Genomic DNA, 56,166 nt, shown 5'->3' on the forward strand with positions numbered 1-56,166 from the left:
CTCCAGTGGGCAAGGCGCCGCCCGGGCAGGGGAAAGCGGGGGACGGCGGCGTCTCAGGGGAAACGCGGTGGCGCGCGCCGGGGGCGAAGACGGGGCGACGGGGTACTGCCCCCGTTACGGAAGCGCCAGCATCCTCTGCAGGGCCAGCTTCGCGAAGCTCTCCGTCTCCCGGTCCACCTCGATGCGGTTGACCAGGTTCCCCTCGGCCAGTGACTCCAGTGCCCACACCAAGTGCGGCAGGTCGATGCGGTTCATCGTCGAGCAGAAGCAGACCGTCTTGTCGAGGAAGACGATCTCCTTGCCCTCGGAAGCGAAACGGTTCGCCAGGCGGCGCACCAGGTTCAGCTCGGTTCCGATGGCCCACTTGGAGCCCGCAGGTGCCGCTTCGAGCGCCTTGATGATGTATTCCGTGGAACCGACGTAGTCGGCCGCGGCAACCACCTCGTGCTTGCACTCCGGGTGGACGAGCACGTTCACGCCCGGTATGCGCTCCCGGACGTCCCGCACCGAGTCCAGCGAGAAGCGGCCGTGCACGGAGCAGTGGCCCCGCCAGAGGATCATCTTCGCGCCGCGCAGCTCATCGGCCGTGAGCCCGCCGTTCGGCTTGTGCGGGTTGTAGACGACGCAGTCCTCCAGCGACATCCCCATGTCCCGCACCGCGGTGTTCCGCCCGAGGTGCTGGTCCGGCAGGAAGAGGACCTTCTCGCCCTGCTCGAAGGCCCAGTCCAGGGCCCGCTTCGCGTTCGACGAGGTGCAGATCGTCCCGCCGTGCTTGCCGGTGAAGGCCTTGATGTCCGCCGAGGAGTTCATGTAGGAGACCGGAACGGTCACGTCCGCGACACCCGCGTCCGTCAGCACGTCCCAGCATTCCGCGACCTGTTCCGCGGTGGCCATGTCGGCCATCGAGCATCCCGCCGCGAGGTCGGGCAGGACGACCTTCTGGTCGTCGGTGGTCAGGATGTCCGCGGACTCCGCCATGAAGTGGACGCCGCAGAAGACGATGTACTCCGCCTCCGGGCGGGCCGCCGCGTCCCTGGCCAGCTTGAACGAGTCACCGGTGACGTCCGCGAACTGGATGACCTCGTCTCGCTGGTAGTGGTGGCCGAGCACGAAGACCTTGTCACCGAGCTTCTCCTTGGCCGCCCGGGCGCGCTCCACCAGGTCCGGGTCGGACGGTGAGGGCAGGTCTCCGGGGCACTCGACACCACGCTCGCTCTTCGGGTCGGCCTCGCGGCCGAGCAGCAGCAGGGCGAGCGGCGTCGGCTGGACATCAAGGGGTTGGGCCGTGGTCACGTCACGCACCCTTTCTTCTCTTCGGACAGCGCGGCGGAGGCCGCTCCCAGGCGAGCCCCGGGTTGGTCACCGAGGCTTCTTTTCGTCTATTTGACGCTATCTATCATAACTGGTTCGTGTCAGTTTGACGACGGCGATAGCGTCGATGTGACGCAATTCCCGGACCGCGACCCCGGTCCCCGCCTGCCCGGCAGGCCGTCTCCGGGTCGCTCCCCTCCCGTGAGCGCGTGTGCGAGCATGAAGGGGAAAGACCAGGGCCGCCCGGAATGAATCCGGCGCCCCGCCGGTTGCAATCGTCGGCAAGCAGTCTCCGTACAACCCGGGAGAGAAGCAGATGTCCGTATCGGACGAGACCACCACCGTGAGCGACGGCATCCTCCTGTCCGATGCCGCCGCGGCCAAGGTCAAGGCCCTGCTCGAGCAGGAAGGCCGGGACGACCTGGCGCTGCGCGTCGCGGTCCAGCCCGGCGGCTGCTCCGGTCTGCGCTACCAGCTCTTCTTCGACGAGCGCTCGCTCGACGGCGACGTCGTCAAGGAGTTCGACGGGGTCAAGGTCGTCACCGACCGCATGAGCGCCCCGTACCTCGGTGGTGCCTCGATCGACTTCGTCGACACGATCGAGAAGCAGGGCTTCACGATCGACAACCCGAACGCCACGGGCTCCTGCGCCTGCGGCGACTCCTTCAGCTGAGCCGCTGACACGCCGGAGGGCGGTGTCCCGATCGTGGGGCACCGCCCTCCGGCGCGTTCCTGTGACGGCGGGTGACTCACTCGATCCGTCTCCGTACCCGACGGCTCACTTGAGCGGTACCCGGGTGCCGCTCTGCGCATCGACGACTTCCCGGTCGCCCAGCGGCTCCTTCAGCGTCACCTTCTCCGTCAGCTCCTTGGCGATCATGATGCAGACGCGGCCGGGGTCGGGGCGGGACTCGATGATCTTCACCTTGACCTGGGTGGCGGACTCCTCCGCCTCACCCGAATAGCCACTGCACACCCCACCCCAGAAGCGCAGGGTCAGTGTCCGGCCGTCCTTCGACACGGCGTACGACTCCACGCCCCGCTGGGTCGTCTCGGGCAGCTGCGAGCCGGTGGGCGACGGCTGCCGGGTGCTCGGCGTCGACGGCGCCGCCGGTGCCGACTTCAGGTAAGCGGGCGCGATCGCCGGGTGCGTGACCGTGAACGGCTCCGCCCCGCCCTCCGGCTTCGCCTCGAACAGCCAGGAGGGTACGAGTGCGGGACGACCGTCGACCGAGTGCACCGCGAGACCGAAGACGGCCTTGCTGACGACCACCGGCCGGGGGCCGCCCGAGCGGCCGTTCGGCTCGCACGGCGCGATCGGCTTCGCCGGACGCGTGTCCGGCTTCCCGGGGTCCGTTCCGGGCGCTGCCGGGCCGGTGACCGGCGTGTCCGGCCCCATGGTGGGAGCGTCCGGTGCCTGGGCCGGATCGTCCACACCCTCGACCGGTACGGGAGTCGCGCAGCCGCCGATGCCGCCGCGACGCTGTCCTGCCGCGTTCAGCTGCTCAAGCGTCTCCCGCGCGCTGACGACCGGGTAGCTGGCGCCTTTCGCGGGCTCCTTCAGCTGCCCGCTGCCCCCCGTGACCTTCCCGTCGCTGCCGACCTGGATGCCGGTCGACCAGCCGTACGTCGGGAGCCCACCGACCACCGGATCGGCGTTCACCACCCGGGTCGCGCCCATCGTCTGGGTGGCGTCCAGCGCGGCGTCGCCCTGACCCACGGCGGCCAGCACGGGAGCCGCGGCCTTCTTCGCCGTCTCCTCGCTCACCACGGGTGCGCCACCGCTTCCGGGCTGCCCCGTGGACGGTTCCCCGCCGCTCGGGCACGGCTTGCCCTTGAGGCAGTCGTCACCCTTGGGCGACGTGCCGAACCGCATGAACGTCCAGGTGCCCGGCGCCTCCCTGTTCACGTGGAGCAGGGGACCGCCGCCGTCCTTGTCCGTGCCGATCTTCCACACGGTGCCGGCGAGCCGTGGGGTGCCTGGCACGCCGAGAGCCGCGGCCAGCTTCGCCACCTCTGCCTCGCCGACGGTGCCGGCCGCGCGGTACACCGCCGCCTCGTCCGGACCCTCCGGCAACGGGCCCTCGGCCCGGTACACCACGCCGTGCGGATCCGGTTCGCCCGGTGCGATGCCGGCGTCCGGACCGGTCTCCGTGTGTCCGTCCAGTGCCAAGGGGGGCGGGTTCCGGTCGGCGGCCGGTGTGGTGCTGCCGCCTTCGGACGCCGTGGTGGCGAGGTACGCACCACCCCCGCCGGCGATCAGGACCGCCGCGGCCACCGAAACGACGGCCAGGGGTGACCGCCGCCGACGCGTGGCGTCGGAACCATCGGTGCCGTCGGCGCTCTTGAGGGGCCGCTCTTCACTGCTCACCGCGCATCGCTCCTTCGTGACCCGTAACGGGGGACACCGATGGGACGGAACGGGAGAGCGCACGGTTCCAGGGCTGCGCCGTGTGGCGTACGGGGGGACACCCGGATGCGTGGCGGCGCGGCGGCCGCTGCGCGCGGCCGGAGGGGAGCCCGGAGCGGGACGCGGAGGCGCCTCGGGTCAGTCTCCGTACGGGGCCATCGAGTCGACCAGCCGCGCGGAGGCGGCGGGGACGACCACGCCGTGGATCAGCGACGGCGGTACCGGCGCCGGCGAAGCCACGGGCGGCACCGCCCAGTGGGGCGCCATGCGGGCGCTGTCGCCGCACAGCTCGGCCAGGCTGATCTCGGTCTCCCCGTGCCCGTGCGGTGCGCCGTACGAGCGGGCCGGGTCGGTGTACGAGGCGGTGTGCTTCGGCATAGGGGCACCGTACGCACGGGAGGAGGCGCAAAAAAGACCTACTATTGGGTAGTTTCCGCACTTCAGGACGACGCCGCCGACCCGGTAGCGTTAGCTGTCAACTCCGCCTCCCCACCAGGAGCACCTAGCCGTGCGAATCGCAGTCACCGGCTCCATCGCCACTGACCACCTCATGACCTTCCCCGGCCGTTTCGCCGACCAGCTGGTCGCGGACCAGCTGCACACGGTCTCCCTCTCCTTCCTGGTCGACAACCTGGACGTGCGCAGAGGAGGGGTCGGCGCCAACATCTGCTTCGGCATGGGGCAGCTCGGCACCCGACCGATACTGGTCGGTGCCGCGGGATCCGACTTCGACGAGTACCGCGCCTGGCTGGACCGGCACGGCGTCGACACGTCGGCCGTCCGGATCTCCGAGGTCCTGCACACCGCCCGGTTCGTCTGCACCACGGACGCCGACCACAACCAGATCGGCTCCTTCTACACGGGCGCGATGAGCGAGGCGCGCCAGATCGAGCTCAAGTTGGTCGCTGACCGGGTCGGTGGGCTGGACCTGGTGCTGATCGGGGCCGACGACCCGGAGGCCATGCTGCGGCACACCGAGGAGTGCCGGGCCAGGAGCATCCCGTTCGCCGCGGACTTCTCCCAGCAGATCGCCCGCATGAACGGGGACGAGATCCGGATACTGCTGGACGGGGCGACCTACCTCTTCTCCAACGAGTACGAGAAGGGCCTCATCGAGACGAAGACCGGGTGGAGCGACGAGGAGATCCTCGGCCGGGTGGAACACCGGGTCACCACGCTCGGCTCGCGCGGCGTCCGCATCGAGCGGGTCGGTGAGCCCGTCATCGAGGTGGGCTGCCCCGAGGAGGATTCCAAGGTCGACCCGACCGGCGTCGGTGACGCCTTCCGGGCGGGCTTCCTCTCCGGTCTGTCGTGGGGAGTGAGCCTGGAACGCGCCGCGCAGGTGGGCTGCATGCTCGCCACGCTGGTCATCGAGACCCTCGGCACCCAGGAGTACACCCTGCGGCGCGCCCACTTCATGGACCGGTTCACCAAGGCGTACGGCCACGACGCGGCGGCGGACGTCCGGACCCACCTGTCGTGATCGCCCGCGCCGGGCGGAGCCGCCGCGTCGGCCGTTCCGTCCGGCGTGCCGGCGGCTGATCGGGGGCCGGGTGCGGCGGGTACCCCGCGTGCCGGCCCCGTCGACCGCCGGACGGGCGGCGACCCGCTCGGCTCAGTCGCGGCGGCGTACCGTGTACGCCGTGCCGTGCCCGGCCGGGGACTCGCCCAGGTACTCCTGCCCCCGCATCTCGCACCACGCGGGGATGTCCAGCCGCGCCGCCTCGTCGTCGGACAGCACCGTGATCGTCCCGCCCACCGGGACGCCGTCGATGGCCTTGGCCAGCTCGATGACGGGAACGGGGCAGCGCCTGCCCAGGGCGTCCACCGTCAGCTGCACCTGCCCTCGCGACGGTTCGACGGGGCCGGCGGCGGGGGCGCCGAGGTTCTGCCGGACGGTGGCGACCACCTCAGGGAGCACCTGCAGGAAGCGGTCCACGTCCGCGTCCGACGTGCCCGCCGGCAGCGAGACCCGTACGTTCCCCCCGCTGAGCACACCCATGGCGCGCAGCACGTGGCTGGGGACGAGGGTCGAGCTCGTGCACGACGATCCCGAGGAGACGGAGAACCCGGCCCGGTCCAGCTCGTGCAGCACCGTCTCCCCGTCGACGTAGAGACAGGAGAAGGTGACGAGGTGGGGGAGGCGGCGTACCGGGTCGCCGACCACCTCGACGTCCGGAACCAGTTCCGGCACCCGCGCACGGATGCGGTCCACGAGCAGCCGTAGGCGCCGGTCCTCGGCAGCTGCCGTGTCCCGCACCGCCCGGAGGGACGCCGCGGCGGCGACGATCGCCGGGATGTTCTCGAAGCCGGGCGCGCGTCCCGACTCCCTTTCGTCCACGGGCCCGTCGGGAGCGAAGCGAACACCCTTGCGGACGGCGAGGAGTCCCACTCCCGCAGGTCCGCCCCATTTGTGGGCACTGGCCGTGAGCAGCGACCAGTCGGCCTCGACCGGACCCCATCCGAGCGACTGGGCGGCGTCGACGAGCAGGGGCACCCCGGCGGACCGGCACAGCTCGGCCACTTCGGTGACCGGCTGCTCGGTACCCACCTCGTGGTTCGCCGACTGGAGGCAGGCGAGTGCGGTGTCCTCCCGCAGCGCCGTGCCGAACACGCCCGGCGACACCGCGCCCCACCGGTCCACCGGGATCTCGGTCACCGACAGACCCTCCACGGCGTGCAGCACCGCCGAGTGCTCGACCGCCGACACGACGAGATGGCCGCCGATCCGCCGCCGGCCCGCCAGGGCACCGGCGATGCCGGAGTGGAGGGCGCGCGTCCCCGACGAGGTGAAGACCAGCTCGTCGGGACGGCACCCCACGGCCGCAGCGGCGGTCTCGCGCGCGGCGTCCAGCAGTAGTCGCGCCCGCCGTCCCTCGCGGTACAGCCGGGCGGGGTCGGCCCACCCCTCGTCGAGGGCGGCCTGGAGGGCCTGGCGGGCGACCGGGTGCAGCGGAGCCGAGGAGGCGGCGTCGAAATAGGGCACTCTGCCACGCTAGCCCCCCACCCCCAAGAAGGTGTCAGAAGGCTGCGGCACGGGCTCAGTCCAGGGCGGCAGCCGGCCCCGCGGGCGGCGCCGGAAGGGGCCGGTCCACCCCTTCGGGTCGTCGGACGGCGCGTTAAGCACCCTCCATGCACGACCCCAAATAGCGTCCAGTAGGGTTTGGTCCGCGTAAACATCCAAACCCCTGCCCGCGCCAGGGCCGGCGACCGACCAGCGAGACGGCCGCAGCCGACCGTGCGGGCGAGACTCTCGGGAAGGCGCTACGTGAGTCCCAACGGCTCCGACCGCTCGTCGCGGCGCCCGATGCGGCGGAAGCTGCCGCAGGTGCTGACTGCGGGCTTGATCGTGGCAACCGCCACTGGTTGCTCCCCCACTTGGAGGGACTTCCCCCGCCTTGGAATGCCCACCCCGGTCACGGAGGAGGCTCCGCGGATCCTCTCCCTCTGGCAGGGCTCCTGGGCCGCCGCCCTCGCCGTGGGCGTGCTGGTATGGGGTCTGATCCTGTGGAGCGTCATCTTCCACCGGCGCAGCCGCACCAAGGTCGAGGTTCCCCCGCAGACGCGGTACAACATGCCCATCGAGGCGCTGTACACCGTCGTCCCGCTCATCATCGTCTCGGTGCTCTTCTACTTCACCGCGCGTGACGAGTCCAAGCTCCTCGCCCTCTCCAAGGAGCCGGCCCACACCGTCAACGTGGTCGGCTACCAGTGGAGCTGGGGCTTCAACTACATCGAGGACGTGGACGGGAACCCGGCCACCGGCGACGCCGCGGCCCAGGAGACCCTGAACGCGATTCCGGACAAGTACACCAACGACTTCCCGAAGGGTGCCGAGGGCGTCTACGACGCGGGCATCCCGGGTGACCGGAACCCGCAGACCGGCAACCCCGGTCCCACGCTGTGGCTGCCCAAGGGCGAGAAGGTCCGCTTCATCCTGACCTCCCGTGACGTGATCCACTCCTTCTGGGTGGTTCCCTTCCTGTTCAAGCAGGACGTCATTCCCGGCCACACCAACGTCTTCGAGGTGACTCCGAACCAGGAGGGCACCTTCAAGGGCAAGTGCGCCGAGCTCTGCGGTGTCGACCACTCCCGGATGCTCTTCAACGTCAAGGTCGTCTCCCCGGAGCGCTACCAGCAGCACCTGAAGGAGCTGGCCGAGAAGGGTCAGACCGGCTTCATCCCGTCGGGCATTGAGCAGTCGGACCCGGCCCGGAATGCGGAGAAGAACCAACTGTGAGCATCCTCAACGAACCCCAGGGTGCCGCCGCGGCTGACGACTCGTACGAGAACGAGCTCCCGGTCCGGCGTAGGCAGCCCGGCAACGTGGTGGTGAAGTGGCTGACCACCACCGACCACAAGACCATCGGCACGCTCTACCTGGCGACCTCGTTCGTCTTCTTCTGCATCGGCGGCCTCCTGGCGCTCTTCATGCGCGCCGAGCTGGCCCGTCCGGGTACGCAGATCATGTCGAACGAGCAGTTCAACCAGGCGTTCACGATGCACGGCACGATCATGCTGCTGATGTTCGCGACGCCGCTGTTCGCCGGATTCGCCAACTGGATCATGCCGCTGCAGATCGGTGCGCCCGACGTGGCGTTCCCGCGGCTGAACATGTTCGCGTACTGGCTGTACCTCTTCGGCTCGATCATCGCCGTCGCGGGCTTCCTCACTCCGAACGGTGCGGCCGACTTCGGCTGGTTCGCCTACTCCCCGCTGTCGGACGCGGTCCGCTCCCCGGGTGTCGGCGCCGACATGTGGATCATGGGTCTGGCCTTCTCCGGCTTCGGCACGATCCTCGGTTCGGTCAACTTCATCACCACGATCATCTGCATGCGCGCTCCGGGCATGACGATGTTCCGCATGCCGATCTTCGTGTGGAACGTGCTGCTGACCGGTGTGCTGGTCCTGCTCGCCTTCCCGGTGCTGGCCGCGGCCCTGTTCGCCCTGGAGGCGGACCGCAAGTTCGGTGCGCATGTGTTCGATGCGTCGAACGGTGGGGCCTTGCTCTGGCAACACCTCTTCTGGTTCTTCGGCCATCCAGAGGTGTACATCATCGCCCTACCGTTCTTCGGAATCGTGTCGGAGATCATCCCGGTCTTCAGCCGCAAGCCGATGTTCGGTTACATCGGCCTGGTGGCCGCGACGATCGCGATCGCCGGCCTGTCCGTGACCGTGTGGGCCCACCACATGTACGTCACCGGTGGTGTGCTCCTACCGTTCTTCTCCTTCATGACCTTCCTGATCGCGGTGCCCACCGGTGTGAAGTTCTTCAACTGGATCGGCACCATGTGGAAGGGCTCGTTGTCCTTCGAGACGCCGATGCTCTGGACGATCGGATTCCTGATCACCTTCACCTTCGGTGGTCTGACCGGCGTCATCCTCGCCTCGCCGCCGATGGACTTCCACGTCTCCGACTCGTACTTCGTCGTCGCGCACTTCCACTACGTCGTCTTCGGCACCGTGGTGTTCGCGATGTTCGCCGGATTCCACTTCTGGTGGCCGAAGTTCACGGGCAAGATGCTGGACGAGCGGCTCGGCAAGATCACCTTCTGGACGCTGTTCATCGGCTTCCACGGCACGTTCCTGGTCCAGCACTGGTTGGGTGCCGAGGGCATGCCGCGCCGCTACGCGGACTACCTGGCCGCCGACGGCTTCACCACGCTGAACACCATCTCGACCATTGCGTCGTTCCTGCTCGGACTGTCGATCCTGCCGTTCCTCTACAACGTCTGGAAGACGGCGAAGTACGGCAAGAAGATCGAGGTCGACGACCCGTGGGGCTACGGCCGTTCGCTCGAATGGGCGACGTCCTGCCCGCCGCCGCGGCACAACTTCCTCACCCTGCCGCGGATCCGCTCCGAATCCCCGGCGTTCGATCTGCACCACCCGGAGATCGCGGCTCTCGACCAGCTCGACCACGCCGGTCACGGTGCCATCGCCGCTGACAAGGAGGCCGGCAAGTGAAGATCCAAGGCAGGATGTTCATCTGGCTGAGCGTCTTCATCCTCGCCATGGCCGTCCTTTACGGCGTGTGGTCCAAGGAGCCGGCCGGTACGACGGCGCTCTTCCTCGCCTTCGGCCTGAGCATCATGATCGGCTACTACCTGGCCTTCACGGCCCGGCGAGTGGACGCCATGGCGCAGGACGACAAGGAGGCCGACGTCGCGGACGAGGCGGGCGAGGTGGGCTTCTTCAGCCCGCACAGCTGGCAGCCGCTCTCGCTGGCGGTCGGCGGAGCGCTCGCCTTCCTGTCCATCGCCATGGGCTGGTGGATCATGTACTTCTCGGCCCCGCTGATCTTGGTCGGCTTGTTCGGCTGGGTCTTCGAGTACTACCGCGGCGAGAACCAGAACCAGTAGCGGACGCCCGCTCCGCACAGCGCAGGGGCCCGGACACTCACCCGATCAGGTGATGTCCGGGCCCCTCGTTTGCAGTCATCCGGCGCGCCGCTGCCGGGCGTTCTTCATAGCGTGTGCTCATGAACGAGATGCCGCGCAAGCGCACCCTAGTGAGCTGTACCGTGCTGGCCCTGGCGCTCGGGTGGGGCACGGCCGCGTGCAGCGGGCAGGACGGCAACCCGTTGTCGGCGAGACCGTACGACGCGGCGCGTCAGGTCACCTTCAACGCACCCGTCAAGGGCGCGAAGGCGGACCCGGACAAGCCCCTGGAGGTCACCGCGAAGGGCAAGGACGGCCGGATCACGGACGTGACGGCCGTCGACGCGGCGGGCCACTACCTGGCGGGCGAACTCTCCGCGGACGGCACCCGGTGGCGCTCGACGGGCCCCCTGGCGGCCGGGACGCGCTACACGGTCAAGGTGTCCACGGAGAACGGAGAGGGGGCCCCGGGGCGCCGTACGGTCAGTTTCGACACGGCCGCGCCGAAGCGGATGCTGAAGGTGACGCTGGGCCCCAAGGAGGGCACGTACGGGGTGGGACAGCCCATCACCGCCGAACTCAGCTCACCCGTTCCGAACAAGCAGGACAGGGCTGCCGTGGAGCGTTCGCTGAAGGTCGAGTCCCAGCCCGAGGTGGACGGGGCCTGGTACTGGGTGGACGACACCAAGCTGCACTACCGCCCCAAGGAGTACTGGCCCGCGGGCGCCACCGTGGAGGTCCGCAGCAACCTCGCCGGCGTGAAGGTCGGCGACCGGCTCTACGGCGCGGCCGCCAAGCCCCTCAAGCTGACCATCGGCGACCGGATAGAAGCGATAACCGACGCCGGCACGCACCAGATGACGGTTCTGCGCAACGGAGAAGTGATCAAGACCATCCCGATCACCACCGGAAAACCGGGATTCTCCACCCGCAACGGCATCAAGGTGGTGCTGGGTAAGGAGTACTTCGTGCGGATGCGCGGCACCAGCATCGGCATCCCCGTGGGCAGCGCCGACTCCTACGACCTGCCCGTCTACTATGCGACGCGCGTCACCTGGAGCGGTGAATACGTGCACGCCGCCCCCTGGTCGGTGGGCTCGCAGGGGTACGCGAACGTCAGCCACGGCTGTACCGGCATGTCCACGAGCAACGCGGCCTGGTTCTTCAAGACCGTCCGCGAGGGCGACATCGTGAAGGTCGTCAACAGCCTGGGAGCGGTGATGGAGCCGTTCGGGAACGGCCTCGGCGACTGGAACCTGGAGTGGGACCAGTGGCGTTCCGGCAGCGCCCTGGTCGAGGGCGGTCGCGTCGACGCGGGACCGGCCGAGTACGCCCGGCTCCGTCCCGAGGTGTGATCCGTACCCCGGTCCCCACCCCCGCCTGGCCCGCCCGTACGAGTCCGGAACCCGTCAGGCCGCGGCCCGACCCCTGCGCAGCAGCCCCGCCAGTGCGTCCGCAAGCTCCACCGGCTCGACCGGCAGCGTCACGGCGGCGTCCGCACGGCTCCACGTGGCCAGCCAGGCGTCCTGCGGGCGCCCCATGAGCACCAGGACGGGCGGACACCTGAAGATCTCGTCCTTGATCTGCCGGCACACGCCCATGCCGCCGGCGGGCACCGCCTCGCCGTCCAGGACGCAGACGTCGATGCCGCCCTTGTCCAGCTCCTTCAGGACGGCTGGCAAGGTGGCGCACTCGACGAACTCGACCGGGGGAACATCGGCGGCCGGGCGCCGACCGGCGGCGAGCCGCACCTGTTCGCGGGTGCCGACGTTGTCGCTGTACACCAGCACCTTGGCGGTCGACTGCATGGTTCCTCCGGTTCGTCTGGGAGAACTGCGGGGCTGCACCGATGCGCGGATGCTACCCCTCCTCACGCCTTGTCAGCACCGCTCGTGACGGGCTTTCGACGGCGCCGTTCGGGGCTGCGCACCGGTTCCGCAGAGGGACCAACACACCGAACGGCACCCCCCGGAGTGAGGGCTGGATAAGCGACCGACATAATGTCGGTCGTGGCGACAGCAACGACAGTAGAAACCGGGCACGCGCACCCGTCGGTCAATCGGCCGAACCTCACCAGCGTCGGAACCATCATCTGGCTGAGTTCCGAGCTGATGTTCTTCGCGGCCCTCTTCGCGATGTACTTCACCCTGCGATCGGTGATGGGTGCCGAGTACTGGGCAGAGAAGGCTTCGGCCCTGAACTTCCCCTTCTCGGCGACCAACACCACGATCCTGGTGCTCTCCTCCCTCACCTGCCAGCTCGGCGTCTTCGCCGCCGAGCGCGGTGACGTGAAGAAGCTCCGCGCCTGGTTCGTGATCACGTTCGTGATGGGTGCGATCTTCATCGGCGGCCAGGTGTTCGAGTACACCGAGCTGGTCAAGGAGGACGGCCTTTCGCTGTCCTCCGACCCCTACGGCTCGGTCTTCTACCTGACCACCGGCTTCCACGGTCTGCACGTGACGGGCGGTCTCATCGCCTTCCTGCTGGTTCTCGGCAGGACGTACGCGGCCCGGAGGTTCACCCACGAGCAGGCAACCGCCGCCATCGTCGTGTCCTACTACTGGCACTTCGTCGATGTCGTCTGGATCGGCCTCTTCGCCACGATCTACATGATCAAGTAGCCGGGCCCGTACCCGCACACATTCCAGAAGCATCGACGCAGAAGATCCTGACACCGGGGTAATCCGTGAAAAAGCTCTCCGCACGACGACGCCATCCGCTGGCGGCGGTCGTCGTCCTACTCCTCGCGCTGGCGGCCACTGGGGGGCTGTACGCCGCGTTCGCGCCCGCGGACAAGGCTCAGGCAGACGAAACCGCCCAGTCCCTCGCCATCGAGGAGGGGAAGAAGCTCTACACCGTCGGCTGTGCCAGCTGCCACGGAAACGGCGGTCAGGGCACCTCTGACGGCCCCTCCCTGGTCGGCGTCGGCTCGGCGGCCGTGGACTTCCAGGTCGGCACCGGCCGCATGCCCGCCCAGCAGCCGGGCGCCCAGGTGCCGAAGAAGAAGGTCATCTACACCCAGGGGCAGATCGACCAGCTCGCGGCGTACATCTCCTCCCTCGGTGCCGGTCCGATCGTGCCGACCGAGAAGCAGTACAGCCCGGACGGTGCCGACATCGCCAAGGGCGGTGACCTGTTCCGCACCAACTGTGCCCAGTGCCACAACTTCACGGGTGAGGGCGGTGCCCTGACGCACGGCAAGTACGCCCCGAACCTCGAAGGCGTGAGCCCGAAGCACATCTACGAGGCCATGCAGACCGGCCCGCAGAACATGCCCTCCTTCCCGGACACGACCATGCCGGAGCAGGAGAAGAGGGACATCATCGCCTACATCCAGACCGTGAACAGCGGCGAGTCGGAGAACCCCGGCGGCCTCAGCCTGGGCGGCCTCGGTCCCGTCAGCGAGGGGCTTTTCGCCTGGGTCTTCGGTCTGGGTGCGCTGATCGCAGTTGCCGTCTGGGTCGCGGCCCACACCGCTAAGGCCAAGAAGTCATGAGTAGCCAAGACATTCCCGAAGAGACCCTGCCTGCCGAGCAGGACCACGCGCGCGAGGCAGCGGCGAAGGACAACCCCTTCGCCGACCCGGGCATCCCTGCCCACAAGCCGCGCATCCAGGACATCGACGAGCGGGCCGCCAAGCGGTCCGAGCGCACGGTCGCCCTCCTGTTCACGCTGTCGATGCTGGCCACGATCGGCTTCATCGCTTCGTACGTGATCTTCCCGGTCGACAAGATCGTCTACATCTGGCCGTTCGGTCACGTGAGCGCGCTCAACTTCGCGCTGGGCATGACCCTCGGCGTCGCGCTGTTCTGCATCGGCGCGGGCGCGGTCCACTGGGCCCGCACCCTGATGTCCGACCACGAGATCGCCGACGAGCGCCACCCGATCGAGGCCGCGCCCGAGGTCAAGACCAAGGTCATGAACGACTTCGCGGCCGGTGCCACGGAGTCCGGCTTCGGTCGGCGCAAGCTCCTTCGCAACACCATGTTCGGTGCGCTGGCCGTGGTGCCGCTCTCCGGTGTCATGCTGCTGCGCGACCTGGGTCCGCTGCCCGAGGACAAGCTCCGCCACACGCTGTGGTCCAAGGGCAAGCAGCTCATCAACATGAACACGAACCAGCCGCTGCGCCCCGAGGACGTCGCCGTCGGTTCGCTGACCTTCGCCATGCCCGAGGGCCTGGAAGAGGAAGACCACAGCTTCCAGACCGAGATCGCCAAGGCCGCCCTGATGATCGTCCGGATCCAGCCGGAGAACATCAAGGACAAGCGCGAGCTCGAGTGGTCGCACGACGGCATCGTCGCCTTCTCGAAGATCTGCACCCACGTGGGCTGCCCGATCTCCCTGTACGAGCAGCAGACGCACCACGTGCTCTGCCCGTGCCACCAGTCCACCTTCGACCTCTCCGACGGCGCCCGCGTCATCTTCGGCCCGGCCGGCCACGCCCTTCCCCAGCTGCGGATCGGCGTGAATGACGAGGGCTTCCTCGAGGCGCTCGGCGACTTCGAAGAGCCCGTCGGTCCTGCCTTCTGGGAGCGCGGATGAGCACTTCAACGGATACACAGCGAAAGGCACCCGCGGGCGAGCGGGTCGCCGACTGGGCCGACGGCCGCCTCGGGATCTACTCCCTGGCCAAGGCCAACATGCGCAAGATCTTCCCGGACCACTGGTCCTTCATGCTGGGCGAGGTCGCGCTCTACAGCTTCATCGTCATCATCCTCACGGGTGTGTACCTGACGCTGTTCTTCCACCCGTCGATGAACGAGGTGGAGTACCACGGCAGTTACGTCCCGATGCAGGGCCGGCTGATGTCGGAGGCGTTCGCCTCGACCCTGGACATCAGCTTCGACGTCCGCGGCGGTCTGCTCATCCGGCAGATCCACCACTGGGCGGCGCTGATCTTCCTCGCGGCCATGATGGTCCACATGATGCGCGTCTTCTTCACCGGCGCCTTCCGCAAGCCGCGCGAGGTCAACTGGCTGTTCGGCTTCCTGCTGCTCGTCCTCGGCATGTTCACCGGCTTCACCGGTTACTCGCTGCCGGACGACCTGCTCTCCGGTACCGGCGTCCGCTTCATGGAAGGCGCGATCCTGTCGGTCCCGGTCGTCGGCACCTACCTGTCGTTCTTCCTGTTCGGCGGAGAGTTCCCGGGCGGCGACTTCGTGGCCCGCTTCTACTCGATCCACATCCTGCTGCTGCCGGGCATCATGCTCGGGCTGCTGGTGGCGCACCTGATCCTGGTCTTCTACCACAAGCACACGCAGTTCGCGGGTCCCGGACGGACCAACAAGAACGTCGTCGGCATGCCGTTGCTGCCGATCTACATGGCCAAGGCCGGAGGCTTCTTCTTCCTGGTCTTCGGCGTCATCGCGGTCGTCTCGGCGGTCGCCCAGATCAACCCGATCTGGGCCATCGGCCCCTACCGGCCGGACCAGGTGTCCACCGGTGCCCAGCCAGACTGGTACATGGGCTTCTCCGAGGGCCTGATCCGGGTGATGCCCGGGTGGGAGATCAACCTCTGGGGCCACACCCTGGTCCTGGGCGTCTTCATCCCGCTGGTGATCTTCCCGCTGGTCCTGGCGACCATCGCGGTCTACCCGTTCATCGAGTCCTGGGTCACCGGGGACAAGCGCGAGCACCACATCCTGGACCGCCCGCGCAACGCCCCGACCCGTACCGCCTTCGGCGTGGCCTGGCTGACCTGGTACTTCGTGTTGTTGATCGGTGGCGGGAACGACCTCTGGGCGACCCACTTCCACCTGTCGATCAACTCGATCACCTGGTTCGTCCGGATCTTCTTCTTCGTCGGCCCGGTCATCGCCTTCATCGTCACCAAGCGGATCTGCCTGGGTCTGCAGCGACGCGACAAGGACAAGGTGCTGCACGGACGCGAGTCCGGCATCATCAAGCGACTGCCGCACGGTGAGTTCGTCGAGGTCCACGAGCCGCTGACGCAGGAGGCCCTGCACACGCTCACCGCACACCACCAGTACGACCCGGTCGAGATCGGCCCGACGGTCGACGAGAACGGCGTCGAGCGCAAGGTGTCGAGGACGCAGCGCCTCCGGGCACGGCTCAGCAAGGCCTACTACGGCTCGGGGAACCAGGTCCCCAAGGCCACCGTCGAGGAGTTCAAGGAGATCACGAGCGGCCACGGCCACCACTGATCCCCTGCGCTGATCGCAGCAACTGCCACGGCGAGAGCCCCGTCCATCCGCTGGACGGGGCTCTTCGCCGTCCATGCGGGTGGATAGGGTGGGGGCATCCCCATTCGTACGATCCCAGGAGCGACCATGAGCGCCGTGACCCCCGCTGGAGGCAGTACCGCGGCGGGCCGCTCCTGGCCCGCGGTACTCGACGCCCTGCTGTACGGCAGGGACCAGAGCGCGGACGCCACCGCCTGGGCGATGGACCGGATCCTGCGCGGTGAGGCCACCGATGCGCAGATCGCCGGCTTCGTGGTCGCCCTGCGCGCCAAGGGCGAGACCGTCGAGGAGATCTCCGGTCTGGTGCGCACGATGTACGAGCACGCCAGGCTGATCGACGTACCGGGGCCCAGCGTCGACATCGTCGGCACCGGCGGTGACGGCGCCAAGACCGTCAACATCTCGACGATGTCGGCGATCGTCGTCGCGGGGACCGGTGCGAAGGTCGTCAAGCACGGCAACCGGGCCGCCTCCAGCCAGAGTGGTGCGTCCGACGTGCTGGAGAAGCTCGGGGTCAATCTGGAGCTGACCCCGGAGCGGGTCGCCGAGGTCGCGGAGGAAGCGGGGATCACCTTCTGCTTCGCCGTGAAGTTCCACCCCGCACTGCGGCACGTGGCGGCGGCGCGCAAGGAGCTCGGTATCCGCACCACCTTCAACTTCCTGGGGCCGCTGACCAACCCGGCTCGGGTGGAGGCCCAGGCCACCGGTGTCGCCGACGCGCGGATGGCGCCGATCATGGCAGGGGTACTGGCCGAGCGCGGCTCCAGCGCCCTGGTGTTCCGCGGGGACGACGGGCTGGACGAGCTCACCACCACCGCGACCTCCCGGGTGTGGGTGGTGCGGGACGGCTCGGTGCGCGAGGAGCACTTCGATCCCCGGGACGTGGGCATCGACATTGTTCCGGTGGAGGCCCTGCGCGGGGCGGACGCCTCGTACAACGCGGACGTGGCGCGTCGATTGCTCGCCGGCGAGACCGGCCCGGTGCGGGACGCCGTCCTGCTGAACTCGGCAGCGGCACTCGCCGCCTTGGAGCCCGCTGGGGGCACCTTGGTGGAGCAGTTGCGGGTGGGCATCGAGAAGGCCGCGGAGTCGATCGACTCCGGGGCGGCGAAGCAGGCGCTGGACCGCTGGGTGGCGGTCAGCAACGCGTGAGCGCGTAGGGATGGCGGTGCGGGGCCCCGCACCCGCCCGAGGCGGCGGGAGGGGACCGGCCCGCAGCAGCCCGCGAGGGGGTCGGTTCCGACCGGCCCCCTCGTTCGTCCCGGGATCCGGACACGAGTTGCGGGTACCCGATCACATGGCATAGCTTCGCGACAGGTCATGAGCGACAGCGACGAGGCCCCGGCCCGCTGTCCGGCAACCCTCCGTCCGTGGCGGGGTGCCCCGGGTGAAGACCGGGCCGTAGGCAGCGAGGTCTACGGCAAGCGCGGACCCCGCGGACATCTGTGCATGTCCCATCCCTGGGGTCCTGGTCCTCGAGGGAGCTGTCTCGTGAGCAAGCGAATGCGCTAGGGCCGTCGGCCCCGTTCCCCCTCCGCACGCAGTTGCCGTGCGTCGAGGCAACACCCGTGTGTCGGGCGGCAGTCGTGCCGTCGCGCCGGGTTCCCACAGCCCTTTCGCCCCACTCCGCCGGGAGATACCGCCATGTCCGCACGCCTGAACATCGCCGAGACCACCACCCCCGCCCTCGCCGCCGCACCCTCCGACCCCTGCTGTGACGCCCCGCTGCCGGTGCTCGGCCGGGACGTCACCGTTCCGCTCGTGACGGGTGGCGAGGTCACGTACGCCGCCCTCGACTACGCGGCGAGCGCGCCGGCCCTGCAGCGGGTCTGGGACGACGTGGCCGCCTACGCCCCGTACTACGGCAGCGTGCACCGCGGGGCGGGGTACCTGTCACAGCTGTCCACGGACCTGTTCGAGGGCAGCCGCGCAGCGGTGCACGCGTTCCTCGACTGCCGGGCGGACGACCAGGTCGTCTTCACCCGTTCGACCACCGATTCGCTGAACCTCCTGGCGGCCGCGCTGCCCGCGGGCTGCCAGGTCTTCGTCTTCGAGACGGAGCACCACGCGTCGCTGCTGCCCTGGGAGTCCCCCCGGGCCGCCGGGCCGGGCGGGGAGGGCGCCCGGGTGACCTACCTCGACGCGCCGGGCTCCCCCGGCGAGGCGGTGCGGACCCTGGAGGTCGCCCTCGCCGACCGCGACCCGTACGGCCCCGCCCTGGTCTGCGTGACCGGCGCTTCCAACGTCACCGGCGAGCTCTGGCCGGTGCGTGAACTGGCGTCGGCCGCACACGCCCACGGCGCCAGGATCGTGCTGGACGCGGCCCAACTCGCCCCGCACCACCCCGTCTCCGTACGGGACCTGGACGTCGACTGGGTGGCCTTCTCCGGGCACAAGCTCTACGCGCCGTTCGGCTCCGGCGTGCTCGTGGGGCGTGCGGACTGGCTGCAGGCGGCGGAGCCGTACCTCGCGGGCGGCGGTGCCTCGCGGAGCGTGACGAGGCGCACCGACGGCAGGGTGCAGGTGGACTGGCACACCACCGCGGCGCGCCACGAGGCGGGCTCGCCGAACGTCATCGGCGCCTATGCGATCGCCTCGGCCTGCCGGGCGCTGACGGAGGCCGGTTTCGACGCGCTCGTCGCCCGGGAGCAGCACCTCGTCGACAGGGTCCGTGCGGGGCTCGCGGAGATCCCCGAAGTCAGGGTGCTGTCGTTGTTCGGGGACGACTCCCCGAGGGTCGGGGTGCTCTCCTTCGTGGTGGAGGGCTGGAACAGCTCGCACGTCGCCGCCGCGCTGTCCGCCGAGTACGGCATCGGTGTGCGGGACGGCCTCTTCTGCGCCCATCCGCTGGTGCGGACGTTGCTCGGCAGCGACCCGCAGCAGGCCGGCGAGTGCGGTGCAGCGGAGGCCGCGCCGGGAGAGCGAAGCGGGGCGGGGGTCCCCTCGGCTGAAGGCCGGGGGAGGTCGTTGAACGCGATCCGGGTCAGCTTCGGCGCGGGGACCCCGGACGAGCACGTGGAGCGGTTCGTCCGGGCGGTTGCGGAGCTGGTGCGCGACGGGGCGCGGTGGAGCTACCGCACCGAGGACGGCAGGTGCGTACCCGCGGTGTGAGGAACCCGCCCCCGTGTGGAACGGCCCGGCCCGCCCGCGGGACGTGTGCCGGGCCGTGGGGCTGTGGGCGGCTACCCGGCGGTCGGCACGCGCTCGGTGGCGGGTCAGGCGTCGAGGCCGATGGCGAAGGCCGCTTCCAGGTCGTGCTCGGAGTAGGTCCTGAAGGCGACGTGGGTGTCCGTGGCCTCGACGCCGGGGATCTTGCTGATCCGTCCCGGGATGACATCGGCCAGGTCCTCGTGCCTGGCCACCCGGACCATCGCGATCAGGTCGTACGTACCGGTGACCGAGAAGACTTCGCTCACGCTGTCCAGAGCGGCGATGGTCTCGGCGATCTCAGGGATGCGGTCCACGCTGGTCTTGATGAGCACGATCGCGGTGATCACGGCTGTCCCTCTCCCTCGGCGACCGTCGGTGGCCGCTGTGTGCGCCTCAAGACTACTTGCCGGGGTGCCGGGGTGCCGGGCGGTGTCATTCCCCGCCGTCCCCCGTCCCGGGACGTGCCGGGGCCCCCTGCCGGAAGCGGCCCCAGGCGTAGAGGAAGCCGATCGAGAACCCCACCAGATGCGCGAGGTAGGCCACGCCCGGGCCGGCGGACGCGCTCTGCGCCTCCGCCATCCACTGCAGGACGAACCAGAAGACCAGCACGATCCAGGCGGGAAAGCGCAGCGGCAGGAACAACAGGAAGGGGAACACGCTCGTCACCCGTGCTCTCGGGAAGAGGCAGAGGAACGCACCCAGCACGCCCGAGATGGCCCCGGACGCCCCGACCAGCGTCTGGTCCGAGGAGGCGTTGGCCGCGGCGTAGGCAAGCAGCGCGAGATAGCTGCAGCCGAGGTAGAAGAGTGTGAACTGCAGGTGCCCCATTCGCTCCTCCGTCATCGCCCCGAAGACGTAGAGGAAGAGCATGTTCCCCAGGAGGTGCAACCAGCTGCCGTGGACGAAGAGCGCGGTCAGGGGGGTCAGGAGCGCGCGTGGGGAACTGCGCATCAGGTCGACCGGGATCACGCCCCAGCGTTCGAAGTAGGACGTCTGCGCCGACAGCAGTGCGTCACCGGTGCCGTAGGACGCGTTGAGTCCGGAAGCCGGTCCGACGACGAACAGGAGGCAGCACAGCCCGATCACCCCGTACGTCACGGAGGGCCCGTTCACGGCGCTTCGCACTGCCGAACGCCAAGCGATCACCGTCAGAGCATGGCGTACCGGGACGGACAGTGACAGACCGCCTCGCCGTGTCACCGCCGGCGCGTGAGGTCGTAGGGTTACGGGCAGTAGGGACGACGAGACGAGGACGGCATGATGACGACGGTTCCCACGCCGACGAGCACCACCCGGTGGCGCTGCACCCTGTGCGGCAATCTGACCCGCTTCGACGTGACCCGCTCCTCGAAGGTCGTCGAGTACGTCCACCTGGACTTGGCGGGGGAGCCGAAGGTGGAGGAGCGTGAGGTCGTCAGTGAGACCATCGAGTCGGTCCGCTGCCGCTGGTGCAACGCCGTGGACCAGATCGAACTGGTGGACAGGCCGGGCTCCGGTTCCTGAGGGAGCCGGCGGACCCGTACGGAGACAGTGGGGTGACGGATCGTGGAGCAGCCTGACAGCGGCGCCGGGCCGGCCGGTGCCGGCGACGCCGCGGAGGCGCTCGAACGCCCGCTGCCGGAAGGCGTGCGGCGCCGGGTCGTCGCCCTGGTCTCCGACGCCTTCGGCGGGCTGACCCTCACGGAGCTCCCCGTGCAGTTGCGGCAGTACGCCCGGTTCACCCCGACCAGGCGGGCCAAGTTCGCGGGCAACGCGATGGCTGCGGCGCTGGAGGGCGATCCGGTGTTCCGCCAGCGCGTCGGCGAACGGCTGCGCGATACCCAGCCGGAACTGGCGGGTGCGCTGGACTCCGGGGCGCCGCCCGCCGCCGCCGATCCCGTCGACGTGGCCGCAGCCGCCTACGTGCTGCGCCCGGTCGGCTGGGTGAAGCTGGTGGCCGCCGCCGGTGAGGAGGCCCAGCGGGCGGATGCCGAGCGCGCCGACGAGGAGGGCCGCCGCGAGCTGGAACGGGTCCGCGAGGAACTGGACCGGCTCAAGGAGCAGGCCAAGGCCGAAACCGAGCGGCTGCGCGCCGAGCTGGAGTCCGCCCGCAAGGACGCCGAATCGCTTCAGCGGAAGCTGCGGAGCGCCCAGAGCGATGTGAAGCGGGGTGAGGCGGCCCTGCGCCGCAGTGCGGCGGAGATGGAGTCGGCCAGGGTCGAGGCGCAGTCCCAGGTGTCCGCTGCGGAGAGCGAGGCGCGCCGACTCCGCGCCCGGCTCGGCGAGGCGGAGTCCGCCGTCGAGGCGAGCCGGCGGGCCGCGCGCGAGGGCCGTTCCATCGAGGACATGCGCGTGCGGCTGCTGCTGGACACCGTGCTGGACGCCGCCGCGGGGCTGCGCCGCGAGCTGGCCCTGCCGCCCGCCTCCCTGCATCCTGCGGACACCGTCGACGCGGTGGAGCCCGGCCGGATGACTCCCAAGGACATCGCGGCACGCGCACTGTCCGAGACCGACCCGGCGTTGTTGGACCAGTTGCTGGCCCTGCCCCAGGCGCATCTCGTGGTGGACGGCTACAACGTCACGAAGTCGGGGTATCCGACGATGCCGCTGGAGAAGCAGCGGCTGCGGCTGCTCGGTGGTCTCGCGATGCTGGCCGCGCAGACCGGTGCCGAGATCACCTGCGTCTTCGACGGTGCGGAGCTCGCCGCCCCGGTGCTGCTCGCTCCGCCGCGTGGGGTGCGGGTGCTGTTCTCCAAGCCGGGCGTGACCGCAGACGAGCTCATCCGGCAGCTCGTTCGGGCCGAGCCGCCGGGGCGGCCCGTCGTCGTGGTGTCGACCGACCGCGAGGTCGCCGACGGGGTGGCGAAGGCCGGGGCCCGGCCCGTTGCGTCCGTCATGCTGCTGAAGCGCCTTTCGCGCGTCTAGTAACTCATGGGCACAATGCCCGATTTCGCGGAACGTACCGTCAAGTGGCGGCTACTGGGCGTGGGGTGGATGTAAAAAATGCGCTCCGCGGGCCAGATTTTTCCCATGAGGATTTGAAGTGATCACAGGAACATCACTAGGGTCAGGCCTCGAACCTTCGCACGGTTGATCATCCATCCGGGATGGCAGCGAAGGAACCGCCGATTTCGCCCAGTTCAGCCCCGTCCGTCACGGTGCCCGGGAGGTCCTCCTCTCGTGCCGGTGTTCGGGGGCGCCCCGTCGCCGGGGTTGAGGTGTGTGGAGCCGGGGAGTCAACCCCCATCACCCGGCAGGCGGCTCGAGGAAGAAGGAGCTCGCCTTCGTGGCGTCCCACCGTCGACCCAAGCAGCCGAGCCGCACCCGTGTGACCGTGCTCACCGCGACCGCCGCCGCGGCCGTCGCCCTCACGTCCCAAGCAGCCCAGGCCGCTCCCAAGCCGAGCAAGGACGAGGTCAAGGCGAAGGTCGACAAGCTCTACCACGAGGCGGAGAAGGCCACCGAGGAGTACAACGGGGCCAAGGAGCAGCAGACCAAGCTCCAGAAGGAAATCGGTGCGATCCAGGACAAGGTCGCCCGCGGGCAGGACGAGCTCAACACCCTGCGCGACAGCCTCGGTTCGGTGGCCAGCGCCCAGTACCGCTCCGGTGGGATCGACCCGTCCATCCAGCTCTTCCTCTCCTCCGACCCGGACACCTACCTCGACAAGGCGTCCGCGATCGACCAGCTCGGCGCCAAGCAGGCCGCCACGCTGGAGAACATCCAGTCGAAGCAGCGCAGCCTCGCCCAGGAACGCGCCGAGGCCGCACGGAAGCTCGCCGACCTCGAGGACGTCCGCAAGACGCTCGGTGAGAAGAAGGAAAGCTTCCAGGGCAAGCTCGCCGAGGCGCGGGAGCTCCTCAACACGCTGACGGCCGCCGAGCGGGCGAAGATGCAGGAGGACGAACAGCGCGCCAGTCGCGCCGCGGGCGACCGCGTCGACCTCGGCAACGAAGTGCCGGCCTCGCAGCGCGGAGCCGCCGCCCTGAACGCCGCCGCGACCCAGATCGGCAAGCCGTACCTCTCCGGTGCCGAGGGCCCCAACTCCTACGACTGCTCCGGTCTGACGCAGTGGTCCTACCGCCAGGCGGGCGTGAGCATCTCGCGCACCACCTACACCCAGCAGAACGACGGCGTGAAGATCGGCCGCAGTCAGCTCAAGCCCGGCGACCTGGTCTTCTTCAACAACCTTTCGCACGTGGGCCTGTACGCGGGCAACAACCAGATCCTGCACGCCCCGCACCCCGGTGCGAGCGTCCGCTACGAGTCGATGGACTACATGGGGACGTTCCAGTTCGGCGTCCGTATCTGACGACGGGTCCGACCACCCCGCGACGGACGCCCAATCGGGCGAATTGCGGGATCCCTCTCTGACGTACCGCCCCGCCGGTGACCTGTGGGTCTCCGGCGGGGCGTCACTGTCCGTACCCAGTAGGGGTGTTGGCGCCCCCGGTGTTCGCGCCGTTACTCTCTGCCGCGCAGCAGTCGACCGGCTGTGTCCAGCAGAGAGGAGTGCGGCTCCCGTGGCGTCCCATCGCCGATACCCGGCGTCCGGTTTCAACCGTGGTGCGCGGGTCACCCTCCTGTCGACCGCGGCGGCGACCGCCGCCGCCGCGCTCGGTACCGCACCGGCCGAGGCCGATCCGGCGGACACCCCCGAAGCCGTTCGCGCCGAGGTCGACCGGCTGTACGAGCACGCCGAGAAGGCCACCGAGCAGTACAACGAGGCCGGCGAGCGCGCGGACCGGCTGCGCCGGGAGGTCGCGGAAGCCCAGGACCGCGCGGCGCGCGGGCAGGAGCGGATCAACCGGATGCGGAACACGCTGGGTTCGGTGGCCGGTGCCCAGTACCGCTCCGGCGGAATGGACCCCGCTCTGGCGCTCCTGCTCTCGGCGGAGCCGGACACGTACCTGGGCAAGGCCGAAGTCCTCACCCGGCTCGGCGAGCGCCACACCGCCGCCCTGCGCGAGCTCCGGCAGGCCCAGCGCCGTCTCGGCCAGGAGCGGTCGGAGGTGTCCCGCAAGCTCGTCGAGCGGGAGCGGGCGCGGTCCGCGGTCGCCCGGCACAAGCGCTCCGTCGAGGCGAAGCTGGCGGCTGCTCGGCGGTTGCTGAACTCCCTCCCGGCCACCTGGCGCGAGGCGTACGACCGGGCCTCGCGCTCCGGCCGAGCGGGGGTGCTGGACCTGCCAGGCGGTTCCGCGCCGTCGTCGTCGCGGGCCGCCGCGGCCGTGGCAGCCGCCCGCAGCGTGATCGGCAAGCCGTACGTGTGGGGTGCGAACGGTCCGCGCGGCTTCGACTGCTCGGGGCTCACCCAGTGGTCCTACGCCCAGGCGGGCGTCGGGCTGCCGCGCACCTCGCAGGCCCAGCGGTACGCCGGACGCCAGGTGTCGCTGTCCGAGGCCAGGCCCGGCGACCTCGTGACCTACCGGTCCGACGCCAGTCACGTGGCCATGTACGTCGGCGACGGGCAGGTCGTGCACGCCCCCTATCCGGGCGCCAGTGTGCGCTACGACCCGGTGGGCATGATGCCGATCGCCTCGGTGACCCGGCCCTGACCCGGGGACCGTACGATCGGCAGGGTGGCTGGTCAGCGCTTCTTCGGACGCGGGGCGGGACGGCGCGCGGCGTCCCTCACCGCTGCCGGCCTGCTCCTGGCGGTCGGTTGCGCCCGTCCTGCGCCGGACACCACCGCACGTGACATAGGACGCACGCTCGACGCCCGGGCCGCGGCCGTGCTCCGCCACGACGAGGCCGGTTACCTCGCCGCCCTCGATCCGAAGGCCGGGCGGCTGCGCGAGACCGACCGCAGGGAGTTCGAGAACCTCGCGGACGTACCACTGAGCAGCTGGGAGTACCGGCTGGGCCAGGTGCGCCGCTCCGGGCACCGGGCCACCGCCCAGGCCGAGCTGCGCTACCGGATCGACGGGTACGACAAGGCCCCGGTGACGGAGGACCACACCCTGGAGCTGGCCGAGCGGAACGGCCGCTGGTACGTGACCGCCGATCGCGCGGTCCGCGACCGCACCCAGCAGCTGTGGCAGCAGGGCGACGTCGACGTCGTGCGCGGAGCCCACAGCCTGGTGCTCGGGGTGGGGCAGGACCGGGCACGACTGGGGGAGATCGCCGCCGCCGCCGATCGCGCGGTGCCCGCAGTCTCCGCCGCGTGGGGCGAGGCCTGGGCGGGCCGCGTGGTCGTGCTCGTGCCCGCCTCGCTGGACGGGATGGGGCGGCTGCTGGGAGCGCCCGCGGCCGGCTACCGGGGGATCGCCGCGGTCACCACGGGAGAGACCGGGGCGGGTGCGCAGACGCCCGCGGACCGGGTGATCGTCAACCCGGAGGCGTACGAGGTCCTGGGACCCGCCGGCCGTCACACCGTGCTCACCCACGAGACCGCTCACGTGGCGACCCGTGCCCACACGTCCAAGGCCACCCCCATGTGGCTCTCGGAGGGCTTCGCCGACTGGGCCGCCTACCGCAGCACGGGGACCGCCGCCGCCGAGGCCGCCCCCGAGCTCCAGCGGGCCGTTCGCCAGGGGAAGGTCCCGGACGGCCTGCCCGTCGACGCCGACTTCCGCTTCGGCGGGAGCGCCGACGCCCTCGGGCACGCGTACGAGGGCGGTTGGCTGGCCTGCGAGCTGATCGCAGAGCGGTGGGGCGAGGACCGGCTGAGGGCCTTCTACCGGGCGGTCGGTGATGCGGAGCAGCGCGCGGGCGCCGAGGGGAAGGCGCTGCACGACGTGCTCGGCACGACGCCCGAGGAGTTCACCGCGGCCTGGCGGGGGTTCCTGCGGGAGCGGCTGGGCTGACGGCGGGGGGCCGTTCCGCGGCGGTGATCCGGGAGCAGTGCTGTTCCGCAGGACCACCCGTGCCGACCGTCAGGAGTCGAGCGGCTCCTTGTCACGGGTCGGCCGGGCCGTCGCCCGTCGCCCGTGGCCCGTGGCACCGTGCCCGTCCACAGCCGGTGGCAGGCGAGCAGGGTCGCGGCGACGAGGAGCGCGTTGCGGACCGCCAGCACCGCGACGCCCCGCGGATCGCCGACCACGACGTGTTCGAACCAGACGGGGAACTCCAGGAACGTGACCCCCGTGGCCGCGAGCACCAGGCACCCCGGCAAGGCCATGCGGCTCGATCGGAACGCGAGGGCCACGGCGGCCAGTCCCACCAGCCAGATCAGGTACTGGGGACTGATCACCCTGCTCGTCGTGACGAAGAGCAACACTGCCGTCAGCGCCGCGTCGGCCGGCGTCGCAGCCGTGAAATCCCGGGCCCGCAGTCGCCACACCACGAGCCAGCAGAAGCCCAACGCGGTCAGCACCAGGGCCGCCGCACTCACCAGCGGGACGTACGGGCCGAGGAACTCGACCGAGCCGTAGTTCAGCTGCACCCGCCCCTCCCAGCCGGTGTACCGGGCCGCGTGGAGGGCCAGCGCGCCCAGTGACTCGATCTCGGTGCCCCGGTCGCGCTGGAAGGAGAGGAACGCCAGGGCACCGGGCATCGCCGCGGTGCAGAGCAACAGGAGAGCGACTCCGGCGGCGACCGCGCCGGTCCACGAACGCCGGGTCGCGGTCCCCGGCCGCACTCCGGCCAGCAGCAGCAGCGGCCACACCTTCAACAGCGCCCCGAAGGCCGCCAGCGTGCCCGCGAGCCCGGGCCGCCGGGCGCTGGCGAAGACGGCCGCGACCGCCACCGCCGTGACCATCAGGTCGTAGCGGGCGTAGGCGGTCGGGCCGAGCAACGGAACGCCCACGACCCAGACCCACGCCCCCCGCGACGTCTTGCCTGGGCGCCGCCCGGCGTGGAGGAGCAGACCGTACACCGCCGCGTCGCACACCAACGCCAGGACGAAGAAGGCGGGCGCGTAGCCGAGGAACGGCAGGAGGGCGGGGGAGAGGACGGCGAGGGCGGCGGCGGGCGGGTACTGCCAGGTCACGTCGTTCAGGGGGTACGTCCCGGTCTTCAGTACCTCGGACCAGCCCTGGTAGATCACCGCGACGTCGCTGGTCACGTCGGGACCCGGGAGGAGCAACACCTTGAAGACCCACAGCAGGAGGAGGGCCCTGGTGAGCATCCACGGGGCGACGGAAAGGCCCGCGCCGACCGCGCCCTTCATGGAACACCTCCAGCCGTTGCGCGCCGTCACGGGGTGCCATGATGCCCGGAACGACCACGGCCGGGCGATGAGGCGTGGCCGCCGTTGGTACTGTCGGCGGCGATGGACAAGACCCTGATCGTGACCAACGACTTCCCGCCGCGGCCGGGCGGCATCCAGGCGTTCCTGCACAACATGGCGCTGAGGCTGGACCCCGAGCGGGTGGTCGTCTACGCGTCCACGTGGAAGCGCACGCGCGAGGGCGTCGAGGCGACCGCGGCCTTCGACGAGGAGCAGCCGTTCACCGTCGTCCGCGACCGCACGACCATGTTGCTGCCCACTCCGCGCGTCACCCGGCGTGCCGCGGGGCTGTTGCGGGAGCACGGCTGCACGTCGGTGTGGTTCGGTGCTGCCGCACCGCTCGGCCTGATGGCTCCCGCCCTGCGCAGGGCGGGAGCGAGGCGTCTGGTTGCCACCACGCACGGCCACGAGGCGGGCTGGGCCCAACTGCCCGCCTCCCGCCAGCTGTTGCGCCGGATCGGCGAGGGCACGGACACCATCACCTACCTCGGTGAGTACACCCGGTCGCGGATCGCCGGCGCGCTGACCCCGGAGGCGGCGGCGCGCATGGTGCAGCTGCCACCGGGCGTCGACGAGAAGACCTTCCACCCGGGCTCGGGTGGCGACGTGGTCCGCGAACGGCTCGGGCTCTCCGACCGCCCCGTGGTCGTCTGCGTCTCCCGGCTCGTCCCGCGCAAGGGCCAGGACACCCTGATCCTCGCCATGCCGGCGATCCTCGCCGCGGTGCCGGACGCGGTGCTGCTGATCGTCGGCGGCGGCCCCTACGAGGCGAAGCTGCGGGAGCTGGCCCGTTCCACCGGCGTGGCCTCGTCGGTGCACTTCACGGGGTCGGTCCCGTGGGAGGAGCTGCCCGCGCACTACGGTGCCGGCGATGTCTTCGCCATGCCGTGCCGCACCCGTCGCGGCGGACTCGACGTGGAAGGGCTCGGCATCGTCTATCTGGAGGCCTCGGCCACCGGACTTCCCGTCGTCGCGGGTGATTCCGGCGGCGCCCCGGACGCGGTCCTCGACGGGGAAACGGGGTGGGTCGTCCGCGGGGGCGTGCCCGAAGAGTCGGCGGAGCGGATCACCACCCTGCTGGAGGATCCGGAGCTGCGCCGCCGCATGGGCGAGCGGGGGCGCGCCTGGGTCGAGGAGAGGTGGCGTTGGGACCTCCTCGCCGACGAACTGAGGAGCCTGCTGTAGGCGTTGCCGGCCGCGGGGCGCCGGATGGTGCCCGGGAGGGCCTACGGGTGGTCTTCGGGCCGGTCCGCTGCGTGTGAAGGGTGCGTGCGGCCGCCGGGGCGCGCCCTTCGGCGGCGATCGCGGTCGACCGGGCCGGCGTCCACGGGGATGACCCGCGAGCCGTGTCCCTCGTGTCACCCGCACATCCCGTGCCCCTGGCGCAAACGGCGCCCTTGCGCTGCCGCGGGATTTCCCGTGCGCAGCGCATGGGCGGAATCGAATATTCCGCCCATGCTGGGCGCATGACATCAAATCTGACGCGCCGTCATCTCCTGGGTCTCGGCGCCCTCCAGACCGCAAGTGCCCTCGGGCTCACCCGGATCGGTGCGGTCCCCGCCGCCCGGGCTGAGACGCCCGGGGCCGCCGCCGACCACACCCCCGCCCTCGTCATCGGCTCCGGTTACGGCGCCGCGGTCACGGCTCTACGGCTCGGTGAGGCGGGCGTCCCCACCCTCGTCCTGGAAATGGGCCGGCTCTGGGACACCGCGGGACCCGACGGGAAGGTCTTCTGCTCCACCACCACGCCCGACCAGCGTTCCATGTGGTTCCGCACCCGCACCGAGGCGCCCCTCGCCCAGTTCCTCTGGCTCGACGTCGTCAACAAGAACATCAGTCCGTATCCCGGCGTCCTCGACCGCGTCCGGTTCGCCGACATGTCCGTCTACGTGGGGCGGGGCGTCGGCGGAGGATCACTGGTCAACGGCGGCATGGCGGTCACACCGCAGCGGGCGTACTTCTCCGAGATGCTGCCGGGCGTCGACGCGGACGCCATGTACGACACCTACTTCCCCCGGGCACGCCAGATGCTCGGCGTCAACACCGTCAATCCGGCCTGGTTCGAAGCGACCGAGTGGTACCGCTTCGCCCGGATCTCCCGCAAGCACGCGTCCAAGGTCGGCCTGAAGACCGTCTTCGTGCCCAACGTCTACGACTTCGGATACATGGAGCGCGAAGCCGCCGGCCAGGCGGTGAAGTCGGCTCTCGCCGGGGAGGTGATCTACGGCAACAACCACGGCAAGCGCAGCCTCGACCGGACCTACCTCGCCGCGGCCCTCGGCACCGGTCGGGTCACCGTCGAGACGCTCCACCGGGCACGGGCGCTGCGGCGACAGTCCGACGGGCGCTACGTCGTCACCGCGGACCGGATCGACCTGGCGGGCAAGGTCGTCGCCACCCGCGAACTCTCCTGCGACCGGCTCTTCCTGGGGGCCGGCAGCCTCGGCACCACCGAACTGCTGCTGCGCGCCCGCGAGACGGGGGTGCTGCCCGACCTGAGCGACCGCGTGGGGACCGAGTGGGGCGGCAACGGCAACGTGATGACGGCCCGCGCCAACCACATCTGGGACACCGTCGGGGCCCACCAGGCGACGATGCCGGTCCTCGGCATCGACGACTGGTCCAATGCCGCCAACCCGGTCTTCGCCGAGATCGCCCCGCTGCCGATGGGCTTCGAGCACTGGATCAGCCTCTACCTGGCGATCACCAGGAACCCGGAGCGGGGCACGTTCACCTACGACGCGGCCACCGACTCCGCACGCCTCAATTGGACGCGGGCGCAGAGCCAGGTGTCCGTGACCGCGGCGAAGAAGCTGTTCGACCGCATCAACCTGAGGAACGCCACGATCTACCGGTACGACCTGTTCGGCGGCAACAAACCCTTCGCCGACGACTTCACGTACCACCCGCTCGGGGGTTGCGTCCTCGGGCGCGCCACCGACGACTACGGCCGGGTCCGCGGGGCGCCCGGACTGTACGTCACCGATGGCGCCCTCATCCCGGGCTCCATCGGAGTCAATCCGTTCGTCACCATCACCGCGCTCGCCGAACGCAACATCGAACGTGTACTGGCCGAGGACTACGCCCGGTAGATGGCCTCGATCTCGTCGGCGAAGTCCTTGGCCACCACGTTGCGCTTCAGCTTCAGCGACGGCGTGATGTGACCGGCCTCCTCCGTGAACTGGGAGGTGAGGATGCGGAATTTCCGCACCGATTCCGCCTTGGAAACCGCAGCATTGCCCTCGTCCACCGCCCGCTGGACCTCCGCCAGCAGATCGGCGTCCTCGCGCAGCGACGCGGCCGTGGAACCGGCCGGCTTCCCGTGCTCGGCGGCCCAGCGGGCCAGGAACTCCTCGTCGATCGTGACCAGCGCGCCCACGAACGGCCGCCCGTCACCCACGACCATGCACTCGGCGACCAGCGCGTTGGCCCGGATGCGGTCCTCGATCACCGCCGGAGCGACGTTCTTGCCGCCCGCGGTCACCAGGATCTCCTTCTTCCGGCCCGTGATCGCGAGGTATCCGTCCTCGTCCAGGGTGCCGATGTCACCGGTGTGGAACCAGCCGTCGGCCAGCGCGTCCGCCGTCGCCGCCTCGTTGTTCCAGTACCCGGTGAAGACGTGCTCGCCGTGCACCAGGACCTCGCCGTCGTCGGCGATCCGTACCACCGAGCCCGGCAGCGGCTGGCCCACCGTACCGATCTTCTGGCGGTCCCACGGGTTGAACGCCGTCGCCGCACAGGTCTCGGTGAGACCGTAGCCCTCCAGCACGGTGAAACCGATGCCGCGGTAGAAGTGGCCGAGCCGCTCGCCCAGCGGGGCACCGCCGGAGATCGCGAATTCGCCGCGGCCACCCAGCACCGCGCGCAGCTTGCTGTAGACGAGCCTGTCGAAGACCTTGTGCTTGAGCTTCAGCACGAACGGCACACCCTGCGGGGCGTCCAGGGCACGGCTGTACGCGATCGCCGTGTCCGCGGCCTTGTCGAAGATCTTGCCCTTGCCGTCCGCCTGCGCCTTCGCCCGGGCGGTGTTGTAGACCTTCTCGAAGACCCGCGGCACACCGAGGATCAGGGTCGGACGGAAGGAAGCCAGCTCGTCCGTGAGGTTCTTGATGTCCGGTGCGCAGCCCAGCTTGATCGGTGCCATGGCGGGCGCGAGCGCGACCATGCGGCCGAAGACGTGCGCGGCCGGCAGGAACAGCAGCACGGAGCTGTGGCCGGTGCGGAACAGTGGCTTCAGACGCTCCACCAGGTTGCCGCACTCGGCGAAGAACGCCCGATGGGTGAGGACGCAGCCCTTGGGGCGGCCGGTGGTGCCCGAGGTGTAGACGATCGTCGCCGGATCGTCAGCCTTGGCGACGGCGCTGCGCTCGTCGACCGTCGCGTCGGGGACCTCGGCGCCGGTCGCGGTCAGCTCCTCTACCGCGCCGCGATCGATCTGCCAGACGTGCTCCAGGGCGGGCAGTCCGGCCCGCACCGACTCCACGGCGGCGGCGTGCGCGTCGCTCTCCACGACCACCGCGACCGCACCGGAGTCACCGAGGATCCACTGCACCTGCTCGGCGGAGCTGGTCTCGTAGACCGGCACGGTCACGCCACCGGCGCTCCAGATCGCGAAGTCGAGCTGCACCCACTCGTAGCGGGTGCGCGACATCAGGGCGACGCGGTCCCCGGGGCGGATGCCGGCGGCGATCAGACCCTTGGCCGCGGCCCGCACCTCGGCGAGGAACTCGGTGGCCGTGACGTCGGTCCAGGTGCCCCCCGTCTTTCTCCCCATCACCGCGACATCCGGGTGCTGCGTGGCATTGCGGCGGATGAGATCCGTCAGATTGCCGTCCGTGGGGACCTCGTACAGGGCCGGAAGGCTGAACTCGCGCAAGACTGCTGCTCCTCATCGGGCGCCGGCGCCACGGCTCTGTGTGAACGCACCGGGGACTGCCCGGACGTTACCCATCAGTACACGGTTCCGGGTAGGGGGTCCCGGCCAGATGTTCTCTGCGTCACACCGGTGCGGCGCTGCACCGGGAACTCTATTCCACACGGCGGACGGGCCCGAAGGTATCCGCAGGTCCGGCCTGCCCTACCCACGATCCTCCGACGACTCTAGGGTGATCGGCATGCGAGTTCATGTGGTCAGTGACGTGCACGGGAACAGTGAAGATCTGGCCAAGGCGGGAGACGGTGCAGACGCACTGATCTGTCTCGGGGACCTGGTGCTCTTCCTCGACTACGCCGACCACTCGCGGGGGATCTTCCCCGACCTGTTCGGCGTGGAGAACGCGGACCGGATCGTCGAGCTGCGCACGGCGCGCCGCTTCGAGGAAGCCCGCGAAATGGGACGACGGCTCTGGGCCGGGCTCGACCGGGAGACGGTGATCGTCGCGGCCGTGCGCAAGCAGTACGCCGAGATGTTCGCCGCGTTCCCCACCCCGACGTACGCGACCTACGGCAACGTGGACATCCCGAGCCTGTGGCCGGAATACGCGGGAGCGGGCACCACCGTCCTCGACGGCGAGCGCATCGAGCTGGACGGGCGGGTCTTCGGGTTCGTCGGTGGCGGACTGCACTCCCCGATGCGCACGCCGTACGAGATCTCCGAGGAGGAGTACGCGGCGAAGGTCGAAGCCCTCGGCGACGTCGACGTCCTGTGCTCGCACATTCCGCCGGAGGTGCCCGAACTCACCTACGACACCGTCGCCCGTCGCTTCGAGCGGGGCAGCCGCGCACTGCTCGAAGCGATCCGCAGGACGCGCCCCCGGTACTCCCTCTTCGGGCACGTGCACCAACCGCTGGCGCGGCGGATGAGGATCGACGCGACCGAGTGCGTGAACGTCGGGCACTTCGCCTCGACCGGGCGGCCCTGGGCCCTGGAATGGTGACCCGCCCGGCGCGGTAGATTGCACACCGCAACCCCGTCCGGCGGTCACTGGAGGAGTCACGGCGATGGCGGAACACACCAGCTCGAGCATCACCATCGACGCGGCACCCGCCGAGGTGATGGGGGTGATCTCCGACTTCGCTCGGTATCCCGAGTGGACGGGCGAGGTGAAGGAGACCGAAGTCCTCGAGCAGGACGCCCAGGGACGTGCGCTGCAGGTCCGGCTGGTGCTCGACGCCGGTGCGATCAAGGACGACCACACCCTCGCCTACACCTGGACCGGTGCCGACGAGGTCTCCTGGACGCTGGTCAAGTCCCAGATGCTGCGGGTCCTGGACGGTTCCTACGTCCTGAAGCCCGTCGAAGGCGGCGAACGCACCGAAGTGACCTACCAGCTGACCGTCGACGTCAAGATCCCGATGCTCGGGATGATCAAGCGCAAGGCCGAGAAGGTCATCATCGACCGCGCCCTGGCCGGCCTGAAGAAGCGCGTCGAGTCCGGCCCCACCGTCTGACCGCCCCTTGATGCGCACCGTCCTCGTCACCGGGCCGGGAGGCTCGGGCCGCACCACCGTCGCCGCGGCGACGGCGCACGCCGCCGCGCGCCGCGGGAAGCGGACCCTGCTGCTCTCGGGCGAAGCCGACGCACTGGTCGGGGCGAGTGCGGGAACCGTTCCGACGCAGGTGGGCGACGGTCTCTGGCTCGCACGCACCGACTCCGGCACGCACTTCCGCACGGAGGTGCTGGCCTTGCAGGAGCGGTGCTCGGCCGCGCTCGACCTGCTCGGCGCCCACCGGTTCGAGGAGGCGGAGCTGACCGAACTCCCGGGGAGCGAGGAGTTCGCCCTGCTGCACGCACTGCGCGGGCTGCGGGGCGCAGACTGGGACGTCGTGGTCGTCGACATGCCTCCGGTGAGGGACGCCATAGGGCTGCTCGCGCTGCCGGAGCAGCTACGGCGCTACCTGCGCCGGATGCTGCCTCCCGAGCGGCAGGCCGCCCGTGCGCTGCGCCCCGTCCTGGCCCAGCTCGCCGGGGTGCCGATGCCCGCACAGTGGCTGTACGAGACGGCCGCCCGCTGGGAGAAGGAGCTCGCTGCGGTCCAGGACCTCGTGACGGACCGGAACACCACCGTCCGCCTCGTGGCCGAGCCGGGCCCCGCCGCGGAGGACGCCGTGCGCACCGCGCGGCTGGGCCTCGCCTTGTACGGGCGGGACGTCGAGACCCTCGTGGCGAACCGGATCCTCCCGGCGGAATCCCCGGACCCCTGGCTCGCGGCGCTCCGCGTCCAGCAGGAGAAGGTCCTCCACGGGTGGTACACGGATCGCCCGGCGCAGTCCGCGGTGTGCGAGGTGCGGCACCTCGGCCGCGACCCGCGCGGAGCGGACGACCTCGCGGCCCTGGAGGCCTCGTCGTTCGGCGGGGTCTTCGGTACCGACGGCATACCTGGCGGATGCGCCGCCGACACCGGTCTGGCAGCCGGTCTCGCCCCGCTGGAACCGGGGCGGGACGACCCCTGGGTCATCCAGCAGCAGGACGAGGACCGCGGAGCGGAAGCGCCCGGGGACGCCGCAGCGTTGTCCCCGGGCGCGGAGCGCGGAGAGCTGCACTGGGTGCTTCCGCTGCCCGGGGCCGTCAAGGAGGAGCTACAGCTGCTCCGCCGCGGGGACGAACTCTTCCTCGGCGTCGGCCCGTTCCGGCGGATCCTGCCGCTGCCGTCCGCCCTGCGCCGTTGCACGGTCTCCGGCGCGGGACTGCGGGACGGGCTGCTGCGGGTCAGGTTCACTCCCGACCCCGCACTCTGGCCGCGCGGACGCTGATCGACCGCCGCCGTTCGGGTAACGTCGACGGTACGAAGTCCTTTCCGAGGAGTGCGCCATGAGCGATGCCACCGAGCGTCCCGACGCAGATGCCTGGGCCGAGGCTTGCGCCGAGGACCTCCGGGCGGAGCAGGCCCGCCGGCGTGAGCAGTACGAGCACCGGACCGGTTCGGCCGGCGAGGAGCTGCGCAAGCTCCTCGACGCGGTGGCCGACAAGGTGTCGTCGCTGCAGAACCCCCTGCTGGGAGCGGCGGCGCAGAACACCGTGCAGCAGCTGATCGGCCAGGCCAAGGCGGCCGTCGAGCCGGTCGTGGAGCGCAACCCACAGGTCTTCGACCATCTTGCGTCGGCCGGGAACGAACTGCTGGCCGCGTACCGCGCCGCCGTCCAGGGCCACGAGCGGCGCTGGACCCGCGACGAGGCCCCGGGCCGACGGGACGAAGGACCCGGCCCCGGCGAGAAGATCGATCTGGACTGAAGCCGGGACTCCCTCCGGTACGGTTGGCACTAGCGGGGCTCGACCGAAAACTGAGGGACACATGGGACTCACCATCGGCGTCGACATCGGCGGTACCAAGATCGCGGCGGGCGTGGTCGACGACGCGGGCACCATTCTCGAGACGCACACGGTGCCCACTCCGCCGACCCCTGACGCGATCGTGGACGCGATCTCCTCTGCCGTCACCGCAGCCGGTAAGGGGCACTCCATCGAAGCGGTCGGCATCGGCGCTGCCGGCTACGTGGACGAGAAGCGTGCCACCGTGCTCTTCGCACCGAACATCGACTGGAGGCACGAGCCGCTCAAGGACAAGGTCGAGCAGCGGGTCGGCCTCCCCGTCGTGGTGGAGAACGATGCGAACGCCGCGGCATGGGGCGAGTACCGCTTCGGTGCAGGTCAGGGCCATGAGGACGTCATCTGCATCACGCTCGGAACGGGCCTTGGCGGCGGCATCATCATCGGCAACAAGCTGCGCCGCGGACGCTTCGGCGTGGCCGCGGAGTTCGGGCACATCCGGATGGTTCCGGACGGCCTGCTGTGCGGTTGCGGCAGCCAGGGCTGCTGGGAGCAGTACGCTTCGGGGCGCGCGCTCGTCCGGTACGCCCGCCAGCGCGCCCGCGCGACCCCCGAGAACGCCAAACTCCTGCTCGGCCTCGGAGACGGCACCGCCGACGGCATCGAGGGCAGGCACGTCAGCGCGGCCGCCCGTGAGGGCGACAAGGTGGCCATCGATTCCTTCCGCGAGCTGGCCCGCTGGGCCGGCGCGGGGCTGGCCGACCTGGCTTCGCTCTTCGACCCCTCGGCGTTCATCGTCGGAGGCGGTGTGTCGGACGAGGGCGAGCTGGTCCTCGACCCGATCCGCAAGTCCTTCCGCCGCTGGTTGATCGGAGCCCAGTACCGACCGCACGCCCAGGTGCTCGCGGCCCAGCTCGGGAACAAGGCCGGCCTGGTGGGCGCGGCCGACCTGGCCCGCCAGGGCTGACGCCGGCGCTCCTCTCGTGCCCGCCGGGGCCCTCGGGTCGCGGCGGGCACCCGTGCGTCCGCGGCACGGTCGCTGCGGGCGGGGCCCTGCTCGGCAGCGTCCCGGGCGTCCGGCCCACCTCGGCCCCGCGGACGGGCGGGACTTCCCCGGTGACCCGCGGCTTCCGCCGAGCGGTGGCCGCGCGCCCCCGGACCCGGCGCACGGCACGGTGCGCCGCCGCGGTGTCGGGCCCGGAGTGCGGGACACCACCCCGATATCTTGGGACACATGGTGACGTCCGCGACGAATCCGCTGCCCAACTCCCGAACCGAGCCGGACGGTTCGGCGGTGGTCCGGGTCCTGAGCTACAACATCCGCTCGATGCGCGACGACGAGGACGCCCTCGCCCGGGTGATCCGGGCGTGCCGACCGGACATCGTGTTCGTGCAGGAGGCCCCCCGCTTCTTCCGGTGGCGCAAGCACGCGGCACGACTGGCGGCCAAGAGTGAACTGGTGGTGCTGGGCGGTGGAGCCACCGCCGCAGGCCCGCTGCTCATGTGCTCGTTGCGGGCCACCGTCGAACGCGCGGAGGACGTTCTGCTGCCGCTGACGCCGGGGCTGCACCGCCGTGGTTTCGCCACCGCGGTCGTTCGGGTCGCAGGTACCCGCTTCGGATTGCTCAGCTGCCATCTGAGCCTGCAGAGCGAGGAGCGCTACGCCCAGACGGGGATGCTGCTCGACTGCCTCGACGGGATGGGCGTGCCCTGCGCGGTGGCTGCCGGTGACATCAACGACCAGCCGGACGGGCGCAGCTTTCGGCGGCTGGCGAGCGAACTGCAGGACTGTTGGGCCGTCCGTCCCTGGGGCGCTGAGTACACCTCGACCCCGGTCGATCCGCACCAGCGGATCGACGCGATCTTCGCGACCAAACGCATCGAGGTCCTCGGCTGTGGCGTGCCGCTGGGTCTGCCGGGCGTGGGCCGGGCCGATCTGGTAGCGGCCACGGACCACCTGCCCGTACTTGCGGCGCTCAGGATCCCCGCGGCCGCAGCGCAGGGGGGCGGGGTGCTCTGACGTCGAGGGGCGGGCGCAAGCAGCCCCGCCGCGACGGGCACCGCCCGCGACCGTGGGGACCGGTGTGCACACGGGACCGGCGCCGCCCGGACGCCCCCCTGGCCGGGCCGCGCAGTCGGCCGGTGGTGCCCGGTCCGTCAGACCACCGCGCCCCGTCCCGGGTCGTCGTCCTCGTCGTCCCCGTGCGGCATCCGCGCCACGAGGGTGACGAAGCCGCCCAGGAAGCCGCCCACGCAGAGTGTGGTGAGCCACCAGGTCATGTCCCACTGCAGGAGCACGGCGAGCAGGAGCAGCACCGGGCCGCCGATGACCGCCAGCCAGGCGAACTTCGCGGTCGCGTCCGCCTCGGGCAGCGGCGGGGGCTCCGGCGGTACGAAATGGCCCTCGTCGTCGAGGTCGTCGTCCCCGGCAGCGGCGACTTCGTAGTCGCGCGGCCCCGACCCTGTGCCCGGGCCGACACCCGGGGCGAACACGATGGAGCTGCCCAGCGGCTTCCCCTGCCCGGGTGCACCGTCCGCGTCGTCCGCACCGTCCGCGTCTTCTGCGTCGTCCTCTTCGTGCCTGCTCCCGCGAGCATCTGAGCGGCTGGTCTTCTCCAGGCCCGCGAGGTCCTCCACCGACTTGAACGGCCTCGCTCCGGGCGGATCCACGGGCTCCTCCCCATAGCCCGCGACGATGGCGGCCCAGGCGGCCTCCTCGTCGATGGGCTGCGGCTCCCGGTCCCGGTCCGCGTCGTGCTGCTCAGCCACCTGTCGTGCTCCCTCCCCTCGCCTCCGCGGGGACATCCGTCTCTCCGGCACCCGGAGCGAGCCTGCCGATGAAGGCGTAGCTCTCCTCGAAGATCCGCTCCGCATCATGGTCCAACGTCGCCACGTGGTAGCTCTGTTCCAGCAGGACCTCGCGGACGTCCGACGAGGACACGCGGCCGAGGATCCTGGCGGAGTCGACGGGCGGGACGACATGGTCCTGGGGGCTGTGCAGCAGCAGCAACGGCTGGGTCACCTGCGGCAGCTCACCGTCGACCAGCCGGAGGAAGTTCCGCAGGGAGTGCGCCGCGTGGAGCGGCACCCGGTCGTAGCCGAGTTCCTCCACGCCCTCCTTGGCGATGTCGCTGGCGATGCCCTTGGTGGAGCGGACCACGTGCCGGACCACCGGGAGGGCCCGGGCCGCGGCTCCGTGCATCTTGTTCGCGGGGTTGACCAGGACGACGCCACTGATCGCGTCGCCGTGCTTGGCGGCGAGCCGGAGGGTCAGCGCCCCGCCCATGGAGAGTCCGCAGACGAAGACCCGGCTGCACCGGTCGCTCAGTGCCCGCAGCTCGCGGTCCACTTCCGCGTACCAGTCCTGCCAGCCGGTCAGCTGCATGTCCTGCCAGCGGGTGCCGTGGCCGGGCAGCAGCGGGAGCGACACGGTCAGTCCACGCTCCGCCAGATACTCCGCCCACGGGCGCAGCGACTGCGGGGAACCGGTGAATCCGTGACAGAGAAGGACGCCGACCTCGCCACCGTCGTGGCGGTACGGCTCGGCTCCAGGAAGGACCGGCACCGGGGGCTCCTGTTCGTGAGGGTGCGGATGGGGGACGAGCAGGGAAAGCGAGCAGAACGGCAGGGGACGGAGCCTCGTCGCGCGAGGCCCGGTCCGAGATGCCTTCACCGTACGCGACCGGGCTGACACCGACCAGGGTCGACGGCCACCTGACAGGGCACCGGGGGAGGGAGGGCGGGCCCCGCAGGCGTTAAGGTCTTTCCGACGGGACACCAGGAAGGCATTCGAGTTGATCTACGGCGCAATGAAGTTCTCCATCGGAGGGTCGCTGAAGCTCGCCTTCCGCCCGTGGGTGGAGGGACTGGAGAACATTCCCGCCGAAGGGCCGGCGATCCTTGCGAGCAACCACTTGTCCTTCTCGGACTCCTTCTTCCTGCCCGCCGTGCTGGACCGCAAGGTCACCTTCATCGCCAAGGCCGAGTACTTCACCTCGCCCGGTGTGAAGGGCAGGCTCACGGCTGCCTTCTTCAAGGGGGTCGGCCAGCTGCCGGTGGACCGCTCCGGTGCCCGCGGCGCCGGCGAAGCGGCCGTCAAGAGCGGTATCGAGGTCATCGAGCGCGGTGAGTTGTTCGGCATCTACCCGGAGGGCACCCGCTCGCCCGACGGCCGCCTCTACCGGGGGAAGCCGGGGGGCCTCGCGCGCGTGGCGCTCGCGACCGGCGCACCGGTGATCCCCGTCGCGATGATCGACACCGAGAAGATCCAGCCGCCGGGCAAGGTCGTTCCCAGGCTGATGCGTCCCGGCATCAGGATCGGCAAGCCGCTGGACTTCAGCCGCTACCACGGCATGGAGCACGACCGCTTCATCCTGCGTTCGGTGACCGACGAGGTCATGTACGAGATCATGAAGCTCTCCGGCCAGGAGTACGTCGACATCTACGCCACGGCCGCGAAGCGCCAGATCGCGGAGGAGAAGGCGGCTGCGGAGAAGGCCGCGAAGGAAGCGGCCAAGGCCGAGAAGGCCGAGCGGAACGACGCCCAGTAGCGTCGTCCGACCGGGGGGTGTGGCCATGGCCAGGCGCGAGCGCGTCGTCCGCATGTCGGTCGAACTGCCGCTGTGGCGTGCGCTGACGGCGTACCGCCTCCTGACGATGGTCTACGCGGTGCTGCTCTTCGTCTTCGCCCGCCACGAGTTCGAGCGCCCCTGGGTGGCGGTGGGCTTCCTCGCTGTCCTGGTCGTGTGGACCCTCGCGACGCTGCCGCGGGTGGTGAACGCCGCCGCCTGCACCAAGCCGTTCCTCGTCGCGGACCTCGCCGTCGCGCTCGCGGGCATCCTGCTCACACCGCTCGCCGACCAGCAGGCGCAGACCGTCGACAGCCCGACCCTGCCCAGCATATGGACGGCCGGTTCGGTCCTCGCCTACGCGATCAAGGGCGGTTGGCGCTGGGCGGGATTCGCCTCCTCCCTGGTGGCCGTCGCCAACATCATCGAGCGCGGCGAACCCAGCAGGGACACCTTCCACAACGTCCTGCTGGTGTGGGTCGCCTCCATAGGGATCGGCTACGTCGTGGAGGTCGCCCGCGCCTCCGAGCGCACCCTGGCCCGTGCCCTGGAGATCGAGGCCGCCACCCGGGAGAGGGAACGGCTGGCCCGTGGCATCCACGACAGCGTGCTGCAGGTCCTGGCCATGGTGCAGCGCCGCGGCACCGCCATGGGCGGTGAGGCCGCGGAGCTCGGCCGGATGGCGGGCGAACAGGAGGTCGCCCTACGGACACTGGTGGCCGGTGGCCTGGTGCCCGGCTCGCGGGTGTCGGAGGACGAGAGTCAGGGCGCGGTCGTGCGACTCGTCGACGAACCGGATGACGATCCGACCGCGGAGGCCGCGGAACGGCCCCGTGACCTGCGTCCGCTGCTGTCCGCGCACGCGGGATCGCTGGTGACGCTGTCCGAGCCGGGCGCCCCGGTACTGCTGCCCGCCGCCGTCGCGGGGGAACTCGCGGCCGCGGTCGGCGCCGCCCTGGACAACGTGCGCCGGCACGCCGGTGACGGCGCCCGGGCCTGGATCCTGGTCGAGGACTGGCCCGACGAGGTGATCGTGACGGTCCGGGACGACGGCCCCGGCATCCCGGAGGGACGGCTCGCGCAGGCTGAGGGAGAGGGCCGGCTCGGTGTCGCGCTCTCCATCCGCGGCCGGCTCAGGGACGTCGGAGGCACGGCGGAGCTGATCTCGGTGCCGGGGCAGGGCACGGAAGTCGAACTGAAGGTCCCACGGGGGAAGGCGGAGCGATGACGGAGAGCGCGCAGGTACCGATCCGGGTCATGGTCGTGGACGACCACCCGATGTGGCGGGACGCGGTCGCCCGTGACCTGGAGGCGTCCGGCTGCGACGTGGTGGCGACCGCGGGCGACGGACCTCAAGCGGTGCGGCGGGCCAAGGCCGCCGCACCCGACGTGCTCGTCCTCGACCTGAACCTGCCGGGGATGCCCGGCGTCCAGGTCTGCAAGGAACTCGTCGGATCGAACCCGGCCCTGCGGGTCCTCGTGCTGTCGGCGAGCGGCGAACACGCCGACGTGCTGGAGGCGGTGAAGTCCGGGGCGACCGGCTACCTGCTGAAGTCGGCCAGTACGCAGGAGCTGATCGACGCCGTGCGGCGCACCGCCGACGGGGACCCGGTCTTCACCCCCGGCCTGGCCGGTCTGGTGCTCGGGGAGTACCGGCGGCTGGCCACCGAGCCGGTGCCGGCGGCCGGGCCCGACGAGCCGAAGGCACCACAGCTCACCGAACGGGAGACCGAGGTGCTGCGGTTGGTGGCCAAGGGGCTCTCGTACAAGCAGATCGCCGAGCGGCTCGTCATCTCGCACCGCACCGTTCAGAACCACGTGCAGAACACCCTGGGCAAGCTCCAGCTCCACAACCGGGTGGAGCTCGTGCGATACGCCATCGAGCGCGGTCTCGACGACGCGTGACTCGTACGAGTGAATGAGAACGCGTCAAACACCGCAAGAACTTACGGAATTCGCCCTGTGCGTCGTCCCGAAGTGACCTGGGTCACTACTAGCGTGGCCCCGCCATGTCACCACGGACGTCGAAGGGACCTTCCATGCGGGTCGGAGTACTGACCGGGGGCGGCGACTGCCCCGGCCTCAACGCGGTCATCCGCGGCATCGTCCGCAAGGGCGTGCAGGAGTACGGATACGAGTTCACCGGCTACCGGGACGGCTGGCGCGGTCCGCTGGAGGGCCACACGGCGCGATTGGACATCCCCGCCGTGCGCGGCATCCTGCCGCGTGGCGGCACCATCCTCGGCTCCTCGCGGACCAACCCCCTGAAGGCGGAGGACGGGATCCGCCGGATCAAGGACACCCTCGCCAAACACGAGGTGGAGGCGCTGATCGCGATCGGCGGCGAGGACACCCTGGGAGTCGCCGCCCGGCTCTCGGGCGAGTACGGGGTCAACTGCGTGGGCGTCCCCAAGACCATCGACAACGACCTGTCCGCCACGGACTACACCTTCGGCTTCGACACCGCGGTGGGCATCGCGACGGAAGCCATCGACCGACTGCACACCACCGCCGAATCGCACATGCGGGTCCTGGTCGTCGAAGTGATGGGCCGTCATGCGGGTTGGATCGCCCTGCACTCCGGACTCGCCGGCGGGGCGAACGTCATCCTCATCCCGGAACAGCGCTTCGACCTCGACCAGGTGTGTGCCTGGGTCACCTCCCGCTTCCGCGCCTCCTACGCACCGATCGTGGTGGTCGCGGAGGGCGCGATGCCCAAGGACGGCGAGATGGTCCTCAAGGACAAGTCGCTGGACTCGTTCGGGCACGTCCGGCTGTCGGGGGTGGGCGAGTGGCTCGCCGTGGAGATCGAGAAGCGCACCGGCAAGGAGGCGAGGACGACCGTTCTCGGACACGTCCAGCGCGGTGGCACGCCCAGCGCCTTCGACCGGTGGCTCGCCACCCGCTTCGGGCTCCACGCCGTCGACGCCGTGCGTGACGGTGACTACGGGAAGATGGTCGCCCTGCGCGGAACGGACATCGTCCGGGTGCCCATCGCCGAGGCCACCGCGAAGCTGAAGACGGTGGACCCGGCGTTGTACCAGGAGGTCGGGGTGTTCTTCGGCTGAGCCGGGCCCCGTCCGAGCGGCCCGTTGCGGCCCGGCGGTGCGCGCCGGCGCCGCCGGGACGCTCGTGCCCGGCGGGGCCGGGGGCTCCCGCGGAGCCCCGGCACCCGGAAGCGGCGGTTGCGGGCCCCTCCGGCAATTCCTTGGAGGAGCCCGCGCCCGCGGCCTGCGCCCGCGTTCACGAACGCGCCTACGACGGCACCACCGTCCTGAGCAGTCCCCGCACGATCTCCGGCCCGCGCAGCGTGAGCACGGACTCCGGGTGGAACTGGATCCCGGCGAAGCCACCGCCCCGCAGCGCGTGCACCTCCCCGGTTTCCGGGTCCCTGCTGATCTCGACCCCCCGCGCGGCGAGGTCCGTCGCCGCCCGCTCGTCACACACCGCGGTGAAGCTGTTGTAGAACCCCACCGTCTCCCGGACGCCGAACAGGTCGATCGGCACCTGGGCGCCCTGGAACGGCGTCCGCTTGCGGGCGACGCCCAGCCCGAGTTCCGCGGCGATCAGCTCGTGTCCGAGGCACACTCCGAGCAGGCCGTGTCCTGCCGGGAGAGCGGCGGGCCCGGCGACGGCACGGACCCGCAGCAAGTCGGCGGTGAGCGAGCGGAGGAAGCGCATCTTCGGGTCAGCCGTGTCGCGCGGATCACCGGGGCCCGGCCCCAGGACCACCGGACCCCGGTGCGTCAGCGCGGCCTCCCGCACCCCCGGGTCGTCGTACCGGCGCACGGTGACCCCGAGGCCCGCCCCGCGCAGCAGGTGGGCGAGCATCGCGGTGAACGTGTCCTCGCCGTCCACCACCAGTGCGTGACCGCTGACCTCGTCCGGCAGGGACTGCAACTTCAGCCAGAACGGCGCGAGATCCGCCCTCCGGGCGTCCAGCGCGGCCCGTACCCGGGGGTCGTCGGCCAGCCGCGACCGCGGCGCCGCGGCCGGCCCCGGCGCCGGGCGTACCCCCAGCGCGGCGAGGACGGCCGCGGCCTTGGCGTGCGTCTCCGCCACTTCCGACCGCGGATCCGAGTGGCGGACGAGCGTCGCGCCGACCGGGACGCGCAGACCGCCCGTCGCCGAGATGTCGGCGGTGCGGATCAGGATCGGGGAGTCCAGGGTCTGCGCACCGGCCCGGTCCCGGCCGACGAGCGCCAGGGCTCCCGCGTAGTAGCCGCGACCGGACGGTTCGTATCGTTCGATGACCCGGCAGGCGTTCTGCACGGGCGATCCGGTGACGGTCGCCGCGAACATGGTCTCCTTGAGCACCTCGCGCACGTCGAGCGAGGAGCGCCCGCGCAACTCGTACTCGGTGTGCGCGAGATGGGCCATCTCCTTGAGGCGCGGCCCGATCACCACGCCCCCTTTGTCGCCGACCGTGCACATCATCTTCAGCTCCTCGTCGACGACCATCGACAGCTCGTCGGTCTCCTTGCGGTCGGCGAGGAAGTCCAGCAGTCCCTCCGGCGAGGGTCCGTCCGCCGGGTAGCGGTAGGTGCCGCTGATCGGGTTCATCACGACGGTGCCCCCCGACATCCGCACGTGCACCTCGGGGCTCGCGCCGACCAGCGTGCGCCCGGCCGTCCCGTGGCGGGAGGAGCCTTCGCCGTGCTGTCCGTCACCGTCCCCGGTGTGGACGACGAAGGTCCAGTAGGCGCCGCGCTCCCCGGCGAGCAGCCTCCGGAACAGGGCCAGCGCGTCGGCCCGCCCGAAGCCGGGGATCTCGCCCGTGAACGTCCGCCGGATCACGAAGTTCGCGCCCTCGCCCCGCCCGATCTCGTCCTCGACGACCCGCCGTACGGTCTGTGCGTACTCCTCGTCGTCGATGTCGAAGCGGCCCTCCTCGACGTGCACCTCGTGGGCCGGCAGCAGCTCGAGCGCCTCGGCCAGCGACACTTCGTGGGTCTCTTCGGCGACCAGCACGGACAGGGGGGTGCCGTCGTCCTGCACGTCGAAGCCGCGCTCCCTGATCTGCCGGAACGGCACCAGGGCGAGGCTCGGGAGGTCACCGACGGCGACGTCGGCGAGCCTTTCCACTTCGCGGACCCGGCCCACCAGCACTTCGACGGTGTCGTGGTCGCGGCCCGGGGTGCGCCTGCGCAGCAGGGCGAAGGACGGGCAGCCGTCGGCACCGGCGTCCAGCAGTCTGCTGATGATGTGCATCCGTGGGTTCCTTCCGTGGGGAGGAACGGCCGTGGACACGGGAAGAAAAGGCCGCCCCTCGGGCGGCCTTCGCGGTGATCGTTCAGTGGGTACGCGCGATGGAGTGGGCCGCCGGTCCAGCGGGCCACCACCAGTTCTGGTTGATCTGCGCGTACATGCGAGGCACCTTAGCCGACGCGGGCCGGGCGCGCCCGTCCGCCTCCCGTCGGGACCTTCAGATCCCGACGGGAGGACGCGGCGTAAGGGGACCGGGTCAGTAGAACGAGACCACGGCGGAGACCACGAACTGCAGCCCGAGGCCCACCACGAGGACTCCGACCGCACCGGCGAACAGCAGGAGCACGTAGCGGTCCGGGGCCGGGGCGGAGCCGCGCCGTGCCAGCGCACTCAGCCAGAGGCCGCCCACCACCCCGGGAAAGACGAGGATGGTGGCGTAGGTGGCGTACTTGACGAACTCCACGGCCGAGGGCTCGAACGCCATGCCTCCGGCCAGCCGCACCTCGACCCGCGTGCCGGCCGGATAGCTGCTCTCCGCGCCGCGCAGCACCACGTCCTCGGGGTGCGCCGGCGAGCCCGCCGCGGTGTAGGCCCCCTCGCAGTCGACGCCGAGCAGACTGCCCTCGTGGTCGTAGCTGTCGAAGCATTCGGTCACGGTGACCGTCCCGTCGGGCGGGCCCGCTCCGGTGACCGCGGTCAGCCGGGTTCCGAAGAGCAGCCAGACCGCCCACACACACGCTCCGACGCAGACGAGTGCCCCGGCTGTCGCAGCCGCTCGTGCTCCCCGCACGACGCTATCCGTCCTGGTAGTGGTTCAAGCCCGACCCCCAAAGTCCCCGCAGAGCGTAACGGAGTGGGCGGCCGTGGGGCTCCCCCCGTCCCGGCGGTCCCGGGGCCCCGCCCACCTCCGCCGCCGCGGCCGGGTGATCACGGGCCCGGGTGCAGTTCGTCTCATCACGTGAGCAGCTGTCTGGACAGGCCGTGGAACCACGTAATGTTGTGGAGGTGACCGTGAACGCTAAGTCCACCTCCAACGGTGGCAACACCTGGCGAAACCTGCCCGCGGCGCAGCAGCCCGAGTACCCCGATGCCGAGGCTCTGCGCGATGTGATCGCGGACCTCGAGTCGTATCCGCCGCTCGTCTTCGCGGGCGAGTGCGACCAGCTGCGCGCCCGGATGGGAGCCGTCGCCAGGGGCGAGGCGTTCCTCCTTCAGGGTGGCGACTGCGCCGAGGCCTTCGACGCCGTGTCCGCCGACCACATCCGCAACAAGCTCAAGACCCTGCTCCAGATGGGTGCGGTGCTCACCTACGCCGCGTCCGTGCCGGTCGTGAAGGTCGGCCGGATCGCCGGGCAGTACTCCAAGCCCCGCTCGAAGCCGACCGAGACCCGTGACGGTGTGACGCTCCCGACCTACCGGGGCGACTCCGTCAACGGCTTCGACTTCACCGAGGAGGCCAGGGTCCCGGACCCGGAGCGGCTGAAGCGGATGTACCACGCGTCCGCGTCGACGCTGAACCTGGTGCGCGCCTTCACCACCGGCGGTTACGCCGACCTCCGCCAGGTGCACGCCTGGAACCAGGACTTCGTGAAGTCGTCCCCGTCGGGACAGCGCTACGAGCAGCTCGCCCGGGAGATCGACAACGCGCTGCACTTCATGAAGGCCTGCGGTACCGATCCGGCGGAGTTCCGCACCGTCGAGTTCTACTCCTCGCACGAAGCCCTGCTGCTGGACTACGAGTCGGCGCTGACCCGCGTGGACTCGCGCACCGGCCGGCTGTACGACGTCTCCGGCCACATGGTGTGGATCGGCGAGCGCACCCGGCAGCTGGACGGTGCCCACGTCGAGTTCGCGTCGAGGATCCGCAATCCGATCGGCATCAAGCTCGGCCCGACGACGACGGTCGACGAGGCCCTGCAGTACGTCGACCGGCTCGACCCGGAGCGCGAGCCCGGCCGGCTGACCTTCATCGTCCGCATGGGTGCGGACAAGGTCCGGGACCGGCTCCCGGAGCTGGTGGAGAAGGTGACGGCGTCCGGTGCGACGGTGGCATGGGTGACCGACCCCATGCACGGAAACACCTTCGAGGCGGCCTCCGGCCACAAGACGCGCCGCTTCGACGACGTGCTCGACGAGGTCAAGGGCTTCTTCGAGGTCCACAAGGCGCTCGGCACCCACCCGGGAGGCATCCACGTGGAGCTGACCGGCGACGATGTCACCGAGTGCGTGGGCGGCGGCGACGAGATCTTCGTCGACGACCTGCACCAGCGCTACGAGACGGCGTGTGACCCCCGGCTGAACCGGAGCCAGTCGCTCGACCTGGCGTTCCTGGTGGCGGAGATGTACCGCGACCAGTGATCGCGCAGTCATGCGGGTGGGGCGCGGATCGATGTGATCCGCGCCCCACCGTCGTTTCCGGGCTTTCACGAAGGAAGGGCGCCAGGTAAGGTTAGGTTAGCCTCACCGATCAATCGGGGCGGCGCCACTGATCGATCCCGTCCGGGAGGTGACCGCGTGTACGTCTGCTCGTGCTTCGGCATCACGGAGAAGCAGGTCAAGGAGCACGCGGAAGCGGGCGCCTGCACCCCACGCCAGATCGCGTCGGCATCCAAGGCCGGCACCGACTGCGGATCATGTGTGCGTCGCATCCAGGGCATTCTCGGCCGTGGTGCCTGCCCCCGTCGTGAGCTGCTCGAACAGGGCGGCGGGGCCGCCGTGCTTTCCGCCACGGACTCCGGCGCGGCGACCCGGCCGGCGCTCGGCGAAGCGGCCTGACCGTCTCCCATCCGGAGCCGACCGACGTCATCGAGGGCGACGGCAGCCCCTCCGCGCCCGTGGGTGGCGTCGGCTAGCTCTTCGGCTGCTCGATCAGCTGCGCGATGTAGAGCGGTTCGCCGAGCTTCTCGACCAGCTCCAGCTGGGTGTCGAGGTAGTCGATGTGGTGTTCCTCGTCGGCCAGGATCGCCTCGAAGATGTTCGCCGACGTGATGTCGCCCTTGTTGCGCATGACCTCGATGCCGCGCCTGAGGCGGTCGATGGCCTCGACCTCGATCTGCCGGTCCGCCTGGAACATCTCGGTGACCGTCTGCCCCACCCTGACGTGGAAGAGCCGTTGGTAGTTCGGCAGCCCCTCCAGGAACAGGATCCGGTCCGTGAGGATCTCGGCGTGCTTCATCTCGTCGAAGGACTCGGCGCGGGTGTACGTGGCCAGCTTCGTCCAGCCGAAGTTCTCCTGCATCTTGGCGTGCAGGAAGTACTGGTTGATCGCGGTCAATTCGGCGGTCAGCTGCTCGTTCAGGAACTCGATGACCTCGGGGTCGCCCTGCATCGCAGAGGCTCCTTCCGCGTGACTGGCAGATGCGCGCATCCTCGCACCGTGATCGGGAGCCGTCCAGTAAGTGCCTCCTTAGTATGAGTTGCCCGTATCGGGCTGGGCCTGGTCATGACCACCCCTCTCGGTCTGTCACCATTGAGGGCATGGGGCAGCCGGAGAGCCGGGAACACCGAGCAGCAGAGCAGTCCGTGCTTCCTCCGGGGCAACGGCTGCAGCGTGGCTGGCCCGTCACCCACTACGGGCCCGTTCCCCGGTTCAAGCCGGACCGCTGGGAGTTCCGGGTCTTCGGCGCCACGGCGGACGGTGACAAGCGCTGCTGGAACCACGAGGAATTCTCCGCGCTGCCGTTCTCGACGGTCGTGGCCGATCTGCACTGCGTGACGAAATTCAGCATGGTGGGGGCCGAATGGGGTGGGGTGCCCGCACGCACGCTGGTGGAGCTGGCTCCGCCGGCCCCCGCCGTCACCCATGTCATGGTCTGGGCCGAGTACGGCTACAGCGCCAACGTGCGGCTCGCCGACTTCCTCTCCGAGCGCACGATCTTCGCGACCCACATGGACGGTGAGCTGCTCACCGCCGAACACGGTTTCCCGCTCAGGCTGGTCGTCCCCCACCTGTACGCCTGGAAGGGGCCGAAGTGGGTACGGGGCGTGGAGTACATGACCACCGACCGCCGGGGCTTCTGGGAGGAGCGGGGCTACCACAACCTCGGCGACCCCTGGCGAGAGCAGCGCTACTCCTACCAGGAGGAGCCGGGTGACGGACCGGAGTGCTAGGGCCCGGAAGCCGCCGGACCGCGGCCCGGACCCGTAGCACCCCGGCTTCTCAGTGCGTGCGCAGCCGTTTGAGCAACGCAACGTCGGCCGCGTACCTGTCCTGCGGGCCGGGCGTCTCGATGACCAGCGGCACGCCCTCGGTCGCCGGGTGCGTCATCAGCGCCCGGAACGGCTCCGCGCCGATGTGACCGGCGCCGATGTTCGCGTGACGGTCCTTGCGCGCCCCCGTCACGTCCTTGGAGTCGTTGGCGTGGATCAGCTTCAGCCGCCCTTCGCCGACGGCGTCCACCAGCAGGTCCAGGGTCCGGTGCGCCCCGCCGTCGGCGGCCAGGTCGTGGCCGGCCGCGAAGACGTGGCAGGTGTCCAGGCAGATCCCGAGTCGGGGGTGCGAGTCCAGCGCCTCGAAGTACGGGCCGAAGTCCCGGGTCGTCGAGCAGAGCGAGAAACCCTGCCCTGCGGTGGACTCCAGGAGCAGCAAGGGGTCGTCGTCGTGGGTCAGCTCGTCGAGCAGGGGCAGCATGTGCGCCCGGACCTGGGCGAGGGCGTCCTCGCGCGGTCGTCCGTTCGTCGCCGATCCGGTGTGGACGACCACGCCGAGTGCTCCGATTTCCCGGCCGCGGCGCAGTGAGTGGCGCAGCGACGCCACGGACCGCTCGACGGTCGCCTCCGTGTGCGAGCCGAAGTTGATCAGGTACGGGGCGTGGACGTACACCGGGATGTCCTCGGCCGCGCACTCCGCGCGGAACAGGTCGTCCTGCCCCGGGTTCCCGGGCGGTGTCGCCCAGCCGCGCGGATTGGCGACGAAGACCTGGACGACCTCGGCTCCGATCTCGCGCGCGTACGTCAGACCGGTCTTGGCGAGGCCGCCGGCCACGGGGACGTGGGCGCCGACGGGATTGCGCATCGGGATCTACAGCCCCTTGGTCGTGAGAGTGATCGTGCTGCCTTCGGGAGCCTCGTCACCACCGGTGACGGACTGCTTCTCGACGGTGTTGCCGAGGAACGGGAAGCCCCGCTCGACCTTGACCTTGAAGCCAGCCCGCTCCAGCTTCCGCCGTGCGTCGTCCACGTCGTCACCGGTGACGTCGGGGACCTCCACCATCCGCGGGCCCTTGGAGACGGTCAGGGTGACGGTATCGCCCTTGGCGGCCCGTTTGCCTGCGGCGGGGGACTGACCGGCGACGGTGCCCGCCTCCTCGGGGGAGTTCACCTGCTCGGTGGCCACCCGCACCTTGAACCCCGCGTCCCGGAGCGTGCTGGTGGCGTCGTCGACGGACTCTCCCGCCAGGTCCGGGACGTCGATCGGGGCGCCCCGACTGACGACGAGCGCGACCGCCGAGTCCGGCCGGCGCCCGGTGCCCGCCTCCGGATCCGAGCCGATGACCGTGCCCTGGTCGAACTCCTTGCTGAACTCCCTGGTGACCACTCCCGGTGCGAGACCGACCTTCCGCAGGGCGGCCACGGCGTCGGCGAGCGGTTCCCCCTCCAGGTCGGGGACCTTGACGATCTCGGGGCCTCGGGAGATGACGAGGGTGACGGAGCCGTTGTCACGGATCCGCTTGCCGGGAGCGGGGTCGACGTTCATGACCGTTCCCCGCTCGTACGCGTCGCTGAAACCCTTCTCGGTGTGCTTCACGTCGAGACCGGCATCGGCGAGCCGTTTCTTGGCCGCGGCCTCGGTTTGGCCGAGGACCGCCGGTACGCGGGTGAACTGACCTGAGTTGATGTACCAGATTCCGGTGCCCACGCCGAGGAGCAGCAGCGCGGCGACGACGGTCGCGAGGACCCCGCGGCGCGGTCGCGGTCGCGGGTGGGGCGCCGCTGCGCCCTGCGGCACGGGCGGCATCTCCAGCCGGCTGGTGTGCCCCGCGGCTTCCGCCTCGGTGGGCAGCGGCCGGGGGATCACGCTCGTCCGGTCGCCTGAGCCGTCGTGCTCGGTGTTCCTGGCCTGCGGCGGTACGGCGTCGAGCTGGTCGTCGCCGAGCGCGGCCCGGGTCTCGCGGGTCCGTGCGAGCAGCGCCACGGCGTCGTGCGGGCGCAGCTCGGGAGCGCGGGCGGTGGCGCTCGCCACCAGGGCGTCCAGCTCCGGGGCGAGCCCGGGGGCGGCGTCGGAGGGCGGCGGCACGTCCTCGTTGAGGTGCTGGTACAGCACCTGGGCCGGGGTGTCGCCGGAGTGCGGCTTGGCGCCGGTGAGCATCTCGTACAGGACCACGCCGCAGGCGTAGACGTCGGCGCGGGTGTCCGCCGAGCCCGACTCGATCTGCTCGGGCGCGAGGTAGGAGACGGTTCCCAGGACGCCCCCCGTGGTGCTCGTCACGGACCCGACGGCCCGGACCAGCCCGAAGTCCGCGACCTTCACCCGGCCGTCGTCGCCTATGAGCACGTTCTCCGGCTTCATGTCCCGGTGGACGAAACCGGCCCGGTGTGCGGCGCCGAGCGCGGCGAGCACGGGCTCCAGGATGTCCAGGGCCGCCCGCGGCTGCAGGGCGCCGCGCTCGCGCAGCACGTCGCGCAGGGTGCACCCGGCGACGTACTCCATCGCCAGGTAGACGTACGCCCCCTCGGCGCCCTGGTCGAACACCCCCACCACGTTCGGGTGCGAGAGCCGTGCGACGGACTTCGCCTCCCGGATGAACCGCTCCACGAAGGAGACGTCCGTCGCGAGCGCCGGATGCATCACCTTGAGCGCGAGCACCCGGTCCAGCCGGGTGTCCACGGCCCGGTAGACCGTGGCCATCCCGCCGACGGCGATGCGCGCATCGACGCGGTAACGGCCGTCGAGCACCTGCCCGACGAGGGGGTCCTGAAGCGTCGTATCCACGCAGGTGAGTGTACGAGCCGGCCCGGGTGCCCCGGGTCCCTCGGGCCCGCTCCGGCCCCGGACTGCAGCCCAGCTGTGACGTGCGGGGGGTGGCCGGGCCCGGGGGACCGCTCAGAACGCCGGGCGCTCGGGATCCAGGGCCGCACGTCCCTCGACCGGCGACGACGCCTCGGCGAAGTGGCGGCGGGGGATGCGCCCGGCGCGCCGGGCGAGCCTGCCGGCCTCGACCGCGTGGCGCATCGACTCGGCCATCAGCACCGGTTCCTGCGCCCGGGTGACGGCTGACGCGAGCATGACTGCTGAGCAGCCCAGCTCCATCGCCAGTGCCGCGTCCGAAGCGGTGCCCGCGCCCGCGTCCAGGATCACCGGCACGCCCGCCTGCTCGACGATCAGCTGGAAGTTGTGCGGGTTGCGGATGCCGAGGCCGGAGCCGATCGGCGAGCCGAGGGGCATGATCGCGGCGCAGCCGACGTCCTCCAGCTTCCGGGCCAGGACCGGGTCGTCGTTGGTGTACGGCAGCACGGTGAAACCGTCGTCGACCAGCACCTCAGCGGCGTCCAGCAGCTCCACCGGGTCGGGCAGCAGGGTTCGCTCGTCCGCCACGACCTCCAGCTTGATCCAGCCGGTCCCGAGGGCCTCGCGGGCGAGCCGTGCGGTCAGCACCGCCTCCCCCGCGGTGAAGCAGCCCGCGGTGTTCGGCAGGACCTGGATGCCGAGGCGGTCCAGCACGGACAGCACCGAACCCTGCACGGTCGGGTCCAGGCGGCGCATCGCCACCGTCGTCAGCTCCGTGCCGCTCGCGACGAGTGCGCGTTCCAGTACGTCGAGGCTGGGCGCCCCGCCCGTCCCCATGATCAGCCGGGACGAGAACTCCGTGCCGCCCAGGACGAAACGGTCGTCGGCCATGGCGGTCACCCTCCCTGGACGGCGGTGAGGACCTCGACCCGGTCGCCGTCGCCGAGGAGCGTGCCCTCCCACTGGCCGCGCGGGACGACCGCCTCGTTCACCGCGGCGGCGACCCCGGTGGGCGCGGCGGTGAGCGTGGCGACCAGCGCGGCGAGCGTCGTGCCCGTCGCGAGGTCCCGCGGTTCTCCGTTCACGGACACGGTCATGCGGAGGACTCCTGACGGACGGGGGAGAAGCGGCGGGGGGTGAAGGGGCGGGCCTCCTCGGGGAGTTCGCCGGTGACCAGGGTGTGGGCCAGGACGTCGCCGGTGATCGGCGTGAGCAGGACACCGTTGCGGTAGTGCCCGGTGGCGAGCATCAGGCCGGGCAGTTCCGTCGGGCCGAGCAGCGGCGCGTTGTCCGGTGAGCCGGGCCGCAGTCCCGCGCGGGTCTCGGTGAGCGGCAACTCGGTGATGCCGGGCACCAGCTCGTGGGCGTCACGCAGCAGTTGGTACACCCCACCGGCAGTGACGGTCGTGTCCCATCCGAGCTCCTCGCTCGTCGCGCCGACGACCAACTCGCCGTTCTCGCGGGGCACGAGGTAGACGTGACTGCCGCGCACCACGGCCCGCACCGTACGCGACAGGAACGGGGCGTACGCGGGTGGCACCGTCAGCCGCACCACCTGCCCCTTCACCGGGCGCACCGGCGGCACTGCCTCCTCGGGCACACCGGACAGCCGGCCGCTCAGACTCCCCGCTGCCAGCACCACCTGGTCCGCGGCGAGCTCCGTCCCGTCGGCGAGTACGGCTCCGGCGGCCCGGTCCCGCACCACCGCGAGCCGGTCCACCCGGGTGCGGTGCACCGTCACCCCGGCCCGTTCGCACGCCGCGACCAGTGCTTTCGCCAGCCGCCTGGGATCGATCTGGTGATCGCCGTCGACCCGCAGGCCGCCGCGAACACCGGGCGCCAGCATCGGCTCCAGCCGCCGGCACTCGCGTCCGGTGAGCCACTCCGACCCCAGCCCGCACCGCTGTTGCAGGGCGTGCAACTCCTTCAGGTGCGCCCGGTCATCCGCGTCCAAGGCGACGGCGAGGGTCCCGCAGGAGCGGTAGCCCGTCTCCTGCCCGCTCGCCTCCTCGAGCTCGGCCGCGAAGTCCGGGTAGCGCGCCGCGGAGGCGAGGTTGAGGCCCAGCAGGGTTTCCTCGCCGTAGTGGAGTTCCGTGACGGCGGCCAGCATGCCGGCCGCGACCTGGGCCGCCCCTCCGCCTGGACTGGGGTCGGCGAGCGCGGTCGCCAGGCCGTGCTGCGCCGCCCGCCACGCCGTGACGAGACCGATGATTCCGCCCCCGACGACGAGGACGTCCGATGAATGCTCTGGATGCACTGGGCTCCAGACCCTCCCTTCGCCGGCATGACCCGGATCAGGTTCGTACGGTCGGAGGCCGCCCCAGCCTCCCTCTCAGCCCGGTGCGTCCGGGCTCCCGCGAGCAGAGTTACGGTGGCCACCCTAACCCTCGCCGACAACGCGCAGTAAGGGAGCCTTCGCAGTGGTGCGCTCGCTCGACGGACTCGTCCTCTCGCCGGTAGCCGACCAGGCGCCGGGCCAGGTCGGGACCCGTACCCGGTTCACGTACCACGAGCAGGACGGCCGGATCTGGGCCGACTACGCGGGTGGGGACGTGGTCCGCGGCCATCTCGTCGGCACCCGCGAAGGGGACCGGCTGGACTTCCGCTACGTGCAGCTGAAGCAGGACGGGACCACCTCGTCCGGGCACTGCGTCTCCGAGGTGTCCGAGCTCCCCGACGGCCGGGTGCGGTTGGACGAGCGCTGGGCCTGGGAGTCACAGGAGGGCAGTGGCACCAGCGTGGTGGAGCAACTACCGGCCTGACGGTTCGTCATATGGTTAGGGTGGGCCGGTGAACGAGATCGAGCAGAGCGAGCGGCAGTCGCAGCGCCGGGTCGTCATCGTCGGCGCCGGCATGGCCGGCGTGCAGACCGCCGTGGCCCTGCGCGAACAGGGCTTCACCGGCCCCGTGACGCTGATCGGCGCCGAACCGCACCAGCCGTACGACCGGCCGCCGCTCTCCAAGGCCGTCCTCCTCGGCACGGCCGAGGGCTCCGCGCTCGACGTCGACTTCGCCGCCCTCGGGATCGACCTGCAGCTGGGCCGGGAAGTCAGCGGGCTGCGCCCGGCGGAGCACGAGCTCGACACTCCCGAGGGGCCCGTCCCGTACGACGTCCTCGTCATCGCCACCGGTGCCGAGCCCGTGCCCCTGCCCGGCGCCGAGGGCGTTCCCGGCGTCCACCTGCTGCGCACCCTGGACGACGCCGAGCGGCTGCGGCCGGTGCTGGAGCGGAAGCACGACGTCGTGGTCGTCGGAGCCGGCTGGATCGGCGCCGAATTCGCCACCGCCGCACGCGGCGCGGGCTGCGCGGTCACCGTCGTCGAGGCTGCCGACCGCCCGCTCGCGGGCGCCCTGCCCGCCGAGGTCGCCGCGCCGATGGCCCGCTGGTACGCCGAGAGTGGCGCGGAGCTGATCACGAACGCACGCGTGACGGCCGTGGAGCCGGGAGCGGTCGTCCTCGCCGAGGGCACCGGCGCGGTCCGCAGGCTGGCGGCGGGCGCCGTCGTCGTCGGCATCGGCGCCCGCCCGGCGACCCGCTGGCTCGACGGCTCGGGGATCGTGCTGGGCGAGGACGGTTCGATCACCGCGGACGCGGGCCTGCGCACCAGCCTCCCCGACGTTTTCGCCGTCGGGG

Annotated in this window: 52 protein-coding genes and 2 riboswitches (1 of these 54 running past the window's edge); of the genes, 33 read left to right on the plus strand and 19 right to left on the minus strand. The window is 70.8% G+C overall.

The genetic code is table 11. The annotated features are described in order from the left end of the window. Positions 1-114: 114 nt before the first annotated feature. The gene (nadA, locus tag ACFXOM_RS04365) at positions 115-1,302 is read right to left on the minus strand and encodes a quinolinate synthase NadA (RefSeq protein ID WP_384944309.1); all 1,188 of its coding nucleotides are present in this window, start codon (positions 1,300-1,302) and stop codon (positions 115-117) included. Positions 1,303-1,627: 325 nt separating this feature from the next. Between nadA and erpA the strand changes: the two genes are divergently transcribed. Next, positions 1,628-1,984 (plus strand): iron-sulfur cluster insertion protein ErpA, encoded by a 357-nt coding sequence (gene erpA, locus ACFXOM_RS04370; protein ID WP_384930212.1) that lies wholly within the window; start codon positions 1,628-1,630, stop codon positions 1,982-1,984. A 105-nt stretch (positions 1,985-2,089) separates the two neighbouring features. On the opposite strand, the gene ACFXOM_RS04375 is transcribed toward erpA, so the two are convergent. Together ACFXOM_RS04375 and ACFXOM_RS04380 are read right to left on the minus strand one after the other, a co-directional pair. Beyond that, complete coding sequence (locus ACFXOM_RS04375) at positions 2,090-3,682, minus strand: hypothetical protein (RefSeq protein ID WP_384930209.1); 1,593 nt, start codon at positions 3,680-3,682, stop codon at positions 2,090-2,092. Between the two features lie 177 nt (positions 3,683-3,859). Further along, positions 3,860-4,099 (minus strand): hypothetical protein, encoded by a 240-nt coding sequence (locus ACFXOM_RS04380; protein ID WP_384930206.1) that lies wholly within the window; start codon positions 4,097-4,099, stop codon positions 3,860-3,862. Between the two features lie 130 nt (positions 4,100-4,229). On the opposite strand from ACFXOM_RS04380, the gene ACFXOM_RS04385 reads away from it, so the two are divergent. Next, complete coding sequence (locus ACFXOM_RS04385) at positions 4,230-5,204, plus strand: carbohydrate kinase family protein (RefSeq protein ID WP_384930204.1); 975 nt, start codon at positions 4,230-4,232, stop codon at positions 5,202-5,204. 132 nt (positions 5,205-5,336) lie between these two features. On the opposite strand, the gene ACFXOM_RS04390 is transcribed toward ACFXOM_RS04385, so the two are convergent. Further along, a complete protein-coding gene (locus ACFXOM_RS04390) occupies positions 5,337-6,707 on the minus strand; it encodes a cysteine desulfurase/sulfurtransferase TusA family protein (protein ID WP_385036929.1) in 1,371 nt (456 codons plus the stop codon). 282 nt (positions 6,708-6,989) lie between these two features. Here ACFXOM_RS04390 and coxB point away from each other — a divergent pair, with 282 nt between their 5' ends. The 4 genes from coxB (at position 6,990) to ACFXOM_RS04410 (ending at position 11,456) form a co-directional block, all read left to right on the plus strand. Then, positions 6,990-7,961, plus strand: coding sequence for a cytochrome c oxidase subunit II (gene coxB, locus ACFXOM_RS04395; protein WP_384930199.1), 972 nt, complete (start codon positions 6,990-6,992; stop codon positions 7,959-7,961). Further along, complete coding sequence (gene ctaD, locus ACFXOM_RS04400; protein WP_384930196.1) at positions 7,958-9,688, plus strand: cytochrome c oxidase subunit I; 1,731 nt, start codon at positions 7,958-7,960, stop codon at positions 9,686-9,688. The genes coxB and ctaD overlap by 4 nt, the downstream gene beginning before the upstream one ends. Next, a complete protein-coding gene (locus ACFXOM_RS04405; RefSeq protein ID WP_384930193.1) occupies positions 9,685-10,083 on the plus strand; it encodes a cytochrome c oxidase subunit 4 in 399 nt (132 codons plus the stop codon). The genes ctaD and ACFXOM_RS04405 overlap by 4 nt, the downstream gene beginning before the upstream one ends. 119 nt (positions 10,084-10,202) lie before the next feature. Beyond that, positions 10,203-11,456, plus strand: a complete 1,254-nt coding sequence (locus tag ACFXOM_RS04410) for an Ig-like domain-containing protein (RefSeq protein ID WP_384930190.1) — start codon at positions 10,203-10,205, stop codon at positions 11,454-11,456. Positions 11,457-11,510: 54 nt separating this feature from the next. On the opposite strand, the gene ACFXOM_RS04415 is transcribed toward ACFXOM_RS04410, so the two are convergent. Further along, positions 11,511-11,909 carry a hypothetical protein gene (locus tag ACFXOM_RS04415; protein WP_384930187.1) on the minus strand — a complete coding sequence of 133 codons (399 nt, stop codon included), beginning with the start codon at positions 11,907-11,909 and terminating at the stop codon, positions 11,511-11,513. A gap of 192 nt (positions 11,910-12,101) precedes the next feature. Here ACFXOM_RS04415 and ACFXOM_RS04420 point away from each other — a divergent pair, with 192 nt between their 5' ends. The 6 genes from ACFXOM_RS04420 to ACFXOM_RS04445 all read left to right on the plus strand — a co-directional run bounded on the left by ACFXOM_RS04420 (position 12,102) and on the right by ACFXOM_RS04445 (position 19,415). Continuing rightward, positions 12,102-12,722, plus strand: coding sequence for a heme-copper oxidase subunit III (locus tag ACFXOM_RS04420; RefSeq protein ID WP_384930184.1), 621 nt, complete (start codon positions 12,102-12,104; stop codon positions 12,720-12,722). A 65-nt stretch (positions 12,723-12,787) separates the two neighbouring features. Then, complete coding sequence (locus tag ACFXOM_RS04425) at positions 12,788-13,597, plus strand: c-type cytochrome (protein ID WP_384930181.1); 810 nt, start codon at positions 12,788-12,790, stop codon at positions 13,595-13,597. Next, positions 13,594-14,643, plus strand: coding sequence for a Rieske 2Fe-2S domain-containing protein (locus ACFXOM_RS04430; RefSeq protein ID WP_384930178.1), 1,050 nt, complete (start codon positions 13,594-13,596; stop codon positions 14,641-14,643). Before ACFXOM_RS04425 ends, ACFXOM_RS04430 begins: the two co-directional genes overlap by 4 nt. Next, complete coding sequence (locus tag ACFXOM_RS04435; RefSeq protein ID WP_384930175.1) at positions 14,640-16,265, plus strand: cytochrome bc complex cytochrome b subunit; 1,626 nt, start codon at positions 14,640-14,642, stop codon at positions 16,263-16,265. Before ACFXOM_RS04430 ends, ACFXOM_RS04435 begins: the two co-directional genes overlap by 4 nt. A 126-nt stretch (positions 16,266-16,391) precedes the next feature. Further along, the gene (trpD, locus tag ACFXOM_RS04440) at positions 16,392-17,456 is read left to right on the plus strand and encodes an anthranilate phosphoribosyltransferase (protein ID WP_384930172.1); all 1,065 of its coding nucleotides are present in this window, start codon (positions 16,392-16,394) and stop codon (positions 17,454-17,456) included. Between the two features lie 164 nt (positions 17,457-17,620). After that, a riboswitch (SAM riboswitch) is annotated at positions 17,621-17,737 on the plus strand. A gap of 211 nt (positions 17,738-17,948) precedes the next feature. Continuing rightward, positions 17,949-19,415 carry an aminotransferase class V-fold PLP-dependent enzyme gene (locus tag ACFXOM_RS04445; RefSeq protein ID WP_384930169.1) on the plus strand — a complete coding sequence of 489 codons (1,467 nt, stop codon included), beginning with the start codon at positions 17,949-17,951 and terminating at the stop codon, positions 19,413-19,415. A 104-nt stretch (positions 19,416-19,519) separates the two neighbouring features. Here the strand turns inward: ACFXOM_RS04445 and ACFXOM_RS04450 are convergent, their stop codons facing one another. Both ACFXOM_RS04450 and ACFXOM_RS04455 read right to left on the minus strand, forming a co-directional pair. Continuing rightward, a complete protein-coding gene (locus tag ACFXOM_RS04450; RefSeq protein WP_384930168.1) occupies positions 19,520-19,801 on the minus strand; it encodes an Lrp/AsnC family transcriptional regulator in 282 nt (93 codons plus the stop codon). An 85-nt stretch (positions 19,802-19,886) separates the two neighbouring features. Next, positions 19,887-20,600, minus strand: coding sequence for a rhomboid family intramembrane serine protease (locus tag ACFXOM_RS04455; RefSeq protein ID WP_385036932.1), 714 nt, complete (start codon positions 20,598-20,600; stop codon positions 19,887-19,889). Between the two features lie 114 nt (positions 20,601-20,714). On the opposite strand from ACFXOM_RS04455, the gene ACFXOM_RS04460 reads away from it, so the two are divergent. From ACFXOM_RS04460 to ACFXOM_RS04475, 4 genes are all read left to right on the plus strand, one after another. After that, on the plus strand, positions 20,715-20,957 hold the full coding sequence (locus tag ACFXOM_RS04460; RefSeq protein ID WP_384930162.1) for a hypothetical protein: 243 nt from the start codon (positions 20,715-20,717) through the stop codon (positions 20,955-20,957). A gap of 42 nt (positions 20,958-20,999) precedes the next feature. Further along, complete coding sequence (locus ACFXOM_RS04465) at positions 21,000-22,358, plus strand: NYN domain-containing protein (RefSeq protein ID WP_384930160.1); 1,359 nt, start codon at positions 21,000-21,002, stop codon at positions 22,356-22,358. Between the two features lie 361 nt (positions 22,359-22,719). Further along, entirely contained in the window at positions 22,720-23,745 is a 1,026-nt protein-coding gene (locus ACFXOM_RS04470; RefSeq protein WP_384930157.1) for an NlpC/P60 family protein, read from the plus strand. 211 nt (positions 23,746-23,956) lie between these two features. Beyond that, positions 23,957-24,988 carry an NlpC/P60 family protein gene (locus ACFXOM_RS04475; protein ID WP_384930154.1) on the plus strand — a complete coding sequence of 344 codons (1,032 nt, stop codon included), beginning with the start codon at positions 23,957-23,959 and terminating at the stop codon, positions 24,986-24,988. 1,121 nt (positions 24,989-26,109) lie between these two features. Here ACFXOM_RS04475 and ACFXOM_RS04480 read toward each other — a convergent pair. Then, positions 26,110-27,543: a glycosyltransferase 87 family protein gene (locus ACFXOM_RS04480; RefSeq protein WP_385037109.1), complete on the minus strand. Its 1,434-nt coding sequence runs from the start codon at positions 27,541-27,543 to the stop codon at positions 26,110-26,112. A 102-nt stretch (positions 27,544-27,645) separates the two neighbouring features. On the opposite strand from ACFXOM_RS04480, the gene ACFXOM_RS04485 reads away from it, so the two are divergent. Beyond that, positions 27,646-28,788 (plus strand): glycosyltransferase family 4 protein, encoded by a 1,143-nt coding sequence (locus tag ACFXOM_RS04485; protein ID WP_385036934.1) that lies wholly within the window; start codon positions 27,646-27,648, stop codon positions 28,786-28,788. Between the two features lie 281 nt (positions 28,789-29,069). Further along, the gene (locus tag ACFXOM_RS04490) at positions 29,070-30,695 is read left to right on the plus strand and encodes a GMC oxidoreductase (protein ID WP_384930146.1); all 1,626 of its coding nucleotides are present in this window, start codon (positions 29,070-29,072) and stop codon (positions 30,693-30,695) included. Here the strand turns inward: ACFXOM_RS04490 and ACFXOM_RS04495 are convergent. After that, positions 30,683-32,479, minus strand: coding sequence for an AMP-dependent synthetase/ligase (locus ACFXOM_RS04495; protein ID WP_384930145.1), 1,797 nt, complete (start codon positions 32,477-32,479; stop codon positions 30,683-30,685). The genes ACFXOM_RS04490 and ACFXOM_RS04495 overlap by 13 nt on opposite strands. Before the next feature lie 238 nt (positions 32,480-32,717). On the opposite strand from ACFXOM_RS04495, the gene ACFXOM_RS04500 reads away from it, so the two are divergent. The 6 genes from ACFXOM_RS04500 (at position 32,718) to ACFXOM_RS04525 (ending at position 37,830) form a co-directional block, all read left to right on the plus strand. After that, the gene (locus ACFXOM_RS04500) at positions 32,718-33,479 is read left to right on the plus strand and encodes a metallophosphoesterase (RefSeq protein ID WP_384930143.1); all 762 of its coding nucleotides are present in this window, start codon (positions 32,718-32,720) and stop codon (positions 33,477-33,479) included. A gap of 64 nt (positions 33,480-33,543) precedes the next feature. Then, entirely contained in the window at positions 33,544-33,993 is a 450-nt protein-coding gene (locus tag ACFXOM_RS04505) for an SRPBCC family protein (protein WP_384930141.1), read from the plus strand. Between the two features lie 10 nt (positions 33,994-34,003). Next, positions 34,004-35,296 carry an ArsA family ATPase gene (locus ACFXOM_RS04510; protein ID WP_384930138.1) on the plus strand — a complete coding sequence of 431 codons (1,293 nt, stop codon included), beginning with the start codon at positions 34,004-34,006 and terminating at the stop codon, positions 35,294-35,296. 58 nt (positions 35,297-35,354) lie between these two features. After that, on the plus strand, positions 35,355-35,774 hold the full coding sequence (locus ACFXOM_RS04515; RefSeq protein ID WP_384930136.1) for a DUF5304 domain-containing protein: 420 nt from the start codon (positions 35,355-35,357) through the stop codon (positions 35,772-35,774). Positions 35,775-35,835: 61 nt separating this feature from the next. Continuing rightward, positions 35,836-36,777 carry an ROK family glucokinase gene (locus ACFXOM_RS04520; protein WP_384930134.1) on the plus strand — a complete coding sequence of 314 codons (942 nt, stop codon included), beginning with the start codon at positions 35,836-35,838 and terminating at the stop codon, positions 36,775-36,777. A gap of 267 nt (positions 36,778-37,044) precedes the next feature. Beyond that, on the plus strand, positions 37,045-37,830 hold the full coding sequence (locus ACFXOM_RS04525; protein WP_384930132.1) for an endonuclease/exonuclease/phosphatase family protein: 786 nt from the start codon (positions 37,045-37,047) through the stop codon (positions 37,828-37,830). A 137-nt stretch (positions 37,831-37,967) separates the two neighbouring features. Here ACFXOM_RS04525 and ACFXOM_RS04530 read toward each other — a convergent pair whose 3' ends face one another. Together ACFXOM_RS04530 and ACFXOM_RS04535 are read right to left on the minus strand one after the other, a co-directional pair. After that, the gene (locus tag ACFXOM_RS04530) at positions 37,968-38,579 is read right to left on the minus strand and encodes a hypothetical protein (protein ID WP_384930130.1); all 612 of its coding nucleotides are present in this window, start codon (positions 38,577-38,579) and stop codon (positions 37,968-37,970) included. Continuing rightward, the gene (locus tag ACFXOM_RS04535; protein ID WP_384930128.1) at positions 38,572-39,375 is read right to left on the minus strand and encodes an alpha/beta hydrolase; all 804 of its coding nucleotides are present in this window, start codon (positions 39,373-39,375) and stop codon (positions 38,572-38,574) included. The genes ACFXOM_RS04530 and ACFXOM_RS04535 overlap by 8 nt, the downstream gene beginning before the upstream one ends. A 244-nt stretch (positions 39,376-39,619) precedes the next feature. On the opposite strand from ACFXOM_RS04535, the gene ACFXOM_RS04540 reads away from it, so the two are divergent. The 4 genes from ACFXOM_RS04540 (at position 39,620) to ACFXOM_RS04555 (ending at position 43,446) form a co-directional block, all read left to right on the plus strand. Beyond that, the gene (locus ACFXOM_RS04540; RefSeq protein WP_384930125.1) at positions 39,620-40,360 is read left to right on the plus strand and encodes a lysophospholipid acyltransferase family protein; all 741 of its coding nucleotides are present in this window, start codon (positions 39,620-39,622) and stop codon (positions 40,358-40,360) included. Between the two features lie 25 nt (positions 40,361-40,385). Beyond that, positions 40,386-41,606 carry a MacS family sensor histidine kinase gene (macS, locus tag ACFXOM_RS04545; protein WP_384930123.1) on the plus strand — a complete coding sequence of 407 codons (1,221 nt, stop codon included), beginning with the start codon at positions 40,386-40,388 and terminating at the stop codon, positions 41,604-41,606. Next, positions 41,603-42,283, plus strand: coding sequence for a response regulator (locus ACFXOM_RS04550; protein WP_384944296.1), 681 nt, complete (start codon positions 41,603-41,605; stop codon positions 42,281-42,283). The genes macS and ACFXOM_RS04550 overlap by 4 nt, the downstream gene beginning before the upstream one ends. Before the next feature lie 134 nt (positions 42,284-42,417). Continuing rightward, complete coding sequence (locus ACFXOM_RS04555; protein ID WP_384930117.1) at positions 42,418-43,446, plus strand: 6-phosphofructokinase; 1,029 nt, start codon at positions 42,418-42,420, stop codon at positions 43,444-43,446. A gap of 187 nt (positions 43,447-43,633) precedes the next feature. Here the strand turns inward: ACFXOM_RS04555 and ACFXOM_RS04560 are convergent, their stop codons facing one another. Beyond that, a complete protein-coding gene (locus ACFXOM_RS04560) occupies positions 43,634-45,589 on the minus strand; it encodes an anthranilate synthase family protein (RefSeq protein ID WP_384930114.1) in 1,956 nt (651 codons plus the stop codon). Between the two features lie 253 nt (positions 45,590-45,842). Then, a complete protein-coding gene (locus tag ACFXOM_RS04565; protein ID WP_384930112.1) occupies positions 45,843-46,376 on the minus strand; it encodes a hypothetical protein in 534 nt (177 codons plus the stop codon). Positions 46,377-46,591: 215 nt separating this feature from the next. On the opposite strand from ACFXOM_RS04565, the gene ACFXOM_RS04570 reads away from it, so the two are divergent. After that, on the plus strand, positions 46,592-47,944 hold the full coding sequence (locus ACFXOM_RS04570) for a class II 3-deoxy-7-phosphoheptulonate synthase (RefSeq protein WP_384930110.1): 1,353 nt from the start codon (positions 46,592-46,594) through the stop codon (positions 47,942-47,944). 156 nt (positions 47,945-48,100) lie between these two features. Beyond that, on the plus strand, positions 48,101-48,361 hold the full coding sequence (locus tag ACFXOM_RS04575) for a bacterioferritin-associated ferredoxin (protein WP_384930108.1): 261 nt from the start codon (positions 48,101-48,103) through the stop codon (positions 48,359-48,361). A gap of 73 nt (positions 48,362-48,434) precedes the next feature. Here ACFXOM_RS04575 and bfr read toward each other — a convergent pair whose 3' ends face one another. Then, on the minus strand, positions 48,435-48,914 hold the full coding sequence (bfr, locus tag ACFXOM_RS04580; RefSeq protein WP_384930105.1) for a bacterioferritin: 480 nt from the start codon (positions 48,912-48,914) through the stop codon (positions 48,435-48,437). A 149-nt stretch (positions 48,915-49,063) separates the two neighbouring features. Between bfr and ACFXOM_RS04585 the strand changes: the two genes are divergently transcribed. Beyond that, entirely contained in the window at positions 49,064-49,696 is a 633-nt protein-coding gene (locus tag ACFXOM_RS04585) for a sulfite oxidase-like oxidoreductase (protein ID WP_384930102.1), read from the plus strand. A gap of 49 nt (positions 49,697-49,745) precedes the next feature. On the opposite strand, the gene ACFXOM_RS04590 is transcribed toward ACFXOM_RS04585, so the two are convergent. From ACFXOM_RS04590 to thiO, 5 genes are all read right to left on the minus strand, one after another. Then, entirely contained in the window at positions 49,746-50,600 is an 855-nt protein-coding gene (locus ACFXOM_RS04590; protein WP_384930100.1) for a deoxyribonuclease IV, read from the minus strand. A gap of 6 nt (positions 50,601-50,606) precedes the next feature. Further along, entirely contained in the window at positions 50,607-52,517 is a 1,911-nt protein-coding gene (pknB, locus tag ACFXOM_RS04595; protein WP_384930098.1) for a Stk1 family PASTA domain-containing Ser/Thr kinase, read from the minus strand. A gap of 111 nt (positions 52,518-52,628) precedes the next feature. Next, positions 52,629-53,423: a thiazole synthase gene (locus ACFXOM_RS04600; RefSeq protein WP_384930095.1), complete on the minus strand. Its 795-nt coding sequence runs from the start codon at positions 53,421-53,423 to the stop codon at positions 52,629-52,631. Between the two features lie 5 nt (positions 53,424-53,428). Further along, positions 53,429-53,629: a sulfur carrier protein ThiS gene (gene thiS / locus ACFXOM_RS04605; RefSeq protein ID WP_384930092.1), complete on the minus strand. Its 201-nt coding sequence runs from the start codon at positions 53,627-53,629 to the stop codon at positions 53,429-53,431. Further along, positions 53,626-54,789, minus strand: coding sequence for a glycine oxidase ThiO (thiO, locus tag ACFXOM_RS04610; protein ID WP_384930090.1), 1,164 nt, complete (start codon positions 54,787-54,789; stop codon positions 53,626-53,628). The genes thiS and thiO overlap by 4 nt, the downstream gene beginning before the upstream one ends. After that, positions 54,787-54,900: riboswitch (TPP riboswitch) on the minus strand. (Overlaps the previous gene by 3 nt.) Positions 54,901-54,952: 52 nt before the next feature. Here thiO and ACFXOM_RS04615 point away from each other — a divergent pair. Together ACFXOM_RS04615 and ACFXOM_RS04620 are read left to right on the plus strand one after the other, a co-directional pair. Continuing rightward, a complete protein-coding gene (locus tag ACFXOM_RS04615; protein ID WP_384930087.1) occupies positions 54,953-55,294 on the plus strand; it encodes a hypothetical protein in 342 nt (113 codons plus the stop codon). A gap of 91 nt (positions 55,295-55,385) precedes the next feature. Continuing rightward, positions 55,386-56,166, plus strand: partial view of an NAD(P)/FAD-dependent oxidoreductase gene (locus ACFXOM_RS04620; protein ID WP_384930361.1) — the 5' portion only. The gene runs 407 nt beyond the window's last position; only the first 781 of its 1,188 coding nucleotides appear in the window; the start codon lies at positions 55,386-55,388; its stop codon lies off the right edge, out of view.

The organism is Streptomyces sp. NPDC059169 (genome assembly GCF_042755225.1).
Lineage (GTDB): Bacteria > Actinomycetota > Actinomycetes > Streptomycetales > Streptomycetaceae > Streptomyces.

What these genes read in the sequence shown, in the direction of transcription:
- erpA (WP_384930212.1), top strand. Translation starts at nt 1,628, where the DNA reads ATGTCCGTATCGGACGAGACCACCACCGTGAGCGACGGCATCCTCCTG.
- ACFXOM_RS04380 (WP_384930206.1), bottom strand. Translation starts at nt 4,099, where the DNA reads ATGCCGAAGCACACCGCCTCGTACACCGACCCGGCCCGCTCGTACGGC.
- ACFXOM_RS04410 (WP_384930190.1), top strand. Translation starts at nt 10,203, where the DNA reads ATGAACGAGATGCCGCGCAAGCGCACCCTAGTGAGCTGTACCGTGCTG.
- ACFXOM_RS04415 (WP_384930187.1), bottom strand. Translation starts at nt 11,909, where the DNA reads ATGCAGTCGACCGCCAAGGTGCTGGTGTACAGCGACAACGTCGGCACC.
- ACFXOM_RS04420 (WP_384930184.1), top strand. Translation starts at nt 12,102, where the DNA reads ATGTCGGTCGTGGCGACAGCAACGACAGTAGAAACCGGGCACGCGCAC.
- ACFXOM_RS04430 (WP_384930178.1), top strand. Translation starts at nt 13,594, where the DNA reads ATGAGTAGCCAAGACATTCCCGAAGAGACCCTGCCTGCCGAGCAGGAC.
- ACFXOM_RS04435 (WP_384930175.1), top strand. Translation starts at nt 14,640, where the DNA reads ATGAGCACTTCAACGGATACACAGCGAAAGGCACCCGCGGGCGAGCGG.
- trpD (WP_384930172.1), top strand. Translation starts at nt 16,392, where the DNA reads ATGAGCGCCGTGACCCCCGCTGGAGGCAGTACCGCGGCGGGCCGCTCC.
- ACFXOM_RS04445 (WP_384930169.1), top strand. Translation starts at nt 17,949, where the DNA reads ATGTCCGCACGCCTGAACATCGCCGAGACCACCACCCCCGCCCTCGCC.
- ACFXOM_RS04460 (WP_384930162.1), top strand. Translation starts at nt 20,715, where the DNA reads ATGACGACGGTTCCCACGCCGACGAGCACCACCCGGTGGCGCTGCACC.
- ACFXOM_RS04480 (WP_385037109.1), bottom strand. Translation starts at nt 27,543, where the DNA reads ATGAAGGGCGCGGTCGGCGCGGGCCTTTCCGTCGCCCCGTGGATGCTC.
- ACFXOM_RS04485 (WP_385036934.1), top strand. Translation starts at nt 27,646, where the DNA reads ATGGACAAGACCCTGATCGTGACCAACGACTTCCCGCCGCGGCCGGGC.
- ACFXOM_RS04490 (WP_384930146.1), top strand. Translation starts at nt 29,070, where the DNA reads ATGACATCAAATCTGACGCGCCGTCATCTCCTGGGTCTCGGCGCCCTC.
- ACFXOM_RS04500 (WP_384930143.1), top strand. Translation starts at nt 32,718, where the DNA reads ATGCGAGTTCATGTGGTCAGTGACGTGCACGGGAACAGTGAAGATCTG.
- ACFXOM_RS04505 (WP_384930141.1), top strand. Translation starts at nt 33,544, where the DNA reads ATGGCGGAACACACCAGCTCGAGCATCACCATCGACGCGGCACCCGCC.
- ACFXOM_RS04510 (WP_384930138.1), top strand. Translation starts at nt 34,004, where the DNA reads ATGCGCACCGTCCTCGTCACCGGGCCGGGAGGCTCGGGCCGCACCACC.
- ACFXOM_RS04515 (WP_384930136.1), top strand. Translation starts at nt 35,355, where the DNA reads ATGAGCGATGCCACCGAGCGTCCCGACGCAGATGCCTGGGCCGAGGCT.
- ACFXOM_RS04520 (WP_384930134.1), top strand. Translation starts at nt 35,836, where the DNA reads ATGGGACTCACCATCGGCGTCGACATCGGCGGTACCAAGATCGCGGCG.
- ACFXOM_RS04525 (WP_384930132.1), top strand. Translation starts at nt 37,045, where the DNA reads ATGGTGACGTCCGCGACGAATCCGCTGCCCAACTCCCGAACCGAGCCG.
- ACFXOM_RS04540 (WP_384930125.1), top strand. Translation starts at nt 39,620, where the DNA reads ATGAAGTTCTCCATCGGAGGGTCGCTGAAGCTCGCCTTCCGCCCGTGG.
- macS (WP_384930123.1), top strand. Translation starts at nt 40,386, where the DNA reads ATGGCCAGGCGCGAGCGCGTCGTCCGCATGTCGGTCGAACTGCCGCTG.
- ACFXOM_RS04550 (WP_384944296.1), top strand. Translation starts at nt 41,603, where the DNA reads ATGACGGAGAGCGCGCAGGTACCGATCCGGGTCATGGTCGTGGACGAC.
- ACFXOM_RS04555 (WP_384930117.1), top strand. Translation starts at nt 42,418, where the DNA reads ATGCGGGTCGGAGTACTGACCGGGGGCGGCGACTGCCCCGGCCTCAAC.
- ACFXOM_RS04560 (WP_384930114.1), bottom strand. Translation starts at nt 45,589, where the DNA reads ATGCACATCATCAGCAGACTGCTGGACGCCGGTGCCGACGGCTGCCCG.
- bfr (WP_384930105.1), bottom strand. Translation starts at nt 48,914, where the DNA reads ATGCAGGGCGACCCCGAGGTCATCGAGTTCCTGAACGAGCAGCTGACC.
- ACFXOM_RS04585 (WP_384930102.1), top strand. Translation starts at nt 49,064, where the DNA reads ATGGGGCAGCCGGAGAGCCGGGAACACCGAGCAGCAGAGCAGTCCGTG.
- ACFXOM_RS04590 (WP_384930100.1), bottom strand. Translation starts at nt 50,600, where the DNA reads ATGCGCAATCCCGTCGGCGCCCACGTCCCCGTGGCCGGCGGCCTCGCC.
- ACFXOM_RS04600 (WP_384930095.1), bottom strand. Translation starts at nt 53,423, where the DNA reads ATGGCCGACGACCGTTTCGTCCTGGGCGGCACGGAGTTCTCGTCCCGG.
- thiS (WP_384930092.1), bottom strand. Translation starts at nt 53,629, where the DNA reads ATGACCGTGTCCGTGAACGGAGAACCGCGGGACCTCGCGACGGGCACG.